47 protein-coding genes, 26 tRNA genes and 1 pseudogene are annotated in these 57,181 nt (G+C 45.6%); 17 read left to right on the forward strand and 57 right to left on the reverse strand.

Going from position 1 to position 57,181, the window contains the following annotated elements:
* Window positions 1-594: 594 nt before the first annotated feature.
* The 5 genes from QUB51_RS08310 to QUB51_RS08330 all read right to left on the reverse strand — a co-directional run bounded on the left by QUB51_RS08310 (window position 595) and on the right by QUB51_RS08330 (window position 9,246).
* Complete coding sequence (locus tag QUB51_RS08310) at window positions 595-2,265, reverse strand: hypothetical protein (RefSeq protein WP_333260604.1); 1,671 nt, start codon at window positions 2,263-2,265, stop codon at window positions 595-597.
* 84 nt (window positions 2,266-2,349) lie between these two features.
* Window positions 2,350-6,459 (reverse strand): cobaltochelatase subunit CobN, encoded by a 4,110-nt coding sequence (gene cobN, locus QUB51_RS08315; protein ID WP_333260601.1) that lies wholly within the window; start codon window positions 6,457-6,459, stop codon window positions 2,350-2,352.
* A 166-nt stretch (window positions 6,460-6,625) separates the two neighbouring features.
* The gene (locus tag QUB51_RS08320) at window positions 6,626-7,486 is read right to left on the reverse strand and encodes an EamA family transporter (RefSeq protein WP_333208911.1); all 861 of its coding nucleotides are present in this window, start codon (window positions 7,484-7,486) and stop codon (window positions 6,626-6,628) included.
* Window positions 7,483-8,220, reverse strand: coding sequence for an ABC transporter ATP-binding protein (locus QUB51_RS08325; protein WP_333232547.1), 738 nt, complete (start codon window positions 8,218-8,220; stop codon window positions 7,483-7,485). The genes QUB51_RS08320 and QUB51_RS08325 overlap by 4 nt, the downstream gene beginning before the upstream one ends.
* Window positions 8,221-8,433: 213 nt before the next feature.
* Window positions 8,434-9,246, reverse strand: a complete 813-nt coding sequence (locus tag QUB51_RS08330) for an ABC transporter ATP-binding protein (RefSeq protein WP_333053582.1) — start codon at window positions 9,244-9,246, stop codon at window positions 8,434-8,436.
* Window positions 9,247-9,448: 202 nt separating this feature from the next.
* Between QUB51_RS08330 and QUB51_RS08335 the strand changes: the two genes are divergently transcribed.
* Both QUB51_RS08335 and QUB51_RS08340 read left to right on the forward strand, forming a co-directional pair.
* Window positions 9,449-10,222 carry a Uma2 family endonuclease gene (locus QUB51_RS08335; protein ID WP_333053581.1) on the forward strand — a complete coding sequence of 258 codons (774 nt, stop codon included), beginning with the start codon at window positions 9,449-9,451 and terminating at the stop codon, window positions 10,220-10,222.
* A gap of 72 nt (window positions 10,223-10,294) precedes the next feature.
* A complete protein-coding gene (locus QUB51_RS08340) occupies window positions 10,295-12,163 on the forward strand; it encodes a tetratricopeptide repeat protein (RefSeq protein ID WP_333208914.1) in 1,869 nt (622 codons plus the stop codon).
* A 417-nt stretch (window positions 12,164-12,580) separates the two neighbouring features.
* On the opposite strand, the gene QUB51_RS08345 is transcribed toward QUB51_RS08340, so the two are convergent.
* Window positions 12,581-13,216, reverse strand: coding sequence for a L,D-transpeptidase (locus tag QUB51_RS08345; protein WP_333053579.1), 636 nt, complete (start codon window positions 13,214-13,216; stop codon window positions 12,581-12,583).
* An 815-nt stretch (window positions 13,217-14,031) separates the two neighbouring features.
* On the opposite strand from QUB51_RS08345, the gene QUB51_RS08350 reads away from it, so the two are divergent.
* Together QUB51_RS08350 and QUB51_RS08355 are read left to right on the forward strand one after the other, a co-directional pair.
* Window positions 14,032-14,532, forward strand: a complete 501-nt coding sequence (locus QUB51_RS08350) for an autotransporter (RefSeq protein ID WP_333053578.1) — start codon at window positions 14,032-14,034, stop codon at window positions 14,530-14,532.
* Between the two features lie 312 nt (window positions 14,533-14,844).
* The gene (locus QUB51_RS08355; protein ID WP_333260597.1) at window positions 14,845-16,191 is read left to right on the forward strand and encodes a sorbosone dehydrogenase family protein; all 1,347 of its coding nucleotides are present in this window, start codon (window positions 14,845-14,847) and stop codon (window positions 16,189-16,191) included.
* Window positions 16,192-16,402: 211 nt separating this feature from the next.
* Here the strand turns inward: QUB51_RS08355 and QUB51_RS08360 are convergent, their stop codons facing one another.
* The 5 genes from QUB51_RS08360 to QUB51_RS08380 form a co-directional block, all read right to left on the reverse strand.
* On the reverse strand, window positions 16,403-16,969 hold the full coding sequence (locus QUB51_RS08360) for a DUF924 family protein (protein ID WP_333053574.1): 567 nt from the start codon (window positions 16,967-16,969) through the stop codon (window positions 16,403-16,405).
* A 143-nt stretch (window positions 16,970-17,112) separates the two neighbouring features.
* Complete coding sequence (locus tag QUB51_RS08365; protein WP_333053573.1) at window positions 17,113-17,469, reverse strand: peptidoglycan-binding domain-containing protein; 357 nt, start codon at window positions 17,467-17,469, stop codon at window positions 17,113-17,115.
* 202 nt (window positions 17,470-17,671) lie between these two features.
* On the reverse strand, window positions 17,672-18,115 hold the full coding sequence (locus tag QUB51_RS08370) for a peptidoglycan-binding domain-containing protein (RefSeq protein ID WP_333053572.1): 444 nt from the start codon (window positions 18,113-18,115) through the stop codon (window positions 17,672-17,674).
* A gap of 128 nt (window positions 18,116-18,243) precedes the next feature.
* Window positions 18,244-18,882, reverse strand: a complete 639-nt coding sequence (locus tag QUB51_RS08375; protein ID WP_333053571.1) for a ThiF family adenylyltransferase — start codon at window positions 18,880-18,882, stop codon at window positions 18,244-18,246.
* Between the two features lie 12 nt (window positions 18,883-18,894).
* Entirely contained in the window at window positions 18,895-19,740 is an 846-nt protein-coding gene (locus QUB51_RS08380) for a hypothetical protein (protein ID WP_333260594.1), read from the reverse strand.
* 251 nt (window positions 19,741-19,991) lie between these two features.
* Here QUB51_RS08380 and QUB51_RS08385 point away from each other — a divergent pair, with 251 nt between their 5' ends.
* Entirely contained in the window at window positions 19,992-20,384 is a 393-nt protein-coding gene (locus QUB51_RS08385; RefSeq protein WP_333053569.1) for a DUF4189 domain-containing protein, read from the forward strand.
* A gap of 143 nt (window positions 20,385-20,527) precedes the next feature.
* Here the strand turns inward: QUB51_RS08385 and QUB51_RS08390 are convergent, their stop codons facing one another.
* Window positions 20,528-20,869 (reverse strand): hypothetical protein, encoded by a 342-nt coding sequence (locus tag QUB51_RS08390; RefSeq protein WP_333149124.1) that lies wholly within the window; start codon window positions 20,867-20,869, stop codon window positions 20,528-20,530.
* A gap of 462 nt (window positions 20,870-21,331) precedes the next feature.
* Here QUB51_RS08390 and QUB51_RS08395 point away from each other — a divergent pair, with 462 nt between their 5' ends.
* A complete protein-coding gene (locus QUB51_RS08395) occupies window positions 21,332-21,586 on the forward strand; it encodes a DUF433 domain-containing protein (RefSeq protein ID WP_333232552.1) in 255 nt (84 codons plus the stop codon).
* A 303-nt stretch (window positions 21,587-21,889) separates the two neighbouring features.
* Here the strand turns inward: QUB51_RS08395 and QUB51_RS08400 are convergent, their stop codons facing one another.
* The 32 genes from QUB51_RS08400 to QUB51_RS08555 all read right to left on the reverse strand — a co-directional run bounded on the left by QUB51_RS08400 (window position 21,890) and on the right by QUB51_RS08555 (window position 31,471).
* Window positions 21,890-22,348, reverse strand: a complete 459-nt coding sequence (locus QUB51_RS08400) for a DIP1984 family protein (RefSeq protein ID WP_333232555.1) — start codon at window positions 22,346-22,348, stop codon at window positions 21,890-21,892.
* 218 nt (window positions 22,349-22,566) lie between these two features.
* Window positions 22,567-24,006: a hypothetical protein gene (locus tag QUB51_RS08405; RefSeq protein WP_333260643.1), complete on the reverse strand. Its 1,440-nt coding sequence runs from the start codon at window positions 24,004-24,006 to the stop codon at window positions 22,567-22,569.
* A 527-nt stretch (window positions 24,007-24,533) separates the two neighbouring features.
* Window positions 24,534-24,604, reverse strand: a tRNA-OTHER gene (locus QUB51_RS08410).
* 209 nt (window positions 24,605-24,813) lie between these two features.
* Complete coding sequence (locus QUB51_RS08415) at window positions 24,814-25,014, reverse strand: hypothetical protein (RefSeq protein WP_333053565.1); 201 nt, start codon at window positions 25,012-25,014, stop codon at window positions 24,814-24,816.
* Window positions 25,015-25,643: 629 nt separating this feature from the next.
* Entirely contained in the window at window positions 25,644-26,606 is a 963-nt protein-coding gene (locus QUB51_RS08420; RefSeq protein WP_333053564.1) for a GNAT family N-acetyltransferase, read from the reverse strand.
* 227 nt (window positions 26,607-26,833) lie between these two features.
* A tRNA-Lys gene (locus QUB51_RS08425) sits at window positions 26,834-26,907 on the reverse strand.
* Window positions 26,908-27,367: 460 nt separating this feature from the next.
* Window positions 27,368-27,940 carry a dihydrofolate reductase family protein gene (locus QUB51_RS08430; protein WP_333053563.1) on the reverse strand — a complete coding sequence of 191 codons (573 nt, stop codon included), beginning with the start codon at window positions 27,938-27,940 and terminating at the stop codon, window positions 27,368-27,370.
* Window positions 27,903-28,175 carry a hypothetical protein gene (locus tag QUB51_RS08435; protein WP_333053562.1) on the reverse strand — a complete coding sequence of 91 codons (273 nt, stop codon included), beginning with the start codon at window positions 28,173-28,175 and terminating at the stop codon, window positions 27,903-27,905. Before QUB51_RS08435 ends, QUB51_RS08430 begins: the two co-directional genes overlap by 38 nt.
* Window positions 28,176-28,303: 128 nt before the next feature.
* Window positions 28,304-28,386, reverse strand: a tRNA-Ser gene (locus QUB51_RS08440).
* Between the two features lie 4 nt (window positions 28,387-28,390).
* Window positions 28,391-28,465: transfer RNA gene (locus tag QUB51_RS08445), tRNA-His, on the reverse strand.
* 6 nt (window positions 28,466-28,471) lie between these two features.
* Window positions 28,472-28,544 (reverse strand) — tRNA-Ala (locus QUB51_RS08450).
* A 208-nt stretch (window positions 28,545-28,752) separates the two neighbouring features.
* Window positions 28,753-28,829, reverse strand: a tRNA-Ala gene (locus QUB51_RS08455).
* A 7-nt stretch (window positions 28,830-28,836) separates the two neighbouring features.
* Window positions 28,837-28,910, reverse strand: a tRNA-Arg gene (locus QUB51_RS08460).
* Between the two features lie 101 nt (window positions 28,911-29,011).
* A tRNA-OTHER gene (locus QUB51_RS08465) sits at window positions 29,012-29,109 on the reverse strand.
* Between the two features lie 82 nt (window positions 29,110-29,191).
* Window positions 29,192-29,263 (reverse strand) — tRNA-Gly (locus QUB51_RS08470).
* Between the two features lie 184 nt (window positions 29,264-29,447).
* A tRNA-Gly gene (locus QUB51_RS08475) sits at window positions 29,448-29,518 on the reverse strand.
* A 5-nt stretch (window positions 29,519-29,523) separates the two neighbouring features.
* Window positions 29,524-29,600, reverse strand: a tRNA-Thr gene (locus tag QUB51_RS08480).
* A gap of 169 nt (window positions 29,601-29,769) precedes the next feature.
* A tRNA-Leu gene (locus QUB51_RS08485) sits at window positions 29,770-29,843 on the reverse strand.
* Between the two features lie 131 nt (window positions 29,844-29,974).
* Window positions 29,975-30,047: transfer RNA gene (locus QUB51_RS08490), tRNA-Pro, on the reverse strand.
* A 4-nt stretch (window positions 30,048-30,051) separates the two neighbouring features.
* Window positions 30,052-30,132, reverse strand: a tRNA-Leu gene (locus tag QUB51_RS08495).
* Window positions 30,133-30,155: 23 nt separating this feature from the next.
* A tRNA-Leu gene (locus QUB51_RS08500) sits at window positions 30,156-30,227 on the reverse strand.
* 35 nt (window positions 30,228-30,262) lie between these two features.
* Window positions 30,263-30,336, reverse strand: a tRNA-Gln gene (locus QUB51_RS08505).
* A 5-nt stretch (window positions 30,337-30,341) separates the two neighbouring features.
* A tRNA-Gln gene (locus tag QUB51_RS08510) sits at window positions 30,342-30,420 on the reverse strand.
* Between the two features lie 10 nt (window positions 30,421-30,430).
* A tRNA-Asn gene (locus tag QUB51_RS08515) sits at window positions 30,431-30,505 on the reverse strand.
* A gap of 6 nt (window positions 30,506-30,511) precedes the next feature.
* A tRNA-Phe gene (locus QUB51_RS08520) sits at window positions 30,512-30,584 on the reverse strand.
* 4 nt (window positions 30,585-30,588) lie between these two features.
* Window positions 30,589-30,675, reverse strand: a tRNA-Ser gene (locus QUB51_RS08525).
* A gap of 4 nt (window positions 30,676-30,679) precedes the next feature.
* Window positions 30,680-30,753, reverse strand: a tRNA-Tyr gene (locus QUB51_RS08530).
* 34 nt (window positions 30,754-30,787) lie between these two features.
* Window positions 30,788-30,869 (reverse strand) — tRNA-Tyr (locus QUB51_RS08535).
* A 13-nt stretch (window positions 30,870-30,882) separates the two neighbouring features.
* A tRNA-Lys gene (locus tag QUB51_RS08540) sits at window positions 30,883-30,957 on the reverse strand.
* 5 nt (window positions 30,958-30,962) lie between these two features.
* Window positions 30,963-31,036: transfer RNA gene (locus tag QUB51_RS08545), tRNA-Glu, on the reverse strand.
* A 79-nt stretch (window positions 31,037-31,115) separates the two neighbouring features.
* Window positions 31,116-31,189: transfer RNA gene (locus QUB51_RS08550), tRNA-Cys, on the reverse strand.
* A gap of 208 nt (window positions 31,190-31,397) precedes the next feature.
* Window positions 31,398-31,471 (reverse strand) — tRNA-Asp (locus QUB51_RS08555).
* A gap of 496 nt (window positions 31,472-31,967) precedes the next feature.
* Between QUB51_RS08555 and QUB51_RS08560 the strand changes: the two genes are divergently transcribed.
* Window positions 31,968-32,816, forward strand: coding sequence for a biotin--[acetyl-CoA-carboxylase] ligase (locus tag QUB51_RS08560; RefSeq protein ID WP_333260591.1), 849 nt, complete (start codon window positions 31,968-31,970; stop codon window positions 32,814-32,816).
* 240 nt (window positions 32,817-33,056) lie between these two features.
* Here the strand turns inward: QUB51_RS08560 and QUB51_RS08565 are convergent, their stop codons facing one another.
* Both QUB51_RS08565 and pdxA read right to left on the reverse strand, forming a co-directional pair.
* The gene (locus QUB51_RS08565) at window positions 33,057-36,668 is read right to left on the reverse strand and encodes an OmpA family protein (protein ID WP_333260588.1); all 3,612 of its coding nucleotides are present in this window, start codon (window positions 36,666-36,668) and stop codon (window positions 33,057-33,059) included.
* 120 nt (window positions 36,669-36,788) lie between these two features.
* Window positions 36,789-37,886: a 4-hydroxythreonine-4-phosphate dehydrogenase PdxA gene (gene pdxA / locus QUB51_RS08570; RefSeq protein ID WP_333260585.1), complete on the reverse strand. Its 1,098-nt coding sequence runs from the start codon at window positions 37,884-37,886 to the stop codon at window positions 36,789-36,791.
* A gap of 354 nt (window positions 37,887-38,240) precedes the next feature.
* Between pdxA and petM the strand changes: the two genes are divergently transcribed.
* The 5 genes from petM (at window position 38,241) to QUB51_RS08595 (ending at window position 41,400) form a co-directional block, all read left to right on the forward strand.
* Window positions 38,241-38,345, forward strand: coding sequence for a cytochrome b6-f complex subunit PetM (petM, locus tag QUB51_RS08575; RefSeq protein ID WP_172189541.1), 105 nt, complete (start codon window positions 38,241-38,243; stop codon window positions 38,343-38,345).
* Window positions 38,346-38,542: 197 nt separating this feature from the next.
* Window positions 38,543-39,520, forward strand: a complete 978-nt coding sequence (locus QUB51_RS08580; RefSeq protein ID WP_333053557.1) for an NmrA family NAD(P)-binding protein — start codon at window positions 38,543-38,545, stop codon at window positions 39,518-39,520.
* Window position 39,521: 1 nt separating this feature from the next.
* On the forward strand, window positions 39,522-40,439 hold the full coding sequence (locus QUB51_RS08585; protein WP_333053556.1) for an NAD(+) kinase: 918 nt from the start codon (window positions 39,522-39,524) through the stop codon (window positions 40,437-40,439).
* 357 nt (window positions 40,440-40,796) lie between these two features.
* Window positions 40,797-41,015 carry a hypothetical protein gene (locus QUB51_RS08590; RefSeq protein ID WP_333053554.1) on the forward strand — a complete coding sequence of 73 codons (219 nt, stop codon included), beginning with the start codon at window positions 40,797-40,799 and terminating at the stop codon, window positions 41,013-41,015.
* The gene (locus tag QUB51_RS08595; protein WP_333145301.1) at window positions 41,008-41,400 is read left to right on the forward strand and encodes an aspartyl protease family protein; all 393 of its coding nucleotides are present in this window, start codon (window positions 41,008-41,010) and stop codon (window positions 41,398-41,400) included. Before QUB51_RS08590 ends, QUB51_RS08595 begins: the two co-directional genes overlap by 8 nt.
* A gap of 253 nt (window positions 41,401-41,653) precedes the next feature.
* On the opposite strand, the gene QUB51_RS08600 is transcribed toward QUB51_RS08595, so the two are convergent.
* The 6 genes and pseudogenes from QUB51_RS08600 to QUB51_RS08625 form a co-directional block, all read right to left on the reverse strand.
* Window positions 41,654-42,079, reverse strand: a complete 426-nt coding sequence (locus QUB51_RS08600; RefSeq protein WP_333260582.1) for a hypothetical protein — start codon at window positions 42,077-42,079, stop codon at window positions 41,654-41,656.
* 281 nt (window positions 42,080-42,360) lie between these two features.
* Window positions 42,361-43,383 (reverse strand): AbiTii domain-containing protein, encoded by a 1,023-nt coding sequence (locus tag QUB51_RS08605; protein WP_333260579.1) that lies wholly within the window; start codon window positions 43,381-43,383, stop codon window positions 42,361-42,363.
* A gap of 324 nt (window positions 43,384-43,707) precedes the next feature.
* Window positions 43,708-44,016 carry a DUF5615 family PIN-like protein gene (locus QUB51_RS08610; protein WP_333393006.1) on the reverse strand — a complete coding sequence of 103 codons (309 nt, stop codon included), beginning with the start codon at window positions 44,014-44,016 and terminating at the stop codon, window positions 43,708-43,710.
* A 20-nt stretch (window positions 44,017-44,036) separates the two neighbouring features.
* Window positions 44,037-44,268, reverse strand: a pseudogene (locus tag QUB51_RS08615) (DUF433 domain-containing protein).
* A gap of 143 nt (window positions 44,269-44,411) precedes the next feature.
* Entirely contained in the window at window positions 44,412-45,323 is a 912-nt protein-coding gene (gene era / locus QUB51_RS08620) for a GTPase Era (protein WP_333260640.1), read from the reverse strand.
* Between the two features lie 68 nt (window positions 45,324-45,391).
* A complete protein-coding gene (locus tag QUB51_RS08625; protein ID WP_333053533.1) occupies window positions 45,392-45,565 on the reverse strand; it encodes a hypothetical protein in 174 nt (57 codons plus the stop codon).
* 267 nt (window positions 45,566-45,832) lie between these two features.
* Between QUB51_RS08625 and QUB51_RS08630 the strand changes: the two genes are divergently transcribed.
* Complete coding sequence (locus tag QUB51_RS08630; protein ID WP_333208954.1) at window positions 45,833-46,264, forward strand: hypothetical protein; 432 nt, start codon at window positions 45,833-45,835, stop codon at window positions 46,262-46,264.
* Between the two features lie 565 nt (window positions 46,265-46,829).
* Here QUB51_RS08630 and QUB51_RS08635 read toward each other — a convergent pair.
* Window positions 46,830-47,102 (reverse strand): hypothetical protein, encoded by a 273-nt coding sequence (locus QUB51_RS08635; protein ID WP_333053531.1) that lies wholly within the window; start codon window positions 47,100-47,102, stop codon window positions 46,830-46,832.
* Between the two features lie 252 nt (window positions 47,103-47,354).
* On the opposite strand from QUB51_RS08635, the gene QUB51_RS08640 reads away from it, so the two are divergent.
* The 4 genes from QUB51_RS08640 (at window position 47,355) to QUB51_RS08655 (ending at window position 49,947) form a co-directional block, all read left to right on the forward strand.
* Window positions 47,355-47,912, forward strand: a complete 558-nt coding sequence (locus QUB51_RS08640) for an NUDIX hydrolase (RefSeq protein WP_333208956.1) — start codon at window positions 47,355-47,357, stop codon at window positions 47,910-47,912.
* An 81-nt stretch (window positions 47,913-47,993) separates the two neighbouring features.
* Window positions 47,994-48,749 carry an ATP-binding cassette domain-containing protein gene (locus tag QUB51_RS08645; RefSeq protein WP_333208958.1) on the forward strand — a complete coding sequence of 252 codons (756 nt, stop codon included), beginning with the start codon at window positions 47,994-47,996 and terminating at the stop codon, window positions 48,747-48,749.
* A 52-nt stretch (window positions 48,750-48,801) separates the two neighbouring features.
* Window positions 48,802-49,263 (forward strand): DUF29 domain-containing protein, encoded by a 462-nt coding sequence (locus tag QUB51_RS08650; protein ID WP_333053528.1) that lies wholly within the window; start codon window positions 48,802-48,804, stop codon window positions 49,261-49,263.
* Between the two features lie 33 nt (window positions 49,264-49,296).
* Window positions 49,297-49,947, forward strand: a complete 651-nt coding sequence (locus tag QUB51_RS08655) for an ABC transporter permease (protein WP_333208960.1) — start codon at window positions 49,297-49,299, stop codon at window positions 49,945-49,947.
* Here the strand turns inward: QUB51_RS08655 and QUB51_RS08660 are convergent.
* The 4 genes from QUB51_RS08660 to QUB51_RS08675 form a co-directional block, all read right to left on the reverse strand.
* Window positions 49,934-50,569, reverse strand: a complete 636-nt coding sequence (locus tag QUB51_RS08660) for a DUF1802 family protein (RefSeq protein WP_333260571.1) — start codon at window positions 50,567-50,569, stop codon at window positions 49,934-49,936. The two genes, QUB51_RS08655 and QUB51_RS08660, sit on opposite strands and share 14 nt — an antisense overlap.
* Window positions 50,570-50,685: 116 nt before the next feature.
* Window positions 50,686-51,966 (reverse strand): glycosyltransferase family 4 protein, encoded by a 1,281-nt coding sequence (locus QUB51_RS08665; RefSeq protein ID WP_333053633.1) that lies wholly within the window; start codon window positions 51,964-51,966, stop codon window positions 50,686-50,688.
* Window positions 51,967-52,188: 222 nt separating this feature from the next.
* The gene (locus QUB51_RS08670; RefSeq protein ID WP_333053524.1) at window positions 52,189-52,917 is read right to left on the reverse strand and encodes a class I SAM-dependent methyltransferase; all 729 of its coding nucleotides are present in this window, start codon (window positions 52,915-52,917) and stop codon (window positions 52,189-52,191) included.
* A 138-nt stretch (window positions 52,918-53,055) separates the two neighbouring features.
* Window positions 53,056-57,181 (reverse strand): glycosyltransferase (locus QUB51_RS08675; protein WP_333260568.1); only part of this gene is annotated, 4,126 nt, incomplete at its 5' end.

The following is a 57,181-nucleotide window of genomic DNA, read 5'->3' on the forward strand; positions in this document are numbered from 1 at the left end:
TTAGATGATTAGATTTTAGACTGAATTGCCGCCACCGGGACGATCGCAGTGCACATCGATTTTAGATTTTAGATTTGGGATTTTAGATGATTAGATTTTAGACTGAATTGCCGCCACCGGGACGATCGCAGTGCACATCGATTTTAGATTTTAGATTTGGGATTTTAGATGATTAGATTTTAGACTGAATTGCCGCCACCGGGACGATCGCAGTGCACATCGATTTTAGATTTTAGATTTGGGATTTTAGATGATTAGATTTTAGACTGAATTGCCGCCACCGGGACGATCGCAGTGCACATCGATTTTAGATTTTAGATTTTAGATTTGAGATTTTTAGATTTTAGACTGAATTGCCGCCACCGGGACGATCGCACTGTACTCGGAAAAATATTATTCCGATGCCACAGGGCATCTCCCCTGGGAGACTCTCCCTCTGGTTTATAGAAATTCCAAAAAGTAATCCAATTTTTTGAAAGATCCAAACCCTTATCTCATCTGTCATTTCCAATACTTTAATCGAAAATCTAAAATCAAAATCTGTCATTTCCAATACTTTAATCGAAAATCTAAAATCTAAAATCTAAAATCGTATTACCCGTCGCTGCGCCTGGATTTGGGCCGTGGCCAGATAATGCTGGAATCGGCCGCGAGTAGGCTAGAAACTGCGCTGGCCCCAAAGCGGTTGAGGTGGCTGGGGTCAACAAAATAGTCATTGCGGCCAGGCCACCGCTGGGACAAGTCGCGGAAAGCGAAGCCTTTTTGCCGCGAGAGTTGCTGCATTCGCTGCCGAAACTGCTGTTCTGCCCGCAGGCGAGTTCCGTCTAGGTAGTCGTCGGTGAGGGGCAAATTGACGAAAATTAGGGGAATTTTGCGAGCTTTGGTAAATGCTACAACTGAATTAAAGGCTGCTGCTTGTTTGCCTCCGAGGTAGAAGTCTTTGTAGTCGCGATCGTATTGGCCTGAAACATAAGCGCGTTGTCGATAATAAGTGTTGGGATTGTACTTGCCCGACATAGCCATGAATCCGTTGGAGTCGATCGAATCTGCCAATTGGTTGAGTTGTCTGATGGCTACTGTTGTCCGTCGTGAGACTGGAATCAATTCTGCTTTTTGGGTTGCTGCATCTGCTGCGATCGGTTTTAACTCATATTTTGCAGCATTTGAGGCAACGGGCAAGATGGCCGTTCCACTAGAGAGGGATTGGATTGGGGGGAGTAGGGGTTGGGTGTCAGCAACGGGCAAGATGCCCGTTCCACTAGAGAGGGATTTGATTGTGGGGAATAGGGGTTGGGCATCTTGCCCGCCCCTGAAAGGTTGATCTACAGAGGTAAATGCTTTGCGGAAATTGTTGTTAGCGCAGGGCTGCGGGAATCTGTAACACGCCGGAATCACGTTGGGCTCATCGGACGGCAGTTGGGGGCGAATGCCTGCTGCTAAAAGTTGGCTGCCTTCAGAATCGACGATCGAATTAAAAGTGCGATCGTCCCGGCCGCTGTTAAATGCCCGCACGCCGTCTGCCCAGATAATCATTTGAGGCAAATGACCGGGCTTCAAAAGCCGCCGCAGTTGAAAGTCAACTACTTGTGCAGTTGCGCCGTTGACTGAAAAGTTAAATACTTTTAAGCCCCGCCGACCTCTTTGGGCCAAAGATTGTTTTAGCTGTTTGGGATCGACGCCCTGCAATGCGCGGGAACTGCCGACAATCAAAACATCTGGTGGGCCGACTGTGGCAACGTAGGATAGGTAAAGTTCGAGTTGTTCGTTGAGTAAATCGCTGCTGAAGCTGACTCTACTGGCTTGCGATCGGGTGGCGCTAGCTTGCTGCTGGGAATAAACGAGGTTTCTCATGTACTCGATTACTTTTTTCTCCGCAAACGCCCGTCTGGGACTGCCGGGGGGAACCGCTTGCATCCAGGCGACGGCTTGCACCCACAGGGCGGCTACTTCGTCCCAGTCTTGTTTTGAATTGGCTGATTGAGCCAAATTAGAAGCTTGGGTGGCAAAGTTAATTGACTCCGTGAAGGCGTCGTTTTGCGCGCAAGAGGGCAGGCTGAGGGATTTTCTGGTTTTGTTGCGGTTTTGAGCTAACAGAGACGTTGGGGCCTGCGCTAGGACGGCGGATTCGTCGATCGAACCCGATGGCGCTGCGGTGTTGGGCGGCTTCGTTGACGAACATCCCAAAGTTACGGCTAATACAGCCGCTGCGGCGCAGGTACGTTTGAGGATGCTGGTGCTGATGCTAGCAATGTAGCGGCGAATCATAAAGCTTTCAGCGATCGCGAAACATTAATAGATATTACCGCAAGCGGCCATTCCTCGGCAGCCGCGATCGTGACTTTTGAGTATTTATGTATGGGATTCGATGACTGCTTCGGCTTGCAGGGCGATCGACCTCAATTTATCCAATGTATCCTGGTTCGCACTCTCCCACAACCCCCGCTGACGAGCTTCTAGCAATCTTTCCGCCATATCTCGCAGTGCCCAAGGATTGTTTTCTTGAATAAATGTCTGCACTTTTTCATCAAAAATGTAAGCCTCTGCGATTCCTTCATACATAAAATCCTCTACACAATTTGCCGTAGCATCGTAAGCAAACAAAAAATCAACAGTTGCTGCAATTTCAAAAGCACCTTTATAACCGTGTCGCATCGCACCTTCTATCCATTTGGGATTCACAGCCCTGCTGCGATAAACCCGCGCAATTTCTTCCCGCAGTTGTCGCACTTTCGGATTCTCAGGAATCGAATTATCTCCAAAATAAGTTTCAGGATTTTTGCCTTGCAAATTGCGAATTGCGGCCGTCATTCCGCCTTGGAATTGATAATAATCATCCGAGTCTAGGATGTCGTGTTCGCGGTTGTCTTGGTTTTGCAGAACTATTTGCATTTGGCCGAGGCGTTTTTCAAATGCTTCGGGTGCAGAACATCCCCATTCACCCCCCCTAGCCCCCCCTTGTAAAGGGGGGGGACAAGAGTTGGATTTGGCCTCAGAACTTAATTCACCCCCCCTAGCCCCCCCTTGTAAAGGGGGGGGACAAGAGTTGGATTTAGCCCCCCCTTGGTAAGGGGGGGTTGGGGGGGTATTCTCTGGTTGTAAAGGAGAGGAATTAGATTTAGCCCCCCCTTGATAAGGGGGGGTTGGGGGGGTACTTGTATAGGCGTAACTGCTCCAATTAATGTAAGCTTTTGCTAAATCGCTGTCGTCTGTCCAGTTTTGAGCTTCAATTATGCCTTGAAGTCCTGCGCCGTAAGCACCTGGTTTTGAGCCAAACACTCGAAATTGCGATCGCCCTTGCGCCTCTTCCTGACTCAAACCTGTAGATTCCCAATACAAAATCTCTTCCTTAACTTGTGCTGCTAAAGGGTTGTCTTCTGCCGATTCGTCTAAATCTGCCACAGCTTTTACCGCACTATCAAACAAATCAATTAAATTAAAAAAAGCATCGCGGAAAAAGCCAGAAATTCGCAAAGTAACATCAACGCGCGGTCGCCCCAAAACAGAAATCGGCAAGATTTCAAAATCTACAACCCGGCGCGAAGGGCCATCCCAAACAGGTTGAACTCCTATCAATGCTAGGGCTTCTGCGATGTCGTCTCCTCCCGTCCGCATGGTGGATGTTCCCCACACTGACAAACCCAAAGTTTTCGGATATTCGCCGTTTTCTTGGGTGTATCTTTCGATTAAATTTTCAGCAGCAACTCTGCCAACTCTCCAGGCGGTTTCTGTGGGAATGGCGCGGATATCTACGGAGTAAAAATTGCGACCGGTGGGCAATACATCTGGTCTGCCGCGAGTGGGCGCGCCGGATGCGCCGCTTGGTATGTGCCGTCCATCTAGCCCGCGCAAAAGGTTGGTAATTTCTTGGTTTGTTTGGAGGAGGGAAGGTAAAAGATAGTTATTTATCCAGTCTAATTCTTGTTGGGTTGCTTCTCCTATTTGGATATTGTTAACCGCAGATGAACGCGGATTAACGCGGATGTTTTCGATTAAATTATCTACTAATTCAGCGGCTTTTTCTTCTAGTTCTGCTGTTAAATCGCCGGCTGTGCGGTTCTGAATTTTTGATGTCGGATCGGCTGTTAACGGGTCGAAGTCTAGGTCTAAATCCTTAGCTAGGGCGCGGGTTAAGCCCGATCGCCCGTTGGTGGGATGGCGGGCAATCGCAATTATCAAATCTCTCAACTGTCTACCTTCGGGACACTGCCCAAAAATGTGCAATCCGTCGCGAATTTGGGATTCTTTGAGTTCACAAAGATAGCCGTCGGTGCGAGTGATAAATTCTGTAAATTCTGATTTATTTAGTTGTATTCCTAAGTCTTTATCTAAGTTTTCTTTGTTGGTGAGGGCGAGAATGCGATCGCGAATCATGGGCAATCTGGACGGATCTAAACTTTGGGCTTCGCAATACTCATCAATTAAGGTTTCTAACTGCTGCAAAGGCCCGTAGAGTTCGGCGCGAGTCATTGGCGGTGTCAGGTGGTCGATAATCACAGCTTGCGATCGTCTTTTTGCTTGGGAACCTTCCCCCGGATCGTTGACAATGAAGGGATAAAAATTCGGCATCGCGCCTAACGCCACTTCTGGATAACATTTGTTAGACAATGCTATACTTTTACCGGGAAGCCATTCTAAATTGCCGTGTTTTCCAGCATGAATTATAGCATCAATTCCCAATTTTTCTCGCAGCCAGTAATAGTAAGCTAGATAATTGTGGGTAGGTTCTAAGTCGGGGGCGTGATAATTTAACGCGGGGTCAAGTTCGTATCCACGCGATGGTTGAATTCCTACAAATACATTACCGAACTGAATCCCCGGAATCGGAAAAGACGTATTGTTGCTTATAAAATCTTGTGCATAGCTTCCCGGAAGCCCCCATCTTTTACAAATCCCATCTTGCACTTCCTGCGGCAAAGTAGCAAAATATTCTTCATATTCTGCCAAATCCAATGATTGATGAACAGGCCGCAATTCGCGTCCTTCCGGGTCATTTGTCACGCCCGAAGTCAGGAGTTCAATTAACTCGTTGCCGCTAGCGGGGATGTTTTCAATTTGATAGCCAGCTTGCTGCATAGCTTTGAGGATTTCGACACAGCTAGCGGGCGTATCTAAGCCGACGCCGTTGGCTAAGCGGGCGTTGCGAGTGGGGTAATTTGCTAGAATTATGGCGATGCGTCTGTTGGCGGCTGGGGTTTGTTTCATCTTCACCCAATTCGCAGTTAAATCTGCTACAAATGAAATGCGATCGCCTGCAGCGACATAGCCTACTACATCTGTTTCTAATTCGCTGTTCCAAGTCTGTACGGCTTTAAAAGAAACAGCCCTAGTAATGATTTTGCCATCTACTTCTGGCAATGCTACATTCATCGCCACATCGCGGGGCGAAAGTCCCTGAAGTTCCGTTTCCCACTGTTCCAAACCGCCACCGCTGAAGATTGCTTGCAATACAGGAACATCTAAGGATTTTAAGCTGTTTTGTTCCGGTTCTTGACTGCTGAAACCGGAGACTGCAAAACTTGTGGTATTGAGCAATAATTGAATTGGTTCTGATTCTTTTGGTTTAAAATACTCTAGCAATTCTATTTGCAAATCTGGTTCCCGCAGAGAAGACACAAAGACGGGAACTGGGACTAAATTTCGCTCTGCTAGAGCTTGACAGAGTGCATCAATTGGTGCTAGGTTTCCTGATAAATAATGAGCGCGATAAAATAAAATTCCGACCGTAGGGGCGGTGCCCCCGTGCCCGCCCTCGCCGTGCCTTTTAGGGAGTGTTTCCAAACCCGGAGATCCCCCCCAGCCCCCCTTCTTAAGGGGGGAGGAAGAAGTTGTCAAATTCCCCCTTCTTAAGGGGGATTTAGGGGGATCTGAATCTGGTTGTAAAGTTGCAAAACACGCCCCCGCTTCTCCGTCCCAATCATAAATTCCGACGCGGGAAACTGTTTGAGGTAGTGGCGGGTTGTAAGCAGTTTTCAGGCAAGTATCGGCGGCAAATTTTAGTGCATTAACAAAGTTTTGGACTCCGCCTTCTGTGAAATAGCGCCACAGTTGATTGACTGCTGACAGCGATACATTGGAATGGCTGATTAAATCGGGATCGGGACTGTCTTCTCCCGGCATTACAATCAGTGATGCGTTAGTTCTCTGCACCGTTTCCCGGAGAATTTCTAAGCCGTAAGACCAATAAGAACGCCCTCCTAACAGTCTTAAGATTATGACCTCTGCGCGTTCTAAAACTTCTTCGGCATAAGTATCAATTGTTAGTTGTTGCTGCAATTGAAGCAGGTTTACTGCGCGCACTTTGGGAAATTTTGCCGGCATTTTGGATGCAGCGACTGCGAGTGTTTGAATGTCGGTGTCAGCAGCACTAATAAATACTATTGGTGCTGGGGTTTGCTGAATAAAAATTACTCCTTCGGCTTGGGGGTTCCAGCCTCCTGGTGTTGCGGCTATTTTGTGCATTAATTTTTAGTTTATGTTGATAAATAATGAAAGGTGCGATCGCTCTTAGTATAACATGACTTATTTTCAATCCGGTTGTATTAGAATATTTGAACCGCAGAGGGCGCAGAGTACGCAGAGGAAGAGAAGAGAGAGATGGATGATTTCGAGTTTCTGAGGTTTTAAGCTATAAACTGATAAATAAAACTCCCAAAATCATGATTCCGGCCCCTAATAATCTTTGTTGAATATCTTTTTCCTTAAAAATTAAATGACCGAACAATACACCCATTAACACGCTAGTACGCTTAATCGCGATCACTTGCACTACGAAAGTTAATGTCAAAGCTTGCATTTGAAAAAGGACTCCCATAGCATTTAAAGACCCCATAGCAGCTAGCATTGGTAATTGTTTGAGAATTTTTCGCCCTGGATTTGGGGTTTTGTGCAATAAAACTGGCAGTAGCAAGACACTGATTGTACCAAACAAAGAGAATAACCAAAAAATAGGGGAGGAATTTGTAACTCCTATTTTGTCAAAATTTGAGGCAATACTCCATAGCAATGCGACGATTAACATCAATTTTGGCCCGGGTTCATCCAGGAGTGCTTTGAATGGGGCTAAATATCCTTTAGATTTCTCTTTTATATTTAATAAATAAGAGCCGAGTACGATTAGTAAAATGCCAATATAATCAAAGATTTTGGGATATTCCCCGACAATTAATGGTGAAGTTACCAACATAAATAATGGTGTCAAAGCTACCAGCGGGAGTGTCAGGGATAAATCTGATACTTTGATGGCTTTGATGTAGAGGAGGGATGTGACAGCGTTGATGCTACCTCCGATTAATAGGGCGAGCCAAAATTGAGAGTTTAATGCCGGAATTCCTGTATAAACTACCCAGGGAATCAAAAAGATGACTGAAAAAAATGAGAGAGACCAAGCGACGACATATTCGTCACTTTTTTTGAGGTTTTGTTTCCCAAAAACGTCTTTTACGGCTTCAAAGAAAGCGGTCAAGAGTCCTAAAATTAACCAAGTCATCCTAAATATGCGCTCCTGACTCGCTCGTCGTTTAGCAAATCTGCTCCAATACCTGTGAGAGTAATGTTACCAGCTTCTAGCACGTAACCCCGATCGGCAATTTGCAGTGCTAAACTGGCGTTTTGTTCTACTAAAAGGATTGTAACGCCTGTGGAACGCAGGTTTTGAATGATTCCGAAAATTTCTTTGACGATCGCGGGTGCTAAGCCTAAACTAGGCTCGTCTAATAATAGCAGCTTCGGGCGCGACATCAGAGCGCGGGCGATCGCCAGCATTTGCTGTTCCCCGCCGCTGAGGGTTCCTGCTAGCTGGCGGCGCCTTTCTGCTAGGCGCGGAAATATCTCAAATTGGCGCTCTAAATCGGCTTTTACTGCTGCCGAGTCCGATCGAATATAGGCCCCCAATTCTAAGTTAGTTAACACCGTTTGCTGCGCCAAAACCCGCCGCCCTTCTGGGCTATGGGCGATTCCCAATTTCACAACTTCGTGAGCTTGGCGGCGACTAATATCGCGCCCGTTATAAATAATTTGTCCTTGTCGCAAATTAACTATTTTGGAAATAGCTCTCAATGTGGTACTTTTGCCCGCACCGTTGGCGCCGATGAGACTGACAACCTCGCCCGCATTAATCGTGATATTAATATTTTGTATGGCTTGAATTCCACCATAATTTACAGAAACATTCTTGAGTTCTAAGAGGATATTTTGAGATATTCGGGGTGGGATTTCGTGCATTTTCTGTGACTTTGAGTTTGAGGTAAATTGCGATTTAATGTTGGGTGGGGGCGGGTTTATGAGATTGTTATTTTTAGGCAATTATTGTCGGTGAACCCGCCCCTACAGAATGTGTAATAATGGTGCAATATGTGATTTTTTAATATTACTCTTAGTCCGCGTAAACGGACATTGTTTGTGTAGACGCGATTTCCAATCGCCGGGTTTCCTTAGTTATTTTTCATCTCCCAAATAAGCCTCAATCACAGCGGGGTCATTCCTGACAATAGCAGGCTCGCCCAAGGCAATAAGCTGACCGAAATGCAAGACGGCAATGCGATCGCACAATCCCATAACTAGCGGTACATGATGCTCGATCAATATTACAGTTAAATTGAATTGTTGGCGCACTTCTCGGATAAATTCGCTTAATTTGTGCTTTTCATTGGGATTCATCCCCGCTGCTGGTTCATCTAACAGCAATATTTGCGGTTCTAGGGCTAAAGCGCGGGCAATTTCTAAGCGCCTCTGGTCGCCGTAGGGCAAGTTTTTCGCTTGTTCGCCCGCGCGATCGCCCAATCCGACTAAATCAAGCAATTCTAAGGCTTTTCGCTGGGTTTTGCGTTCCATTGCGTTAGATGCTGGCAAGCCGAAAATCCCCGCCAGCACCGCTAAAACTGGATTGCCCGATCGACTGTGGATGTGTCGGGCGATCGCTACATTTTCCACAGCAGAAAGTTCCCCAAATAACCGGATATTTTGAAAAGTTCTGGCAATACCTTTATTAGCAATTTGATAAGGCTTCAATTGGGAAATATTTTCATTTTGATAAATCAGGTTGCCACTAGAAGCAGGTATCAGTCCAGTCATGAGATTAAATAGAGTTGTCTTGCCCGCGCCGTTAGGGCCGATTAATCCAAAAATCTCGTTTTTTTCAACTGTAAAAGATACGTTGTTTACAGCAATTAAGCCGCCAAAGCGACGGGTTAATCCTTGTGCTTCTAAGATGGAATTGCTTTTTGAGATGGTAACAGTTTCTGAAATCACAAAAAACTCGATAAAATCTGCAATCTAATTATGCCTCACATTTGTATTTTAATAAATAGCCTCCCGCTTGAAAATCATTTACTGATTACCAATTATCCATGATTAATTACTAGGCATCTAGCTGATTCAACGGAAAACCGCTATAATATTACAATTGCCGTACCGCTTCAATCTCCTCAAGCCGTCTCGCCTGGGTAATCTTATGACGATGTACGTACCGGATTCGCAGCCTTCGCAAACAAAAGTCCTCCCTACGATGTATGATTTACCCAGTGAAGACCCGGAGGAACCCGGTTTGCCTGACGAATTCCACGAGTTTCAACCGGAACTGCTGCGTTTAACCTGCCGCCCCGCTAACCATCCGCCAGAACAAATATTTATAGCGACAGACCTCAATCTCTACTACGATTCTAACCATCTCAATTGGTACAAAAAACCTGATTGGTTTGTCGTCTTGGGGGTTCCGAGATTTTATCGAGGTGACGAATTGCGCCTCAGCTACGTGATGTGGCAAGAAAATGTCAGTCCTCTGGTAGTAGTGGAACTGCTGTCACCTGGAACTGAAGAGGAGGATTTAGGAATCACAGAAGAAGCACCAAATAAACCGCCTACTAAGTGCCGAGTTTACGAACAGATTTTGGAGATTCCTTACTACTTTGTTTTCAGTCGGTACAACAATCAACTGAGAGTATTTCGTTTGATTGGCAATCGTTACCGCGAACAAGTTTTAACCGAGCCGCGATTCTGGATACCGGAATTAGAATTAGGTATAGGTTTGTGGGAAGGTTGTTATCAAGGTTGTTCGAGATTGTGGCTGCGTTGGTACGATGTCAGTGGCGATTGGGTTCTGACTCCAGAGGAGTTTGAAAGGCAGCGAGCTGAATTAGAAAGTCAGCGAGCTGAATTAGAAAGTCAGCGAGCAAACCGATTAGCCGATCGACTGCGAGCAATGGGCATTAATCCAGATGAGCTGTAAAATTAAATAGCAGCATGAAATGGTGCAAGCTGCAAGCGCTGTCCATAAAAACTTATTAACTAAAAATAAATTATGCCAGACTCTACCTCACTGCGCGATCGCTACCTAGCACTAATCGACAAAATTGTCGAAATCACCCTCAAAGGTCAAATTCGCTCCAAAGAACAAGTTTATCAAATGCTGGTGCAAGACATTAGCACCGGTACTGGCGAAATATTTGAACGCTGTTTCGGCGAACGCCTTGATGCAGCCGAAAATCAACTCAGAAATGAAAAAGACGAAATCAAACAAGCAAAGGCAAATCGCAGCCTCAGAGCTCTCAAAACCATCCAAGGAGAATGGGAACGCTGGCAGAAAGATAACCGCGTCGATCGCGCAATTGCATCCTCAATCCAACAAATCGTTAGTGCTGAATCTAATGCCCGCCTCCTGGCATTATTGCAAGTAATCGATCCGAATAAAGAACATCCGCTGACTCTCGCTCAATTGCAGCAATTGGCAAAATCTCTGCACCAACAAATGCTGCAAACTGCCAATCCCGAAACCGAACAAGATTTGCAGCAAATCACCGCCGGCATCGCTAAAGGTTTAGAATCTTGGCAGCGTTTGGAACCGGAACTTGTGGGCTGGATTTATCAGCCGCAGCAGCTAGGATTTGCCGGTAGTCCAGAACAAAATGGGCCTTGGGCTTTTTGGGCTAAAAAAGTTAACAGTCCCTTTCCCCAGGCTCTTTTAAATACTATTGCCCTCGGTGAATCTGTAGTTCAATTCGCAGCCCAGCAATCGAATTTAGATTTAGGCATATTGGTGGAAGTGGCGATTATTTTGCAGTGCTTGCAGCGGGCGTTGGCGACATGGTTTGACAAGCAAGTTTACGATTCCAAAGTGTCAACAAAAGCTTCAATTTCTACTTACATTACTTTTGCGGTAATTTGGAGTCAGCTAGCTAGTGGATTTAATAATTCTACCAAGAGCGGGGAACAGTTGGCAAATGCTTGTTTTCAAGTAACTTTGCAAATTTTGCGCGCTTTTTCTCAGCGGGAATATTTTCCGCTTTACGGGGGGATTTTTGCTTCGTTTGATGGTAAAGCTCTGCGTCATACTTTGGATTATTTAGATGAACCGCTGCGGCGAGTTGAAGGCACTCAAGCGAAAGCTCGGATTCTGACGCTTTTGGGTTATTCGATGCAGGCGGCTGGGGCCTATGAGCGATCGCTCTTGCTGCACAAGCAAGCGCTGGAAATTGCCCGTACCGAAGGAGACAAAGCTTGCGAAGTTGCCAATCTCAATCACATCAGCCGCAACTATGTTGCTCAAAAAAATTATCAGGAAGCGATTAATTACAGCCAGCGGGCTTTAATTATGGCACGACAAACGGGAGAGCGACAAGGCGAGGCAAATGCTCTGGCTAATTTGGGTTACAGCGAAGTGTTTCAAGCGCGGCAGTTGGAGGAGGTGGAACCGGAGGTTTATGAGAGTGCGATCGGTTATTTGGAACAAGGTTTGTTGCTATCGGAAAAATTGGGCGATCGCCAAAGTCAAGCTTTTTGTTCCAGCAGTCTCGGTATTGCTAAAATCGCCCTGGAAAATGCTGAAGCTGCGATCGAATATTTGCTCAAAGGTTGGCAAGCGGCTCAATTTTCAGGGGATTTATATTTGCAAGGTCTGAATTTGGCTTACTTGGCTCAAGCTTATTACAGAATCAACTCACTAGAAAAAGCGATATTTGCAGGCAGTTTAGGAATGTATACTTTGGAGCAAATTGGTGCGATGGAGTGGCGTCAATCGGCTGGTTTGTTGACCATTTTGCAGGGTCAAATGGGGGCGGAATCTTTTAAACAAGCTTTGGCTAAAAGTCGAGCGAATATCATTCCGGCGATCGGTGTTGATGGCTACGATTACATCCCGGAGTTGCTGGAAAAATACCAGCAATCTATTTAATATTATGTCCGATCGATTAACCATAATATCCCGGCGGGGCGGGTTTTTGAGATTGTCAATTATTGGCAGATATTGTTGTTGAACCCGCCCCTACCTGATTTCGGGCGAAGCGAAGCGGAGGGAATCGACCGGACATGATATAACTCTTTGTTGTGGAACAGGCCGGAAAGCCTCTTGCTGACAGAGGTTTAAGGTGTAAGTTCTAACTCGCCGAAAATCACCATTATCAATTAGTATTTCATGGGCGGGCTCTCCTGCCCAACCCCTACTCCCCACAAGAAAATTGAATTTTTGTGGAACAGGCATCTTGCCTGTATTGAATTTTTGTGGAACAGGCATCTTGCCTGTATTGAATTTTTGTGGAACAGGCATCTTGCCTGTTCCTAGATATTTTGATGCACCCCAAACTCCAAATAATTAATGCTCAACTATCACCGGTGTGCCAACGGCGACTTTCTCAAATAAAGCCTGTGCGTCTTTATCAAACATTCTGACGCAGCCGTGAGAAGCCGCCCCCCCGATCGACTCTGGATTGGGAGTACCGTGAAAACCAATCACATTCTTGCCATCCGTCCAAAACCCCATCCACCTACTCCCTAATGGATTGTCTGGCCCAGCAGGAATAAGTTCTCCTGTCCAAGGATTTTGCCAAACAGGATCTTTGATCATTTGCATAACTTTAAAATTGCCTGTAGGAGTTTCCCACCCGCCTTTTCCCACAGCAACCGGGAAACTGGTTTGCACCTTATTTTGTCGGTAAACATAGACGCGGCGTTCTCGCAATTTCAGGACTAAACGCACTTCCTCAATAGGATTTACCGCAGGCTGTGGTTCCTGGGGAATGTAACGAAATGGTTCTCCCAAGGGAGGCAGTTCTGGGGTTCCGAGATTCGGCAACTGTGTCTCGGAGGTGGGCCGCTGCGCTGCGATCGCACTATTGCTTGAATTAGCCACCACTTCGGCAGTCGTCTGCTGCTGTATGCCGATCGACAGCGAGGCTGCACTCAAGCTCAGTACAATTAACTTGTTAAACAAAAATTTGCTCTTCACCATTGTTTTCTTCGCTAAACTCCTCACCAGCATTTCCTACAAAGTTCCGATCTAATTATCCGCCAACCGCACCCGCTCGGAAAAATTTTGAGTGGGCTTTTTGACCAAGAATTTCTTCATGTGGTACCCGCCACGTGATTTATCCGTGGAATCAATCCCCAATCCCAAATCCTTGCATCCTCAAGCCCCCGGATTTATCTCGCGCAAGTCAATCGAAAATCTCAAATTTAAAATCTAAAATCGAATGACGGCAACTGCGCTGTACAGTTTTTAGTTGAAATTCCACCACTGATAACTGGTAACTCAACACAAAGCTTAGGCAATAATACCAAAACCACAAGGTTTTTATAAGTGGCTCAGTGGAGTTACGCAATAGAATGTCGTGAGAAAACCCGGTTTATGCGTAAATATTGCCAGAAAATGATTAGATTTTACCTCCGACTAATTAGATTTTTTAGCAATGACCGACTGGGGATCGAGTATTCAAACTATGGCGCTGCTGTATCCGGCAATCACAATCTGTCTTTGGGTAGAGTTCTCCCCCAGCAACAGTTAGGTGGGCGGAAAAAAACGGCAACGGTCGATCGAATAAACTCAATATATCACGGCAACACTCTAGAGATGCAAACCGCTGAACTTGTTGTAAATCGGGAACTTATGATGTAAAATTTAGTCTTTCAATACTTGTTCGATAATCTTTTTTTGAGATTGTCATAAATTTCCTACTTTGGGGATTAAACTGGATTAGGTATAGAGGTTGGGACTTTCGTGCAGCGGAAGCAAACCCGACCCTGAATAGCAGTTAATGTGAGGTTTCAATGCGTCTTCAGAACATCAAATTATTGACAGGTGCAACACTGTCGGTGGTAATTTCGGCGGTCTCAGTACATCCTGCGATGGCTAACCCTGCAACTCAAATAGCCCAAACGCAGACCACCACAACAGCAAACACTACAACCATTGTCGGTTTTGTCAAAAGTATTGTCGGCGACGTAGTAACTATTCGCGAAGAAAGCGCGCCGTACAGGACTCTCAGGGTTCAAAGATGCGTCCTGAGAATTATTGGCTTAGTACCGGGAATGAAAGTCAGAGCCACCGTCGCCGGATCTCAGATCCAAAATATCGCGGTGATCCCCGATTATAAGGTGGTAGCCACAACGGTTGCTCGTCCCGCAACCCCAGCACCGGCACCGCGTCCGGCTCCAGAACCCCCACCGCGTCCGGCTCCTCGTCCGGCTCCGGCTCCGGCTCCTCGTCCGGCTCCCCGTCCAATTCCGGCTCCGGCTCCCCGTCCGGCTCCTGTGAGAGGACTTTGGTAGAGCTAGGTTATACGATTTTAGATTTTAGATTTTAGATTGAAGATTGAAGATTGGGAATGACAATCAAGCAATTTGATCCGGGGCCCCCGGATTAATTCGTGGGATTGCTTTCTTCAATCTAAAATCTAAAATAGCAAATCTAAAATCGATTGACTGATGAAGATCAAGGTTTGGAACACGGGCCTACACTTGCATTCTTTTTGGCAACTGGTATCAGTACATGGAATTAAGCCACCGCGCCGGCGGTGGCTTAGCTGTTGAATAGCAGTTAGAATAATAGAATTGTCCAGCAATTGTGGAGAAATCGCTGCTATGTATTACCTGCGTTTCTTGCTGCTAATTCTGCTGTTGCCGATGATTGCGTGCGATCGAGCTACAGATGCGAGATCCCCTGCTGTGGGCGACAACAGCCCCGTCTCGCAAATTCCCTCCCGTGCACCGCTGACAAATGTTGGGACAAATCAAATTGTACCGACCAAACCGCTGTCGCCGCAGCCAATCCGTATTGTTGCAACTGCTTTGCCGCAGCCAGGAGCCAGCGACAGCGCCTCAAAACCTCCTCAAGTAATACCGATTCCCGCATCGCCAGTGCTGCGAGTGCCTCCTGGCTTTGTCGTCAACGTTTTTGCTGACAATTTAGACGCTCCCCGATGGCTGGCTTTGACGCCGACAGGCGATGTTTTGGTCACAGAAACCAGGCAGAATCGGATTACACTGTTGCGCGATGCCAACCGCGACGGGGTTGCTGAGGTTCGCAAAACTTTTGCCAGTGTCCAAAACGGGTTAAATATTCCCTTTGGCATGGCTTTTGCCGATCGCTATTTTTTCCTCGGAAATACCGCTGAAGTCCGCCGATTTCCCTACACAAAAGGGCAGGAACAATTGACAGGTACCGGTCAAAAAATTGCTGATTTACCGGGCGGCGGCTACAACCAACACTGGACGCGAAATGTTGTCGTTTCCCCCGACAAAAGCAAGCTTTTCGTCTCAGTTGGATCGCAGTCTAATGCCGATGTCGAACCGCTGCCGAGGGCGTCTGTTCAAGTCATGAATTTGGACGGCAAGAACCAACAAATTTTTGCTTCTGGGTTGCGAAATCCGGTAGGATTGGATTTTCACCCAAAAACCAATCAACTCTACACGACAGTCAACGAACGCGACGGTTTGGGAGATGATTTGGTGCCGGATTACTTGACAAGAATTCGTCAAGGCGAGTTTTACGGCTGGCCTTACACTTATTTTAAGCCGAATTTGCTCGACCCGCGCCACTCCAGAAATGGCAATAGCGATCGACCTGATTTAGCGGCTAAAACATTAATGCCAGACGTGCTGTTTCAGGCGCACTCGGCGGCTTTGGGGCTTCAGTTTTACGACGGCAAAACGTTTCCCAAAAGATTTCTCAACGGCGCATTTGTGGCGTTTCGCGGCAGTTGGAACCGGAACTCTGGAACTGGTTATAAAATCGTGTTTGTACCTTTTAATGCGGCGAACGGACGCCCTCAAGGTTATTATGAGGATTTTCTGACTGGTTTTCTCACAGATCCGTCTGGCCCTAAAACTTGGGGGAGGCCGGTTGGTTTGCTGGTTTTACCTGACGGGAGTTTGCTGTTTACTGAGGAAGCGAACAACCGGATTTATAGGGTGCAGTATCGCGGCTGACGATTGGGCGATCGATAAATTCTTCACCCTCGTATGCTTTTTGTTGAATCAACAATTTACCTTGTTTTTTAATTGCACTATTCAAGTTGAGAGTCGTTGGGTTGGGGCGGGTTTTGTAGAGAGATTGTCTGCTGTTGGTTCTGATTGCGGCCTAAAACTGCCTCTACAAGCCTCGAATATATCAGAATGATCGAGGTTTTGCGATCGCCCTTTAAAATCCCGAACCGGGTTGTCTCAGAAATTCCGCTTCTTCCGGGGTTGTTTCGCGTCCGAGAATTTCATTGCGGTGGGGAAATCTCCCAAAACGCTCGATTATTTCCAAATGATTCTGCGCGTATTCAATGACTGAATCGCTGTCTGGTTCGCCGCTGAGTTGGCGAAATAGTTTGACAGATTTTTGCTGGTTTTCTAAGTTTTCGCTGTGTTCAAAAGGCAGATAAATAAACGATTTTTGTACAGTCAGCAATTCGCGATCGAATTTATTATTAACAGCGTATTCGGCGGTGGCTAAAGCTTTGTTGTCTGTGGCGAATGCTTGGGGCGTTCCGCGAAACATATTGCGCGGAAATTGATCGAGCAGTATAATTAATGCGAGGCAGTTGTCGGGGGAATCTTGCCATGAGTCGAGTTTACCGGAGGCGGCTAGTTCGTATTGCGGCAGAAATCGCGCTCGCACTTGGGCATCAAAATCCGCATCTTTTTCAAACCATTTCTTGTGGACTTTGCCAAACTCAGGAGAGTGCGATCGACCAAACCAAAAATCTAAAACTTCATTCATTAGCAATCTAGTATGCGATTGATTGTTGATTAAAGCTTCTGTGTCTGTAGTTGCACAAAATGCGCTATCTGTCCAACTACAAACCGCAGCGATTAATGATTAGCAATGATGACTTAGGAACTTTTGTTGTCCGGTGCTTAAAGTTACAAACTAGCAAACAGTCTGTCCCAAGTTTGGCCTCCCACAACTCCGTCTACAGGAATATGAGCTTGCCGCTGAAATCTTTTCACTGCATTTTCGGTTGTCGGACCGAAAACGCCATCAATTGCGATCGGGTATCGGGACAAGCCCCGCGCGTTCAACAACTTTTGCAGTTTCTTCACATCGTGCCCTTTCGAGCCGCATTTTAAAATCCTTTTATGGTGTTTCACTGCTGGTCGATGGCAATCATCAGTGTAGCAAACTGCGGAACCCGCTGCATAGTTGGCTCTACTTGTGCCCGTCAAAACTAATAGGGCGAGAACTGCTAGTAAATAATAAAAAGTCTGTGATCCTGCCATATTTTCCCTGTTAATTTTTCATTCGAGCGACCAAACCAAAAATCTAAAACTTCATTCATTAGCAATCTAGTATGCGATGGATTGTTGATTAAAGTTCCTGTGTCTGTAGTTGCACAAAATGCGCTATCTGTGCAACTACAAACCGCAGCGATTAATGATTAGCAATGATGACTTAGGAACTTTTGTTGTCCGGTGCTTAAAGTTACGAACTAGCAAACAGTCTGTCCCAAGTTTGGCCTCCCACAACTCCGTCTACAGGAATATGAGCTTGCCGCTGAAATTTCTTCACTGCTGCGAGAGTTGTCGGGCCGAACACGCCATCAACTACGATCGGGTGTGGGGACAAGCCCCGCGCGTTCAACAACTTTTGCAGTTTCTTCACATCTGCCCCTCTCGATCCGTGTTTTAAAATCCTTTTATGGGGTCTGACTTCTGGTTCGTTGCAATCATTAGTGGGGCAAATTGTGCTGCCCGCTGTATAGTTTGCTGCATTGGCGCCAGTCAAAACTAATAAGCCCAGAACTGCTACTAAATAATAAAAAGTCTGCTGCTTAGGCTTAGGCGGAGGCGGAGGCGGAGGCGGAGGAGGGGGCGGTTTTGGCTTGCATTCTAGTGAAATAGTACCAGTACAAACTTGTTCGGACATACTTTCCCTGTTAATTTTCTCAAGCGTATGTTGTAGGTTTGACGATCTCTTTCGAGGGTGAGAAACCGGGTTTCTGAGATGGAGGCATCCAATCTTGACCGAGTTTCTGGCAACAGTCAACCGACATTCTACAATATAAGTGGCTTTACTGCAAAATCTCCGATCGTGCAAGTTAAATTTTGTTGCTCTTTGGTAGCAGCAAAGGTAACAATTACTTCGCAAGCAACTGCAACCGTCAGCATTACCAAGTTTCGCGCCAGCGGGTAATCGCAAACGTCATCATTCGCGGCTGAAGGAACCCGATAGTGTTGGTTCCAAATTATTTCCGAGTAATCTGCAGCTAATCCGACGTGCACGCAGGGAAGGGAGGCACTCGCACAGTAATCCTTGACTGCTTGTCGCCCGACACTGTTATCAAAAGTATCGATGACTGTGGCGCTGACAGCAAGCAGCCGATCGACATTTGCGGGCGTCAATTCTTTTGAGTGCGCGTCAATGCTGACTCCCAAAGCGCGGTAGAGGTTGTTGGCGAGAATTTTGGCTTTGAATGCGCCGATGTCCGATCGATAATAGGGTTGAGTGGAAAGGTTGCGCTCTTCGATGCGATCGCGATCGATGACTTTTAACTGGCAAAAGCCCGATCGCGCCAGACTTTCTGTAATATTCGCACCCAAAGCGCCCGCCCCGCACACCGTTACCGGGAAATTTTTTATCTGCGACATCACGGCGGCACTTCTGTAAAGTTGTTCGTGAAAAAATATACTCATGGTAATCAAGAATTATCGATTTTCGACGACTCCAACCAATGAATGCAAGTCGAAGTCTTTGTCCAATCCGCTGAGACAAATCCCCGCACTCATAACTGTCAAGTCATTTTTGGCGATCGCAGAAGTGTGATGTTCTCCGGTTCCGCTAGTCCATTCAACTAGCCAATAATTTTCGCGATCTAAAAAATCCCGCAATTCACCGCCGCCCATTTTCAATGCCCCCTGCAAGCGCTTTTCTTCCCGCACTTTTGGATCGAAATCTTTAATATTTCGGGAAACCAATTCGTAAACAGTTCGCATTTCCGGAGTCATCCCTTTAAAGCGAACTTCTTGAGGCAAAATCAACTTTTTTAAAGCTGCTTTTAACTTCTCAGATGGCAGCAGATCGGCGCGCCTGTCAATCTCTTCAAACCACAAACAATGACCGTCCCAGCGCGCAACAATCGGCTCAAACTGCGAACCTTCAGTTACTAAATGGACTGGTACTGGTTTCGCTACACCCGTGCGCTGTTTAGCATCAGATTCGTTAACAGGATAAGCCAGCCAGGTTTGCCCTTGCAGCACGTAAGCCAAGTGCAAGCGAACGGGGAGGAGGAGTTGCAAATACTCGGCCACTTGCGGCAAACTCGGCTCCTCAATTACCGCAGCTATTTTCTCATTTAATGGCGCAAAAATAGCCCATCCTTCAAAGTTTTGTGGCTGCGGTACAAAAGTATAAACCATTGAGCTAACTCTTATCCGCACGCTTCCCCCACGCACGCAAGGAGCCAGGAATTGAGTATCGAGTAGGTGCGCTTCTTGGGCAGCGAGTTGGCTGAGGATTTTGCGGATATCTGCCACTGAATTGACCTCCTTCATCTTACAGGACTTACGCATAGGGAATCAGAAACCGGGTTTTTTACAAAAATATTTCGTTCCCGCCCGCCGATTCGCTAAAAAACCCGGTTTCTAGGCATCGGAATGGGTAAGTCCTGTCTTAACTTTTTTACCTAACACACTTTTAAATTAAATAAATATAAAGATTCATCAATACTGTTGACGCGAATCAATACCCTAATATAATATTGAGCGAACCTCCCAATTTAACCTTGTAGATATATCGCGTAAATATGCTGCAAAAGCTTTTTTCTAAGTGGGTTGTAGTCACAGCTTTGACACTTCCTCTTTTTGGCTCAGTCCAGGTAGCTAAAGCTCAGGACAGCTATGGAGCTACTGCTTATTCTCCGACTTCTGACGCCACTGGTATTAGTTGGGATCATGCTACGGAGAAAGAAGCACTAAACGCAGCAGTAGCCGCTTGCAATGAACAAAGCGGAGGTGCTAACGACTGCGAACCGCTGACATCTAATAGTAATAATTGTGGAGCGATCGCCGTAGGCAAAGGAGGAGCAGGTGCGGGCTGGGGCGACGATAAAGCCGCAGCAGAAGCTCAAGCTCTCGCGGGTTGCAGCGAACTAGAGGGCGGCAGTTGTAAAGTGCAGCTTTCAGCTTGCAACAACTAATTAAACTGATAAAAATCGGTGGAAGAGGTGTATATGTTGGCTGCTAAAACAGCTTAAAAAATAGTAAATGTATGGTGTGCATTGCACACCATACCAAATACAACTCAGCTAAAATTAGGGTACGCAATGCACACCCTACGCAGTTAATCTCCTACTTCGGAAGTAACTGCATCTGGTGGCAGCAAACTTTCTAATCTATCTTTAGACCAATATTCAGTAGGGTAAGCGAGTGCAATAATATCAGAGAGTCGAATCAGCCACGTAACTTGTCCGTAAGCATCGATATTTTCCGCCTGTTCGTTAGGGGGAACTATCACCAAAAGTTCCGCAAACTCCCCGAACAAATTAATCGGGATGCCGCCGAAACTGCTATTATTTGTTTTAATCCAAACTTTACTGCCTCGATCGAGAGCTTCTTGCAGTCGCTGGGAGAGCAAACTGGATTTTTTGACCTGGGATTTTTTGGCTTTCGACTTTTTTCCCATAGTTTTAAGAAGTTAAAGTAGTTGTATTGTGGGTTGCACTGTGGATGGCACAGTCCGTTAGACAGTGGGTTGAGATTTAGTGCGATCCTCTTAGTTGGCGTAGCCCCCGTAGGGGCGGGCTTGGCTAACGCGGTTCGGTATTGAAACGGACTGAAGGAAAAAGGGATCTCGCCCCGTCGCTACCCCATTAGTCTAGTCTATAAGAAAGTGCTGTACTGCGATCGTAATAACAATTTAATCGCAAAATCGCGAAATGACACCAGTTCCCAAAAAATGCGACTCTAGCCAAGCTTCAAACCCTTAATTCATCAGTGATTCCCAATCTAAAATCTAAAATCTAAAATCTAACATGGTATGACCTGCGGTGGCACTGTTACAAAGTCAGTCAACGAGGCCCGTGTTTCTACTGTGCCCAAATACTGTATAATCGGCGGAATCTTCCCCAATCGTTTAAGTAAAACAATGGACTGGCGAAAGCTCATTCATCCAAACCCGAAAGCTTCAACAAGTCAACCAGCAGCACCAGAAACTCGATTGTCTGTAGAATTTTTGCTAGGGCTCTTTGCTGCGGGATGGACTCAACAGCAGGTGTTAGAAAAATATCCCGCACTGACTTCGGAAAAGTTACGCGCTGCTTTGGCTGCTGCGGATTCCCACTTAGTCTCAGCCATCGCTAATCCAGAGTTACTAGAAATTATCGATCGAATTAGAGAATAATTTAAAATAGGGAAAACGCTTTCGGTTGAGGATGAAAAAAATCGAAATTTTAACCGCCTCACAGCCTTCTGGAATTCCCAATACTTTTTGCAATTGAGCAAGAAACCCCTAACCCACCCTCACCAATATCAATAGACCAGCACGCGGTAGTAACTTTAACAATGCCCTGTACGTTTGTAACAATCAAGGCTTGATTTGTGATACGGGGTTTGAACCCGCTTGGTTATGGCCTCTCAACCGTACCGTCCAACTTAACCCTGTTGGGGGTTGTGCTCGCTTCTATTGCATTGGCTACCAACTTGCTCAATCGATAAGTTCAGTATTCCAGTTTGCTTGCTGTATTTTAGTATCTAACTCCCTATACTGTCTAGACATTCGATCGATTTGCGTTTGCAGTTCACCAACGTCGATCGTACTAAAAAATTTGACTTCCGATCGAGTATAGCGGTCTTGCCTCAAAGCGCTTGCGTCAACTAAAGAATTGTAAATGCCGCGCTTAAGCGCGAGAGCATCTCTGTTAGCTAAAGCATCCGATAAAGTCAATCCATATTCCAGAGTTGTCAGCGAATTAGTCTTGTTAATTTTCTTAATTAAGTCTTCCAGTTCTTGCACCCCTGCATCTAATTCGCTAATTAGTGCTTGGGGATTTTCTGGAGGTTCTTCTCCTTCCTGTACTTTAGCACTTCTTATCAATCTGGCTCGCAGTTGTTCCATTCTTTTTTGACAGTCAGCTCTTAAAATTAAAGCTTCAGCTAGTTTCATAGTGTCTTGTCCTTCAGATCCGTGCCAATTTTAACTATATAAGTAGATTGCGATTTACCGTTGGGTGGGGGCGGGTTTACGAGATTGTCGATTATCGGCAATTATTGTCTGTGAACCCGCCCCTACAATACCGGGAATTAGATTGTAACGGAGCGCTCCAACTTGATATTACAGCCGCTTGAGACTAAGAAATAAGGTCGCAGCGTGCACCCTACATTTTACTTGTCATTCCTTACCGGCAGCGACGTATCCAGAATTTCCATCAACAATTCCAGCCGCGAAGGACGGCTCAACATCGGCACTAAATTCGGTAAGGAGTAATAATCACCCGCAAACGTAAAGGTTTCCACCGATACTTGTTTGTCCTTCAATTGCTTCTGGACATATTCGCACCAAGAACCAACTCGCACAATCACAACATCAGGAATTACCCCCAAACTGCGACAGTAATTCTGATAAGCATCTGCAAAATAAGGTGCAGCGTTTTCGCCTTCATCTGTTACCATAATGAATTGCTCGACAACCTGCTTCTTAATTCGCATTGCTTCCACCGCGCAACCGCAACTTGTGCCGCCGCCAGCGCGAATGTGCTTGAAAGCGCGTTCCCAGTCTGTCAATTCGCTGCCGTTTGCTTGCACTGGATACGGCATGGTGTCAAAGGCGTAGACGAACAGTGCAGCCTCGGAAATGCCGGAAATCAAAGCAGCGAGACGCTTCCCGACTTCGATCGCACTTTCCATCGAACCCGACTTGTCAATCAACAAACCGGTTGCTTTCGCAATCTTGCCGCGCTTCTTCACCTGTTCGTTTGTCACCGCTTCCAGCTTCGCCGCCGTTGCTGCGTCGAAGTTCGCGCCCGCGCCCGCAACACTCGCTTTGTAAGCCGAAACCCGATCGCACTTTGCCGCTTCATCCAGCTTGGAATCAATCAACTGCTTGACTTCCGGGTGATCCATCGCGCCGCGCGACTGAATCGATTTCAAATTGTTGATGACTTCCTGGGGCGACATCGAGTTAATCAGCGCCGCCAAAACTGTTGGCGTTAGCTGTCCGATCGCACCAACTGCGATCGTATACGGAATCTTGTACTCAACAATCAAATTCGCCTGTTCCGCAGGTGTCGCCGCCTTTGCTAACTGCTTCAAAACGAATGCCAGAGAGTCTTCCGGCGGATTGTCTTTGAAGAGGATAGCATTAGCGCGATCGCTCGGCTTGACGTGCAGCGTTGCGTACAAATGCTTCATCGCCTTGCGGTTGCGGATGGCGGCGCGATCGAAAAACTGTGCATTCTTTTCCCGCGATTTCAGATAGCGAGTGACAGCAGTGCGCGCACTGCGGGGCACCTTATTCTGATGCTGTTTCATAAAGTCCACAATCCGCGAAACCTCGTAGGGAGGGAACTCTTGCAGCATCATAAAACCGGCATCTCGGTGTTCCGTCAGCGCCGAAGTTAGCAAATTTCCGGCAAAAACTTCCTTGTGATCGCGCACGTCGCCGTGGCGTTGATACCACACTGCTAAATGACCGTAAAAAATCGGATCTAATTCGATAATTAACTTGTGAATTTCTGCTACTTTTTCTAATTGGCGGTGAGGAGTTGTGAGGAGACTGTTGAGCATTTCCAAACGCAAATCGCGCTCTAATACATTCATATTCATTGCTGTCACCTAATATTTTGCACCTATCGCCTTAGTCCGCCAGGGATTGAAATCCCTGGCTCAAAGCTTAAGTCCTCTTAAGAGGACTGAAATGCGTGTTTAAAAATGTATTTTCGGTGATTAAAAACCAAGAAAAACAAATATCTTTAGTCCTCATAGCGAGGACTTTAGCTATTAGACAGGGATTTCAATCCCTGGCGGACTATTTCGGAGTCGAGTGACTTCAAATCTGGTTCAACCCAATTAATCCGAGCTTCCCAGGACATCAGGCGATCGCGCGTCTAGTAGCGAAATGGTAAAGTGCGATCGGCATATTTTGCAATCAAACCGTTAGCCAGATGTACGATCGAGTAATTGTGACTTTCATCGGCGAGATATCGGCCAACATTTTCTCATGGCTAATACCAATTTATTTTTGAGGACGGAAGTCTTCAATACAAACAGGATTACTTAATTATTATCCTGAATTAACCACAAGAGCTGATAGCGCCTCAAAAGTCACTTCGCGCAAGTTAAGAAAGCCATTTGCACATACGCAGGAGTTGAACCCGCGACCTTTTCTTTAAAGAGAAATGCTCTACCAATGAGCTAGTATGTAAGCTTCCTTTGTTGGGGCGCGAAGTGGAAATTTTAAGCGCCGGATAGATATAAAAAATTCAGCTATAAAAGGCAGCGCACAAGTCAGAGAAGCTTTAGCCTCGCGGCAAGTAGGAATTGAACCTACAATTCGATTTTAAGTCGAACGTATCCAGTTTGTAAGCTTCTTTTGTTAGGGTGCGCTGCCTAATACGTGCTTTAAGTGAATTTCTAGCCGTAAACGGCTTCTGGGCGAACAATTAAATCGCCACTGGGACGGCGATCGAGCACGTAAGAATCGAAGCGAGATCCCTTGACATCAAAATGATTTGCCAGACGTTCCTTAATAGCTTTGTCGCTCATTCCTGCCGCGATACCCAGTTGGTTTTCCGCCAGATCGTAGGAACGTCCTTCAAAACGAATGTGAACCATTACCGATACCTCCTAGAGCAATTTTTGATTTTGGATTAGTAGCTTATCTGCTCTCGACTTTGGCTTTTTGTGAGACGCGGGCAAATTGCCAGTATCGGTAAAGATTCACGAAATCTGATAATCTTTACTGAAAGAAGCGCCGTTCTAAATGATAAGCTTGTTTAATTTTGCGGATTTCCTCAGCCTTTTTGGTTGATTGAAATCTGGCTGAAATTTTCTGTTCTGAATCCGCATTAAATTCGTTGAAATTAGACTGATTTCGTACAACATCTGACTCGGATCGAGTCAATTTGTAACCGAACATTTTCGTATAAAGTAACAACATGACCATCGAGTCTATATTGCAAGACTTTCAAATTGATGTTCGTTGAAAATTTGAGCAATATTTAGTTGTCAAGGTTCAGAATTTGCACGAAAAATACAGGTTTTTGCTTGTCCTGCGCTTTCCATATTTATATGCTACATAAATACTACACAAGTGTCAAGGGGGTAGCAAAAGTTTTTTAGATAAAACTTACACGAGTGGCGAGAAACCGGGTTTTTTTACCAAAATATTTCGTTGCCACCCGCAGATTCGGTAAAAAACCCGGTTTCTTGGGTCAAAGGGCGATCGCAATCTGTAACATCGATCAAACATCCTTAACATAGGAAATGCTGTTGCGAATATTGTGGAAGCCAGCAGACTCGTAAAGTCGCATCGCACCTGATGAATTTGCAGCATCGACGCCGATAATAGCAGTAGCGACACCGGCAGCTTTCAGTCGATGCAAACCAGCCAGCAACATTGCTCGTCCCAATCCAATTTTGCGGAAGCCACGCCTAGTGCCGAGACAAGCAATCCAGCCTTCATTGCGCCCGGTACGATCGCACTCTTGCACACTAATCTCGCAGTAACAAAAACTGACAAATGTGCCGTCATCAGCAACAGCAATCAAGTCTAAATCATTTCTGTAATCGGGTTTAGCTAACTCGTGCTTAAATTTATCCACCGTTAAATCGTGATGATTCCAGTGATCGATAAATGACTGGTTGAACATTTCTACCCAAGCTGCCGCATCCTGTTCGCCGGGGAACTGAATGAGGGCAAAACCTTCGGGGAATTGCGGTTCTGGGATCGGTTCAGAGAGCGATCGCGCCATTCGGCAAAAATAGCGATCGGCCTTAAAACCGCAACTTGTCAGCACAGAAATGCGATCGCAATCCTCAGCGCGAGCATAGGTTCGCAGCTTCACGCGCCCGCCCCGCATTGCAGACACTTCGCGCATCCGCACTTCACCCCAGGCGATCTCGGCTGCTTCCACATCGCCTCCGCGCGCGTCGGGGTGAACGCGAAACCACAACCAACCGTCAATTACTTCCCCCGGTTCAGAAACGGACAACTGAGCAAAACCGATTAATTTTCCTTCCGCATCTTCCCAAAGGCGGATATCGCGGGCTACATCTAGGGACGGTTGGTTAAATTCTTGTTGTAATTCCGAGATGGAAGTGCCTTCATCGAGCCGATCGACTTCTTCGCAAGTATTGATTAAATGGGCGATCGCATCTAAATCGCGATCGCCCCCATAGCAGCGCGCCGAGAGATTTGCCATCATAGCTAATCACCATTCCCTGTTGTTATTCAGTTTCAAAATAGCTTGGGCGATCGCACTTTTATCGATCGGATGAGTCGATCAACATTAAAAATCCGACAACGCAAACACTCACAGTAATCCAACCGCTACCGCCATTGGCTGCTATCGTGAGCGCAAAATGAGTGGAAAACGACAAACTAGAGACAGTTTAAAGTCTCAAAGCCTTGTGAGTCGTATGTTATTGGGGATGGGAGTAGAAGGACTTGAACCTTCGACCTTGAGATTAAGAGTCACCTGCTCTAACCAACTGAGCTATACTCCCGCATCTAAGCTAGTATAACACAACCGTTTTGAAAAATCAACTATTTCTGTAAAAATTTGTGGCGATCGGTCTGACCTGACATCTTGCAGCAATATCAATAAGAGGATTTTTCGTGGGGTCGGGCGGGTTTATAGAACCTATTTGCAAGCTTTAAGGCTGTTGGCGAACCCGCCCCTACCGCTAATTGAGAATGGTGCAAGATATCAGTCTGACTCAACATTGAAACCGAGAAAATACCGCATACAATTTTTGTGTAATTCCTAGAAAATCATTTTGTAGTAAGGACTTCAGTCCTTTTTTGCCCGCAGTAATTGCAACAAATAAAGTCCTTAAGCTGTGGAGCATTTAAACCAGTAACGAGGCTAGTAGGGTGCGTCAGCTAGAACTTTTACGCTGAAACGGAAAACCTTAGATGCTGACGCACCTTACGCAAGTCCTTTAAATGCCGAACAGCTTATCGCTAATGCTTCACTCGATAATGAAGCAACATGAAACCGTTGCTGTAGATTTTGCGATCGGCAACTTCCAAATTGGTCGGCTCGATTGCACCGGAAAAAAGAGGAATTCCCGCTCCAATTACTACCGGATTTAACTTCACAATCATCTCGTCAATCTCAGAAAAAAGAGTTGCCGCTAAAGCCCCACCACCGCAGAGCCAGATGTCTTTACCCGTTTCCCTTTTCAATTCCTTAACCAATTCAACAGGATTGTCCGAAACAAGTTCAATATTCTCATCGGGACTGGCTTCCATAGTGCGCGAAAAGACATACTGCTTCAAGCTGGGATAAGGATTAGTTACACCAACATTTAGCCCTACCTCATAGGTTTTCCGTCCCATCAAAACCGCATCAAACTGCTTGTTTTCTGCACGAATGCCTCGTGCTTCCTGAAAGTGAGCCGGAAAAGTTTCAGGAAAGGAATCTAACAAATCAGCAAAATGCTCTCCGTCCATAGGGAAACAATCAAATGACCCATCTTCGCGAGCAATAAACCCATCAACTGTGCAAGCAACGTAATAGTTTAGTTTTCTCATCTTTCACGTTCATTTGGTACAACAATTTTACATCGTAAAAACCAGGACTTTTTTCATCAAAATCATCCGCAACGAAAGTAAAAATTCCTTTTTCACAGCCAAATTTACGGGACTTGAAGACCGCAGTCTTTTCATGCGACGTTTCTTTCAGTTTTTGGATTTCGTTTAAAAATTGAATATCCTTCAATAACAAAGACCACTGAATTAATTCTAATTTTATAACTTGAACTTTCATGGCTTTTATGTTGAATCAGTAGTAAATTTAGACTTATTATAAACCAATCCATCCACCGAGGAGGTACTGCCCCTCCTATCCCCGCGTTATCAGCACGGTGTCTCGCTTTTCGACTTCCGGTGGTTAAAAGGAAGATGAAGGAATCGAACCCTTACAGTTACCTGTACCCCAGTTTTCAAGACTGGTTGCCAACCATTTAGCGGCATCTTCCAAGGGGTGTCTGACGGGGATTGAACCCGCTAATAACTAGCTTCACGGGCTAGCGTCTCGACCGCTTCGACTTCAGACACCGTAAGTGGAGTCAAGGAGAATCGAACTCCTGACCTCTTGCGTGCAAAGCAAGCGCTCTACCAATTGAGCTATGACCCCTTATACTATTTTAGATTTTAGATTTTAGATTTTAGATTGGGGATGAGTTAGTGGATATGGGTTTGGAGATTCTCGACAGTTTAATTAGTTTTTTAAAGTGGTATTAAGTCGCCCATAACAAAATATTAGACGAATATTCAAGCTTCCAGATTGATTTGTGAAATCAATCTCAAATCCAAAATCCAAAATCTAAAATCTAAAATCGGTGTGGTGGATTGCGATCGGATTTGAACCGATATCTTTCTAACAGCCAGTTAGATGCTTTACCAATTAAGCTACGAACCCCAGACAGCAGGAGCGGTAGGACTTGAACCCACAACATTCGAGGTAGAAGCTCGACACTCTATCCAGTTGAGTTACACTCCCGTATTTTTTGTTAATTTGTGCGATTCCCTACGGGAATCGATCATAATATAAAAAATTATCCATTCAAGGGAATCAACCTCCTTAAATTAAAGCAAAAACAACGAGAGTGGCAGGACTCGAACCCACAACATCCGCGTCCGTTAGCGAAGCGTGCGCGGTAGCGCATAGCGCGGCGCTCTATCCATTGAGCTACACTCCCATAAATTAGTAGTCCTGACAGGAGATTACCCCGCGTCTGCTTGTAAGGCAAACGCTCTACCATCGAAGCTCAGGACTACAAAAGCGGATGATGGGACTCGAACCCATGCGCTGAGAATGGCATACTCAGATGCTAGCCGCTACATGACATCCGCAAACCGATTTTAGATGTGAGATTTTGGATTTAACTGAGATGTTGCACCCTTGTCAATAAGCCTTTTATGAACAGGCTTTTCGGCCTGTTCCACAAAGAGTAGATTTTCTTGTGGAACAGGCCGAAAAGCCTGTTAAGCGAGAATGGTGCAAGATGTGAGATTTAACAAACCTCTCGTTTAACCAAGCGGATAACGAGGCTCGAACTCGTGCCTAGAGTTTGGAAGACTCGAATGCTACCGTTACACCATATCCGCAATTGTGGGGCTGGTGATAGGAATTGAACCTACAACCGACTGATTACAAATCAGTTGCTCTGCCTAATTGAGCTACACCAGCACAGCAGATGGCGAGATTTGAACTCGCAAAAAGGCTGTATGAAACCCTCATGTTGTTAATTACATCACACCTGCATTTTTGGTGGCGGGGGCAAGAATTGAACTTGCTGATTTGCAGCTTATGAGACTGCCAAGCCTACCCAGGCTACTTCACCCGCGATGTCACCAAATACCCCTGACTGGCATCGAACCAGCACTAACTAGATCCTAAATCTAGCGCCTCTACCGATTGGGCTACAGGGGCAAAATTGATTTTCGATTTGAGATTTTCGATTTGAGATTGAATAAAACCTCATACCCCTGACAGGCCTCGAACCTGCAAAAAACACTCGTTTTGAGCGAGTGATGTTTTCCAATTACATCACAGGGGTAAAGTCGGGATGGTTGGATTTGAACCAACGACTCCATGCTCCCAAAGCATGGCTTCTGGCCGCTGAATTACATCCCGTTCATGCTCCGGGTGAGACTCGAACTCACACTCAAAATAAAACAGATTTTAAGTCTGCCGCGTCTGCCAATTCCGCCACAGGAGCAAGTAGAAACTTAGTTGAAAATTTGGTACTCAGGAGTGAGATTTGAACTCACACAACACAATTTTTGAAATTGTGGCCTCTGCCAATTGGGCTACAGGAGTGTAATTGATCTGCTTTGGTAATAGCAGAACTGGGAAGGCAGGGGTCGAACCTGCATTTTGCCGCTTTCAAAGAGCGGTGCCATACCGATTAGGCGACTTCCCAATAATTGGGTACCGGGGTAGGCTTTGAACCTACAGAAACTCCTATTTCAGAGATAGGCGACTTTACCAATTTGTCTACCCGGCAATTAAAAAAATGGCTGCCCCAGTAGGACTCGAACCTACAACCTAGCGGTTAACAACCGCTTGCTCTACCATTGAGCTATAAGGCAACGCAATCCCCCAAGTCAGTATCGAACTGACGACCTCCTGCTCTTCAGACAAGCGCTCTACCAACTGAGCTATCGGGGGAAAACGGAGAAGGAGGGATTTGAACCCTCGACGGCTGTTAAACCGCTCTTTCTTAGCAGGAAAGCGCCTTAAGCCACTCGGCCACCTCTCCACACCGAGAACGGAGGGATTTGAACCCTCAATCTTCAGTTTTATTAACTGAGATGTTATCCGGCTACACCACGTTCTCAAGATTGCAACTGCGGATTAAATGCAGTTACAAATGGGCCGGGCTGGAATTGAACCAGCAACGCTTTAAGCTACTGTTTTACAGACAGCTACCCACGCCAATAGGAGGGCCGACCCAAGATAGAAATTTTGGTAGGTCGTCGAGGAATTGAACCTCGATCCATCCGCTTAAAAGGCGGCTGCAAAACCATTCTGCCAACGACCCACGAGAAGTGCTGACGGGAGTTGAACCCGCAATCACTTGGGTGAAAACCAAGCGGCTTAAACCATTTGCCTACAGCACTATCGATTTTAGATTTTAGATTTTAGATTTTGGATTGCTCTTTGAGATTTGAGATTGCTCCTGCGAATAAATAGGAACAGAGGTTAGGGCGGGATTTGAACCCGCGAAAATCGGTTTTGCAGACCAACGCTTTGAGCCACTCAGCCACCTAACCTGGGAGTCCCGACGAGGTTTGCACTCGCAATCTTCACGCCAGAGGGGGAGACGGCTTGACTTTTGCCTACGGGACTTTGACCCCCGCCGAAAAACGGATATTTGCTTTCCGACAGGAGGTGTGGATTTTAGACCAAAGTTCCAATTCCGAGATTCTTCTCCTGTGGAGTAAATCTAAAATCTAAAATCTAAAATCTAAAATCGACTGACGGGAGTAACGAGACTTGAACTCGCAACCTTTCGCTCGACAGGCGACTGCTCTGACCGGTTGAGCTATACCCCCGCGAAAATGAACAATATTGTGTCCTTGAATTACTCAAGTTGGGACGGGGTGGCGGTTGATTCCGCGTACTACAACCCGATCGGGCTATTGTTGCCGGAGTCTACACCGCCAATGTCCACAATTATGTGACACGATTAACTTCCTATTCTGTTTTCAAGGTTCATATTGCTCGTGGGGTAAGGCTTTGAAGCTCTTTCCCCTTCGCCATACATTTATACTACGTTGCGTATTACAAGACTGTCAAGGGGGTAATACAACTTTTTTTGAAATTGGGTTTTTTAAAGGGGTGTCGATCGCTCCAACCAACCCTCTGCGTTCCCCAAAATCCTTATACATCAAGAGATTTGGCGGCTAAACTGATGTTGTGGCGTAAGGTAAATCTGATGCTGAAACTGTACTACACACCAAGTTCTCTGAATTCTCGCCGTCGCGCGAGGTGGCACTTCTGGAAAATGCGATAATCAGCTTTTAGATATCAAATACTACAAATCAAATCTTGTCTGAATTGCCCTTAACTCCCGTGCCCGTATCCCCAGAACCCGATCGCCCAAACCTCCCTCACTGGCTACACTCGTTGGATACCTGTCCAAGTACCAACAGTTGGGCGATCGCCCGCGCGGCCGGGCTCCACCACGGAGATGCAGTATTTACCAAGCGACAAACCAGCGGGCGCGGCCAACACGGGCGCACCTGGCACGCCCCAAGCGGTGTCTTGACTGTTAGTTTTGTCCTCGAAAACCTCAACCCCACTCTGTTGCCAGGACTCAGTTTAGCAGCGGGTTTAGCTGTGATTTACGCGATCGAAGATTTGGTTCCCGACTGTCGAGATATGCTGCGCCTGAAATGGCCAAACGATGTCTGGATCGATCGCCACAAATTAGCCGGAATTCTCTGCGAAGCCTCTTCGGGCAATGCTTTGGGTAAAACTCGCGCCGTTGTGGGAATTGGACTCAACCGCTGCGTAGATTTCGCGGCTGCGGGATTGGATGAAAGGGATCTCGGTAATGCGGTAAGCTTGCATTCTATTGCTAGTACAGTACCGGATGAACTGTGTTTGCTCGATCGACTGCGGCACTATTTACTCGAACTAGCCGATATGTTTTCTACCACAGACAAGCCAGCCTCCAAGTCCGGTTTAGCGCTACTTTTGCCGGAATTGCGCCGCCGCGATGCGTTGATTGGCTGCCCGGTGGCGATCGAACTTGCTTCGGAAACCATCTGCGGAGAAGCAGCGGGCATTGACGGATGCGGCCGCTTGTTAGTGTGTTTGGCGGGCGATCGAATACAAGCCTTTACCTCCGGGCGAGTTCGATTAATTCAAGAGGAAGAAGTCATTAGTCAGTAGTCAGTAGTCAGTAGTCAGTAGTCATTAGTCATATCCTGTCGATTACCCGCAATCAGGTAGGGGCGGGTTCACCAACAATACCTGCCAATAATTGACCATCTCAAAAACCCGCCCCGACCGGGATATTATGGTTAATCGATCGGACATGATATTAGTCAGTAGTCATTAGTCATTAGGGAAAATGCCCAATTAACAATTCCCAATTACCAATTACCAATTCCCAATTCCCAATTCCCAATTTTAATTGATCACCTCAAATACTACCAATCTGCTCAGCCACAGCGGTTGATTGGCCTCCACACCTTCGGGACGACCCTTAGTAGAAGCAACTTGTATTCTGTTGCCATTTATCCCTTGTCTAACCAAAATATTTTTCACATTTGTCGCCCTTTCCAGTGCCAACTTTTGATTTTCTACCGGAGTGCTTTTAAAATCGCTGTAGCCAACTATCCTTAAATTCTTCGTGCGATTTTTATCCATATATTCCTTGACTTTGCTAAGCTTTTGTGCTACGTCTTTCGCCTGCAAACTTGCCGAACCTGCACCGAAATACACGCGAACTGGCATTATTATCTTTGGTGGCGGTGGAGTTCCTATTATCACTGTATTTGTTACAGACTTCACCCCCGGAATTTTCTCAAAAGCTTGAGTTATTTTCTGAGCATCTGGCACTTTGCTTACCCTGCCTGCAATGGCGACTTTTCCCTCTGCATAGCGAGCGGAGATATTAATGCTTTCTACTTTATTCAAAAGAGCTGCTGTCCGCTTGACATCGGCTTCGACTAAAACCGGATCTGGAGGTACTTCAACGGCTATAATTTTATTTTCAATTCTTGATTGGGGAGCCGCTTGCTGAGCGATTTTTTCCGCTTTCGATCGCAGATTTTGATTCGGCACTCGTCCCGAAATCTCCAATACTCTATCTTTAACATCAGCCACGAGGCGATAAACGGATAAATCGGGAGCAGATTGTAATGCTAAATTTGTATCTGCTTCTAAGCTCGCTGCAACTGAGCTGCGGTATTGATGAATTCCCCAAGGTAGGCCAATTAAACCTAACGCTGCCAAACCGATCGTGGGTAAAATTGGACGTTTACGAGATTTAACTTTTACCTCTGTATCGATTAATTTTTGCAATTTCGAGTTTATTTCGGGTGGCACAGTGGCTGGATCGCCGTTAAATGACTGAATTTGAACTCCGTATTCTTGAACAATATTGTTGAATATCGATCGCATTTTATACTTAAACCACTGGCGGGTTTCTCCTTGCATCACTACTGCCAGATAACACGAACCCGCAACTTCCAATACTATGGTAGATGTGCCGTATTCTATAGCATCAATCTCTGCAATATTTCCTGACTGAGATATACAATCGTTGACAAAAGCCCGAATAGCAGTCAGCATCCCCGCTACCATATCTGATTCTAGCTGTTCGCGTTCAGACTTCTGCACTGCTGAAATTACTAAGCCCGATCCTGCTTGAATTAAAAAGACAGCTTTCACACTCAGTGGTGTTGTTTCTTTCATCAGCAATTCTGCTTCAGAAATGCCCTGCAATTTGGCTTTGATTTTGCGACTAATTCCCTCTGGACTTAAAGCTGATTCTAGTTTTTCATTAATCTCCCCCATCATCTCGGCGATGTATTTTAAAATCGTGCTGCCGATGATGGGATAAAGTGCATCCGACATTGCTTCTCGCTTGAGATGAATTTGCTGTTTGATAGCAGCGGCCATTTCCGGCGCGATCGCCATTGCAATTTCATCCGGCGATTCACTCATTCTGTGGCTGATTCCCACAGTCAGAGCCGGCGATATGGCTACTCCCATCGATTGTCTGTTTTCTCTGGTTTTCGTATTAATTATTTCATCAATTATCGGACTTATGGTTTCGACAAATGATTGTCTCGACTCATTAATGGTTTGGAGCATCATTTCGGGAAACATGATTTTAATTCGGGCGAGTAATTCTTCCCGATCGCCTCCCCATTCCGCATCAGTAATTTTGCGATCGAGTTCCCCTACTTTATCGTTGAGTCTGTAATTATAACTTACAACTTCATCTAACAATGGTAAAATAGATTCGATGACCGACTTTTGTAGTTGGGCGTGATGGCTAACCATCAGCTCGTCAATCAAAGGTTTCAGTAAATCTGTAAACAAGTCTGTGGATTCATAAATTCGGTGTTCGATCGCCACAATCTGTTGTTCGATCTTCCCCAGTCTTTGATCGATCCTTTTATTCTGAATGATGGCATCTACAGCCGGGGCGATCGCAGATTCTATCTCTAGCTTTGCTTCCCCGATGTTTCGGGACAGCATTTCTACAATCACTGGCATTATTCTTGCCATCAACCCTTCTATCTCGGCTAAAACTTGCTGCTGAACTTCAACAATCTTAGTTTCATTATTTAAAATTTGTGCTGCAATACCGCTGTTTTGAATAGCCGTGTTGACACCAGGTGCGATCGCCTCTCTCACCTCTAACTTTGTCTCCTCAATTTTCCGGTTCAGCGACTCAATCATTAACGGCATTAGCCTTGCCATTATATCTTCCGGCTGAGTTTTTTGCTGTCGTTGAAGATTATTTAGTCTACTTTCTACGTCGCTCAATTTGCCTTGAACTTCTCTTTGAAGAATTGCTGATTCTATCAAAGGTTGGATCGTCGCTGCTACTTGTAATTTTGATTCATCGATTTTCTGATTCAGCAAATCAGTTATTGCCGGCATTAGCATCGCCATTATCTCTTCAGGCTTCTGAGTTGGCGACTGTTGCGTAGCCAGTCGGCGTTCGATGATGCTCAATACTTTTTCTTCTATTTCTACCCAAGCTATTCTTACCTGTACTGAGGGGGCAACAGCTTCTACAACCTCTAATTTTAATTCACTAATTTTGCGGTTCAGTAAATCGCTAACTACTGGTACTAGCTGCTTGATTAAATCTTCCGGTTGCTGCTGGTAACGCTGCTGAATATTTGCAACTCTATCTTCAATTCTTACTACCTGTTCTTCAAGTCCGTTTTGATTGTGAATTACTTGATTGACTCTCGGTGCGATCGCCGAAGCTACCTCTAACTTAGACTCCTCTACCTTACGGTTTAGCAGATCTCCCACTACTGGCATCAGCCGTTGGATTAAGTGTTCTGTATTCGGCAGGGGTTGCTGGTTAAAGTTAGCAATTTGATTTTCCCAATCTGCTAATTTAGCCTCCAACTCGATGCGATTAATTTTATTATTGTTTGCGAGGTCGATCGCCTTTTTTAATTCCGACTTCAACTCCTCTAATTCTTCTCTCACCAACTCAGGAATTAACGGTTTCAGTAAAACCATCAACTCTTCTGGTTGAGACATCAGCTTCTCAAAATTTTCTAACCTTTGTTCCACGCTCAAAACATTACTGTAAAATTCCGGCAAATCCCTTTCAAACAGTAGTTGTTGCAACTGCTTAAACTGCTCAACTGCTTGTTCTAATTCTTCCTCCGACTGCCGATTATTTTTAGCTACCTTCCCGGCTATAGATAAATCTGGTTCCTCATTATTGTTTTCTCGTCTTTGAGAAGGTATCTCTTCATCGTTAGTTAATACTTCCGGTACAATACTCGGTGATTCGATCAGGAAAGACAATTGTTTGCGCCGATTCTCCTCATCCTCTAATCGCTGAACAGACTTTTCCGAAAGCGGTAATTTCAACTCGCTTGGCTCTTTTTTTGATTTCTTTAATAACTGAAATTCAGTCAATATGGTTAGCAATTCCTGAAGTTGCTCTCCAGCTTTAGAACTTGCCAGAGTTGCATCAGAAACCTCTTTTTCTGACTGATATATTTTGCCGGAATTATCATTAAATGCTGCCATACTGCGCTACCAAAAGGTGATTTTAACCGACCGAATAAAAATGCCAGCTTGCTTGCCGCCTCACCCCAGCGAAAATCAATAGGAATGACACAATTTTTCCGAGTGTCTGGCGTACTAAAGCTATCGCCCTATTTTAACTGCTGTTCTGCGACTAGCCAACTGGGCCGCCAACTGCAATGCTGCCTTCATGCTGGAGGCATCTGCAATCCCTTGACCTACAATATCAAAAGCTGTGCCGTGATCGGGAGATGTGCGGACAAAAGGCAAGCCAATTGTAGTGTTGACTGCTTTATCGAAAGCCATCAATTTTACGGGAATTAACCCCTGGTCGTGGTACATTGCCAAGTAACCGTCGTGGGCTTCTTTGCCTAAACCGTACCAAACTTTAGCCGGTTTTACCCACAGGGTATCAGGGGGCACTGGCCCGTCTAACTGCACTTGAGGAAAGCGATCGCGCTGCGTTTCCAACCAAGGTATCATCCAGTCTTGCTCTTCATTTCCCAGTTTGCCATTTTCGCCGCTGTGAGGATTTAAGCCAGAAATCGCAATTTTCGGTCTTTCCAGCCCAAAATCTTCCCGCAAACAGTCTATCAGTAATTCTAGTTTTTCACTCAGTAATTCTGGACTCAAAGCATCGGGGACTTGACGGAGGGAAATATGTGTGGTAGCGAGTAAAGTTACCAGCGTCCAGCCACTGTGGGGAGATGTGGCGGCAAACAGCATTCCGAACCGCTGCGATTTTGCCCTTTCTGCGAGGAGTTCTGTTTGTCCGGGATAATTGTAACCGGCAGCCTGCCAGCAAGTTTTGGAAATCGGGCCGGTCACGATCGCGGAGAATTCGCCGGCGATGGTACGGGCGATCGCACTTTCCATGTAAGCAAAGCTAGCCGCCCCGCTAGCTGCATTCCCGACACCGGGGACTATTTCGCCCCACTTGTTGTCTGGTTCAATATCAATAATATTTAATGTTTCGGGATTTGCCGCTTCTGCTGCGGGATTGGTCGATCGCAACTTATCGTAAGTTTGCTGCAAAACTCTCTTAGAGCCTATAACCGTTACCCTCAAACCAGCAGCGGGATCTGCCAAGGCCTTGATAATCACTTCCGGGCCAATTCCCGCCGGATCTCCCAGAGTTACAGCTAGTTTGGATTCCCGATCGAGACTCAAGGCAGTTTTCTCCAACAAAATACAGGAATTTCGGCACTGAAATTTTAGCATTCATGTACCGGGTTGACCCAAATTATATTATCTTTATCAGAAGATTGGGTTTAAAACCCCGTCTTTTTAGGACGGCTTTTTCCATTTTCAAGTAAAATAACACATTTATCTAAACAAATGAATATGGTACAATAAGCAGATCAGACAAGATTTAAAAACCTACCCCCGGACTGGGGGAAAGTCTACGCCCAAAACATTCACAGAGGAGATATGACTACACACCTATGTGCTTTTCGTGGTCAGCCTGGGAACCCTATTACTAGGGATATTAAGATCGAAATGTCTTAAGAATCCTCGTGCCTTCAGGGCGAGGAGTGTCAATTAATGCGATCGCCCAATTGAACAGATAAAATCATGAATCCTGAAATTTTCAATGCAGCCTTTTTGTCCTTTTCCCTAATTTTCGTGGGTATAGGTGGAGGCTTCCTCCTGCTCAAATTGCAAGGCGGCGAAGAATAAGTTTTTTTCAACCAATCCTTCAGAAGCCTTCTACCTTCTGCCTTCTAGAGTCTACTTGCTGCCGAAAGCAAGCCTTCTGGCGAATATCTCAAGCCTAAAATGAGAAAATTTCAGGTTTTTGTTAAGTTTTTATAAAAAACTTAACAAAAACCTGATACCATCTTATAGAAAGTTTAAGATTCATAATTAATCCCTAGATGACTTTATTGATTTTAGGTGCCACCGGCACTCTCGGCCGCCAAATAGCCCGCCGCGCCCTAGACGAGGGCTACCAGGTGCGCTGTTTAGTCAGAAGTTACAGAAAAGCTGCATTTTTGAAAGAATGGGGCGCTGAACTCGTACCGGGGAACCTTTGCCAGCCAGACAGTCTGCCTCCGGCCCTAGAAGGCGTCACTGCTATTATCGATGCAGCAACAGCCAGTGCAGCCGATTCTGTCAGCATCAAAAGAGTAGACTGGGACGGAAAAGTATCGCTGATCCAAGCAGCAGCAGCAGCAGGCATCAAGCGTTACATATTCTTTTCCTTTCTCGACGCTGAGAAATATCCCCAAGTCCCCTTGTTGGAAATCAAGCGCTGTACCGAATTGTTCTTAGCAGAATCCGGTTTAGACTACACAATCTTGAGACCTTGCGGCTTTTTGCAAGGACTGCTGAGCCTGTATGCAATGCCGATTTTGGACAATCAGGCAGTCTGGCTGCCCAACAAGCCATCCGCCCTTGCCTACATGAACACTCAGGACGTTGCTAAATTTGCCGTCCGGGCCCTTTCCGTTCCCGAAACCGAGAAAAAAAGCTTTCCGGTGGTGGGAAATCGCGCTTGGGATGCTGACGAAATCGTGCGGTTGTGCGAACGGCTGTCAGGGAAGGAAGCCAAAATTACGCGCACCCCAGATGTCTTGTTGCAGGCTACTCGTAAATTAGCTACCTTCTTTCAGTGGAGTTGGAACGTAGCTGACAGATTGGCTTTTTCAGAAGTTTTGGCAGCCGGAAAACCCTTGAAAGCTCCGATGGATGACGTTTACAGTGTCTTCGGAATCGACCCCAAAGAAACTACTACTTTGGAGTCTTATCTCGAAGAATACTTTAATCTGATCATGAAGAAGCTCAAGGAAATAGAGTACGAGCAGCTTAAAACTAAAAAACGGAGTAAACAAAAAATGCCCTTTACATTTTAAAGTGCCGAAAGCTGGGATTATATACAACGACGTTAAACCTGTGGCTTGTCGCATCGCCGCAGAGTTAGAAGACAAGCTGACTGCCCGCGGCTGGGAGGTTTGCTCGGTTTCTGGTTCGGGAGGAATTCTGGGCTATTCTAGCCCCGATCGCCCCCTGTGCCACACTCAGATCGAACAACTCGTCCCCCCCGGTTTTGACAGCGACATGGAGTTTGCAGTGGTTTTGGGCGGCGACGGTACGGTGCTGTCGGCATTTCGCCAAGTCGCTCCGATTGGAGTGCCGCTGCTGACTGTCAATACCGGTCACATGGGCTTTTTGACAGAAACTTACCTGAACTTGCTGCCGCAAGCTTTGGAAAAGGTAATCGCTGGAGAATACGAAATAGAAGAAAGATCGATGCTGGCGGTGCGGTTGTTTCGAGAAAACGACTGCCTCTGGGAAGCCCTTTGTCTCAATGAAATGGTGCTGCACCGGGAACCGCTAACTTGTATGTGTCATTTTGAAGTGGCGATCGGGCAACACGCCTCTATTGACATTGCCGCAGATGGAGTCATCATCGCGACTCCCACAGGATCGACGGCTTACGCGCTGTCTGCCGGCGGGCCTGTGATCATTCCCGGAGTGCCGGTGTTGCAGTTGCTGCCTATTTGCCCGCATTCAATGGCTTCGCGGGCTTTGGTGTTTTCCAACACCGAGCCGATCAAGATTTTGCCGGCGAGTCCGACCCGCCTGGTAATGGTGGTAGATGGTAACGGCGGATGTTATGTTCTGCCCGAAGATTGGGTGCAAGTCGAGCGAGCTCCGTACCCAGCCCGCTTTATTCGGGTGCAATCTTTTGAGTTTTTCCACATTTTGCGGGAAAAATTGGGCTGGGGCTTGCCTCACATTGCTAAACCGAGTTCGGTTGAGTTGCCTTGATATTTGTTGGTAATAAGCGGAGGGCTAAAGTCCCGTCAATCGATTTTAGATTTTCGATTTTCGATTTTCGATTGACTTGCGCGAGATAAATGCGGGGGCTTGAGGATTTTCGATTTTCGATTTTGGATTGATTCCACGGATAAATCACGTGGCGGGTACCATCAAGAAATTCGTGGTCACTTCGGCTACGCTCAGTACGTCGCCTTTTAGGGCGGCTTTTTCTTTGTTTTTGGGCAGGATAAAGTTTGATCGGAATCTCCTACGGAATCCTTAATTCTCGATCGAGATTCCGAATCATCTCCAAACTCAGGCAGCGTTTATGATAGATGTATTCTCGTACTTCTGGGAGTTTAAACCATGTCTCTCGCTGAGTTAATACCTTTGGTGAACAATCTGAGCCAGTCAGACAAATTATCACTCTTCAAACTCCTAGCAGTGCAAATCCCAGACGCTGAACTACAAGTCATCTTTTCTGCATCAGAGTATCCGGTTCGATCGCTCTACGATGCAACGGAAGCGGCAAACATTATGATGCAGATGATTCGAGACGATCGAGAGGCATCTACTCATGCCTAGTTCGATCGAGTTTCCCTTTTCTGACGATGAAGCATTACCCACGATTCCCATCACTCTGATTCATGCAGGCTTTTCTGTCTCGGCGAATGCACTGCTAGATACTGGGTCTGCGGTCAATCTATTACCTTATGACATTGGTCTGCAATTGGGTGCAATTTGGGAGGAACAAACTGTCCGCTTGCCATTGGCTGGAAATCTGGCAACGGTTGAGGCGCGGGGTGTATTTGTAGATGTTCAAATTGGGAATCTGGAACCCGTTCGCCTAGCATTTGCTTGGGCACAAGCCTCTCAGGTTCCATTAATTCTCGGGCAAACCAACTTCTTTCGAGAATTTGATGTTTGTTTTGTGCGATCGCGAGGCACGATCGAAATTATTCGCTTCTAATAAGCGTCGATGCAGAACTCGGAGTTTTATTTATAGCTTAACTCTCGATCGAGCTTCCCAATCATCTCCAAAGTCAGGCAGCGTTTGCGAGATAACGACCCCGTTCACCCGCCGCAGACAACCTCGCAAACTCAACTAATAGACTTTGTACGGTCGGTGTGCAACGGGATTGTTCGACTGTTCTTTACGATGCAATGTTTAATAAATTCTATATACCTCTCAATCCCAGCAGGCGAGTTACAAAAATGTTGGTTTAGGAATTTTCAACAATATATTTTTCAAGTTGAAGAATTGCTTGATCGATCGCTGTGATAACTGCATCAACCGTATTTTTCTGTTCTTCTAGCGGTGCAAGCTGTTGAGCCAAATCGCGACGAGCCGCATCACGATTCCCAGTTTGAAGAGTTCGCACAAGGCTGCCAAGACTACCGCCACCTCTAACCTTAGAGCCTTGTTGACGAATTTTGTCGGTGTATTCTGCGCGAATCATTTTTTGTTGTTGGGTTAGTTCTCTTTTTACCAAAGCATATTCTTTCTTCTTGAGCTTCAGCGTTTTGATCTTTAGTTTAGCTTCTGGCAATGATTGAACTGAAATATTAAGTTCTTCTGGGGGGGGGGATTGTTGGATTTTTGGGTTGCCATATTTTAGGGTTAACATTGCCATTTTTAGATTTGACATGGGTTTCTCCTTGGTTGGTTTTGGTACTATTTTAACGATTTACACAAACATCTTTTTTTGGGATCTACTAGCTTGTTGCATGGGTGCGCGATCGAAGCGTATCTATTTATTCTACCAATTTTCTGTAGGTCAAGCTCTTGATCGAGATTCCGAATCATCTCCAAGGTCAGGCAGCGTTTACGAGATAACTGTGCCCATCACCCGCCGCAGATAACCTTTGCATCATAACCGATCAACTTTTGGCGGTCGGCGTGCATGGGCGTTGTTATGCTGCTAGAACGCTAACCACCTGGTTGTAGCCAACCTTTGATAGCCGACTTGACAACTTTGAGATATTTGTTTTCTAAAATGAACTCGTCGATTGCTGTTTCACCGCTTGCCTGGAGCGCACCTGCGACACGACGCTTAAAACTTGGAGTAGTTTCATCATTAACATAAGCAACTTTTTCTGACTCAGTTGCAGTTGGGTTCGTCTGCTCCAACTGATTCAAGAGTTGCTGAAATTCCTCGGCTGCTTCAGCAAGAGTCCTCCGCGACTCAGATAAATGGATATGCTGATTTGCCTGCTGCCGCGCATTGCCAGAAACTTTGTTTGCGAAATTAGCAACGTTTGCTTCGCGAAGGTCATTGCTGAATGATTCTGAGCTTGATTGACTTTCTGATGAAGAATTTTGCATTTGTGACTGTCTTATATCGATTTGGATAAAACTACTATAATCATTCTTGGCAGCGATCTGTTTTTCTTCTTGGGAAAAAGTCATTTCTTCGCCTAAAATCCCATCTTCCTCTAATTTCAATGACCAGTTAATAACGACATCCCGTACAGCCTCTAGCACACCTGTTGCTTGTGATATATCCATATGTATTTGCATTTCAAATGGAATGTCATGGTAATCTCTTAAAATTTCTTCCAATGCTGGTGGCATGACAATTAAAGAGGAGTTTTTATCCTTCCCAGTTTCAACAAGTGTTTCTATTTCACTGATTGGTTGAAGAACAGGTTGTTTAGATATGAACTCGTGAATCTGAGGATTAACTATGACTGGTATCCATCCGACATAAGGATTACGTGCCTTTAACTCTCCAAACATGAAGCGATATTGAGGGAGATATGATATCTCAGGATAGCCATTAAGTTCTTTTTCTACCCATTGCTGAAACTCCTGAATATTGAGTTTCCTTGCAACAACCAAAGCTTTTCGTAGTAGAAGTAACACGGAGATTTCTGGATTAAGCGCATCTCTTTGTAGTTCCAAAACTAATGAACCCATAAAGCTTCGTTGACCTTGCTTCAAAAACTGCATGTTTATTCTACCGTGTCATTTAAATTACTCTTTTGAATTGCCCTGCCGATAATTTTAAAGTGCTGCCCTAACCGATAGCCCAGCATCATAACTTATAATTATGTTGCAGTTGCGGTACAATACTGCATATATTCTCAAGATACCGCATATCGATGACGTATGTCAACCGCTTCTTACTCCCCATCAGAATCTCCTTTCCTCGATCGAGTTCGCCACATGATTTGACTCAATCACTTAAGCCGTCGCACTGAAAAAAGCTATCTTTATTATATTTTAGATGAGAGAGCATTTAGAGTCGATCGCACACCCTCGGCGATCGGTGCATTATGATAAAGCAAGCAGCGATAAAGTCTCATCTTCATAAAATAACTCGATCGCGTTAAAATTCCGACGCAGCAAATTTTCAATTTGCAATGTCGAACAGTTTCCCAGGCGAAGCCAAATAACTTTCGGTGGGTTCCCAAATACTAAGCTCAGGTCGTGCATATCCGCGTCTTTCGAGACAATCATCAAATTATTGTTTTTTGCATAATCCCAAACTATTGGGTCGATCGTTGCTTTCATTCCCACATCTCGAACGTGAAGCGAATTTGGGAAAATATCGCTCAAACGATTCGGCAACTTGGGCAACAAATTTTAATCAAAAAGTAATTTCATGCGGATAATGGAGCGGTCATAAACCGACGCTCACGGTCAGCAGCATAAGCTATGCAGGCTTTTAAATCTTCTCGCGTCAAATCGGGAAAATCGCCCTTGAATTTCTGCTTCGGTCATCTCGGAAGCCAGGTACTCAAGCACTTCATAAACAGTAATTCGCAAGCCGCGTACACAAGGCTTACCACCGCGTTTATTTGCTTCGATCGTGATGTGGTTTCGGTAGTTCATAGTTGGAATTATCGTCCTTGTGTTCTCGACCTTTGCAAAATCCTAGCCTATGGCTGCGGATCTCGCAAAGTTGTCAATCTTGTTTTTAATCTGCTTCTGAACACATCAAGATTAAGAGAGGAAAACTGCCAACAGATAAAGTTTTATTCTTCTACCCGATAGCCCAATTCCGCCAAACGAGTGCGAGACTGCCGCCACTTCGGCTGCACCTTGACAAATAACTCCAAATACACTTTACCTTCAATTAACTTTTGAATCTGTTCGCGCGCCGCACTGCCGATCGACTTGAGCATACTGCCGCTTTTACCGATTAAAATGCCTTTTTGGGAATCCCGTTCGACGTGAATTGTCGCCAGAATGCGCGTAATCTTTGCTTCTTCTTGAACTATGTCGATCGCGATTGCTACAGAATGCGGCACTTCTTCCCGCGTCAGCAGCAAAATCTGTTCCCGAATCAATTCGCCCATAATAAAGCGTTCCGGCTGGTCAGTCACCAAATCGGGCGGATAATAATAAGGCCCAACGTCCAAATGTTCGATTAACAATTGTTGCAGCGGCTCGACACCCTCGCCAGTGAGAGCGGAAAATTTTACTACAGGCCACTCAGGATTGACAATTTGCTCGTAAGTTCGATCGATCAACACGGAATCCTCCGGTTGTTCGTCCAACTTATTCATCCCCAAAATCACCGGAACTTTGCAATTGCTGAGAATTTCGACAATATATCGATCGCCCCCTCCCGATTCCACCGAACCATCCACCACAAATAGCACGACATCCACCGACTGAATCGCTGTGCGGGCATTCTGCACCAAAACCTTGCCCAATTCGTGATGTGGCTTGTGAATTCCGGGAGTATCTACAAAAATAATTTGTGCTTCCGGTGTCGTTAGGATGCCCCGCAGCCTGTTACGCGTCGTCTGAGACACCGGCGAAGTAATCGCAATTTTCTGCCCCACCAACTGATTCATCAGCGTTGATTTTCCGACATTCGGGCGTCCGACAATACCCACAAAGCCGGATTTGTAACCCGCCGGAGCCGCGGGAACACCCATAATGCCCGATACGTCGATAAATTTACTATCTTCCACTAAAATCACCTATTTTCAAGCCCCTTCTCTGTCTATTGTCGCCTGAAAATACTCAAACGCCCATCGATGCACTGTAGCATCTTTCTCGCCCTGGTATAGCGCGCCACACTCAAACCTCGATCGAGCCACAAACCAGTGTTAAAACAGGATACGCGATCGGCAAAACTTGATATCTGAGACAAAATTTGATAAAGTTCCAATGACATCGCTCAAAAATGAATCATTCTGGTAAAACCGACTCCCCAATGCTGTAACAACTTCAGATGTGTAAATATCTAACTCAACTGAAACTTTTCTACAGTTGGTCAGGCCAACCAGTTTTAACATTTTTGAGAATGTTTGGTAATAAATTAGGTAAGTTGAACTCAAACTCAAAAGCTCAATATCATCAGGCGCTTTCTCAATAAAAGCTAGTGTATTTTGAGCATACCTAAATTAGTGCTAATCGTCATAAAGTTGAGGAGATGAATCGAATGAAATCGAAATTATTTTGGAGTGTCTGCACCGTTTTGGTAGCAAGCTTGCCTGTTCCCGCCTTAGCTCAAACAAGCCCTCCCACCAGCCCTCAAGCAGGTATTGACTACAAGGGTGGATCGAAGAAATACCAGTTAGTACCGGGCAGAATCCAGGACAGAACCTTGCCCAGAGCCTTTGATTTTCCAATTATTACCAATGTTGGTACTGACACTAGCATCACCTCGGATTTCCTAATTACCGATCAGTTTCGCGCCCCAGCGGGTCGTACAGAATACACCGGAGCTCTCACCGCCTGGGCAGCATCAATCAGAGAATGTCTGGCAAAACAACCACTCTTGATTCGAGCCAGCACCAAGAACCCGATTCAGATTAATGGTAGAGTAGGCACGATTGTCAGAAACGCAAATAACCGTGCAGTTTGCAAATAAGCCAGCAATATCACAGGGGCTAAATTGACCGTAATTGCTGTAAGGGCGGGTTCACCAATATCTCCCATGCAAGCATCGATACAGTAAACCCGTCACCGCAGCGATATTGGGGTCAATCGAAGCCAGTTGATATAACTTCCGCTATCTAAAGATAAAAACTAGAGAGTGTTTTTGAACAAAAAGAGCAATAGAAAACCTATTGCTCTTTTTGTTGGCGAAATTTCTATTAATATCTATTAGGACTTATACAGCGGATTCCCGGTTTATAAAGTACACCCCAGAAACCGGGTTTCTTCTGGATTTCTCGCCAGAAACCGGTTTTATTCAAGAAACCCGGTTTCTCTGTACTTCACTTACCTGGAAAGTGCTGTATGATATCGGCTGAAACGACATCATAATAAGAGGTTTGTAGTGAGGAATGCAAGTCCTTATCAAAGTTTAAGGACTTGCATTCCTCACTGCAAACGACATTATTACGCAGAAACCAGCTTGTTTCCCAAAAATCCCGTTGAACCGGAGGGATATGGATTTTAACACCTGGTTTATCAAAGTTTGTCTGCGTAATTCACGATTTAGGAGCGCAAAATTCATGTGTACTCAGTAAAATTTCGCCATAATCAGGAATCCAAGCTAGCCACTGTTCTTCCGAAGATTCACACAACAGCCACGCTTCGTCAAAGCTGAATGCGGTTGGCGGGTTGAACAATTTAACCCACATAGAAGGAGTCAATTTTGGTGCAGGTACGGCGCAGCCAAATCTTTCCCAGTCGCGGACATTGGCGAAGCTTCCGGGCGTTGGTTGGGATTGCCAAGTACGAATATCTGTTTGCAGTTTCATCACAACTCCTTTTGGGCTAAGACTCTGAACCAGGTCGGGGTTGCAACAACCCAGAGCGACGGCGCAGATAAACTTTGATTATGTAGTCTATGTTACCGAATTATCTAGGCGAATGTGTAGGGTTGTAGCAAAAATTTACAATCGAGAGGAAAAAACGGGTTCAAAGCTGAAAAGGTCGATCGGCTATTGTTGCGCTCGGCAACGATCGCCTACCATAGCAAACAACATCTGATTTATTCCAAAAATTCCCACATGAACCAAACTGCAAAATCCCAGTGGAAAACTCTAGATCGCTTTGTAGAGATCAACTCTCATTGGGTAAAACTAATCGCCGAACATCTCGAAACAACCGAAGGAAAAACAGTAGAATATTGGCGAGTAGAAAGAGCAGATTCAGTTGTAATCTTGACAATTCAAGCTGACAAATTGCTGTTTCCCCCACCGATGTATCGCCCCGGCGTGGCAGAAGCAACCCTCGATTTTCCCGGCGGTCGCGTACCAGCCGAAGCCACGCCAGCAGCAGCCGTTCCAGCTATAATCAAGAAAGAACTAGGCGTGGCAGAAAGTGCGATCGCCCGCCTCGAACCGATTAACAATATCGGCTGGGCGATAAACAGCTCATTCTCCAATCAAAAACTCTACGGTTTTGTTGCAGAATTGCACCCGACAGCAACAGTAAACCCCGAATTTATCGGTGCTGAATATCCTGTCACCCCAGACGGAATTCGCGACTTGCTCAAAAAATTAACTTGCCTCCAATGTCGAGCCTTACTGCTAGAATGGCAAAACCAAGACAATTTTAGATTTTAGATTTTAGATTTTAGATTTTGGATTGTCCCGCGACGCTAGCCAATTGACGATTTATTAAAACCAAAATCACCGGAACTAATCATGCCTCTCAATAATGAAGTTGCTGTCGAATGCCTCGACGTGACATATCGCCTCAACCGCAGGCATTTAGTAGACAAACTCAATTTCAAAGTGCTGCAAGGAGAAGTTTTAGTATTGCTGGGACGCAGCGGGAGTGGCAAAACTACTACCATGAAATTGATTAACAATTTACTAACGCCAAGCAGCGGCGAAGTTCTTGTCATGGGAAAACCGACAACTCAATGGAACCCAATTCAACTGCGCCGAAAAATTGGTTATGTCATTCAAGAAATTGGTTTGTTTCCCCATTTTACCGTCGAGCAAAACGTCGGTTTAGTGCCAAGATTAGAAGGTTGGGAGGGCGATCGTATTCAATCTCGCGTCCGCCAACTGTTAGAATTAGTCAACCTCGACCCCCAGCACTTCGCCAAACGCTATCCGCATCAGTTATCCGGCGGACAGCGGCAGCGGGTAGGCGTCGCCAGAGCACTGGCGGCTGACCCTCCGATATTGTTAATGGATGAACCGTTTGGTGCTTTAGACCCGATTACTCGTCTGGAATTACAGCGGGAATTCGGTCAATTACAGCAGCAACTTGGCAAAACTGTGATTTTTGTGACTCACGGCATTCAAGAAGCTTTTTTGTTAGCTTCTAGAATTGGTTTGATGCAAGATGGACGGTTGATTGAATTGGCAACACCTGATGATTTTCTCAAATCTCAGCATCCAGAAGCGGGGGCATTTCTTGAATGTTTGCAAGTAGCTAAATTTGAATAATTTAGCAAAAATTTGATAATATAGTTTTAGTAACTAAGCTGATAATCAAACGATGCACAGTCTTTACGAGACAGACTTCTATGCTTGGACGCAAGAACAAGCCAAGTTACTTCGCAAGTGTCAGTGGAGTCAACTTGACTTGCCAAATTTAATTGAGGAGATTGAATCTTTGGGCAAACAGGAACGTCAAGAACTTAGAAATCGTTTGAGCATTTTGCTGGGACATTTGCTGAAGTGGCAATATCAGCCCCAGCAGCGGAGTCGTAGCTGGTTGTCTACAATTCGAGTGCAGCGGCGGGACACTCAGAGACTGATACAAGATAACCCAAGTCTGAAACCTTACTTGCAAGAAGCTTTCCAAGAAGCTTATCAAAACGGTAGAGATTTGGCAGTAGGAGAAACCGATTTGCCTCTCAAAACATTTCCTCAAAATTGCCTTTACAGCTTAGAGGAAATTTTGGACTCTCGCTTCTATCCTGGTGAACCAAGTCCTGAAATAGAAAATGATTTATAAGGTTGACAGCAATCAGCAAGAACCAATTACCTAATGATAATTTTTATCAACCGCTATGGCGCTGAGATAATTCAGCGCGCCAGTGAACACTTATATTTAGTAACTGTTGCAATTTTTATCGCTATTATTGTGGGGATGCCCCTGGGAATTTTAGCCACGAGAAAACCTAAATTGAAAAAGCCAATTTTGGGATTTGCTAATATTATGCAAACAATTCCCAGTTTAGCTTTGTTTGGCTTGCTAATCCCGGTGCCGGTAGTGGGTGGAATAGGCGATCGCACGGCAATTATCGCCCTCACTCTGTATTCTTTACTGCCTATTATCCGCAATACTTATACTGGGATTGTCGGCGTCGATCCAGCGATTACGGAAGCGGGAAGAGGCATGGGGATGACTGATATGCAACTGTTATGGCAAGTGGAAATTCCCCTGGCGCTGGGCGTGATTCTGGCGGGGGTGCGAGTTGCTGCGGTAATTGCGATCGGACTCGCTACAATCGCCGCTGCAATTGGTGCCGGCGGCTTGGGGGTGTTTATTTTCCGGGGCGTTGCTACCGTCAACAATCAGTTACTTTTGGCTGGGGCAATTCCGGCCGCTTTAATGGCCTTAGCTGCGGATTTTGGGCTGGGTTGGGTAGAAGCGCGCCTCTCGAAAAGTACATTAAAAACTCTTAATGAGGACTAAAATCCTGGCTACCTTCCGTCAGCGTTGTCACTCTCTGCGAACCCGAAGCATTCGCAGGATTTGCTATCAGATTGCGGATTTCATTTGACCGTTCAATGTACTCGCGATCGCTCAAAACAGCTTGGCTTCCCTCCAGGGAAATAGCATCGGCCAAATCGATCCAAGAACGGCAACCGCCGTATTCAGGAATGTAGGGAATTTCGCGGATTTCTGCAAGGCGATAAGCCCGCAGCAATAAAATATAAATTGGCTGAGTTTGTTTCCATTTCAGGCGATCGCTAACAAAATTTTCATTCCAAATATGGTAAGGAAATAGCGCAGTAATTGCCGGTTCCCAAGCTACCAAAAAAACATCAGTAATCTCCGCCCAACTGCCAATTCTAATAACTTCAGGATGCCAACCAGATTCAACTTTCTGGACTTGATGTGCAAACTCCGGCTTTAATAAATCCGGCTGTTGGTGTTCAAAAGTTGGATACAGCAAAACCTGTTTTTCAGTGACATTGAACTGTCCTGCTTGCTCGCGAATTCCCCCCTTCCGCAACAGCACAATGGTTTGACCTTGTTCCAAAGCATTAACTGCTACATTCCATTCTTTCAGCGCCCTAGTAGTTGATTTCATGGGAATTTATTTGGGTTTTAACAATAGTAACAAAAATGGTTACTTTCAAGCAAGTACAGCCATTTCTTCCTGTTAAAATTGGCGTAGTCCTGACTATGCAGGACTACCCTTTATTGCTAAATTCTCACTGCAAAAGATGCTGCTAATTCCCGTTCTGGTTCCATACCAACTGTAGGCGGCATGGAACGATTTGCTACTTGCTCGATCAGTTGTAAATGTTGCGGCAGCATTTTAGCTAAACTGTAGCGTTCTAGGGCGGTTTGACGGGCTTTGATGCGAATGTCTGCCATGCGGGTAGGATGGTCTAAAACTTCATCAATACGATCGGCTACTTGTTTCGGTGAGAAGTAATCGACTAGCAAACCGTTTTCTCCGTCGCGGATAACTTCTCTGACTGGCCCTGTGTCGGAACCGATTACTAAACATCCGGTTGATAGAGATTCAATCATCGACCAAGATAGCACAAAAGGTCTGGTCAAATAAACGTGTACGTCGGATGCTTGAATTACTTTTAAATACAGTCCGTAAGGTAGGGGGCCGACAAAGTGAACTCGCGACAAATCTAGCGGCACTTTTTTGAGCATATAGTCTTTGTAAGACTCGCCGTTGGGTAAAGAACGACCGTAACAAACTCTTTCTGAACCAACGATTACGACGTGACAGTTGGGGCGGCGTTCTTGTACATAGGCGATCGACTCAATGAATTCGGGAAAGCCCCGGTAAGGTTCCATTCCCCGTGAGACGTAGGTGACAATTTCATCAACGCCAGACAAGTCTAAGTTAGGCAAAACCAGTTTAGCACCGGGATCTGGTTTGAAGTAATCGGTATCTACGCCGTCGTGGAGTGTGGATAATTTTTGTTGTAATTCTGGGGGAAATTGCGATCGCTGCCAATAAGTGGGTGATAAACCCCAATCGCAAGAGTATAAATCGATCAAAATCGGCGCATTTTTGATTCTAATTCTGGCCATATCGTCAACTGTTAAAGGTTCCGCTGGGTCGAAATCTGCGTCGGAACCAATAGCATGATAAAACCACTCGAAATAGCACAAAAGCGGCGTATTTGGAAAAGCTTCTTTGACAAACAATGTCGGCCCCCAACCGGAATGTCCGCAGATAATATCAGGTACGAAACCGTCTGCTTTGAGTTGTTCTGCCATTCTAAATACGGCTTGTCCGTAGATGACGGCACTTTCTAAAGGGCGGACGTATTGGTGAGTCTGCGCGTGGGGTTCTCGGCTGGGGGTAAATGCTGCTTTGCGAACGCCGGGAATGTTCCACTCTGGGCGCTCGTTTTTAGTGCCGAAAACAATTTGATTTTTGGGATCTGCGCCTAATGCCGTGATAATGTGGCGGTATTGGGCGGGGAAGTTGGGATGGAGAAATAATGCTTTCATTGTCAGTTGTCTGTTGACTGTTGACTGTTGACTGTTGACTGTTGTCTGTTGTCTGTTGACTGATAACAATCTAAAATCTAAAATCGATTGACTGTTGACTGTTGACTGTTGACTGTTGACTGATAACAATCTAAAATCTAAAATCTAAAATCTAAAATCGATTGACTGTTGTCTGTTGTTAGTTGGAATAAAATATTTTGATTCGGCTAAAAAGCTTTGGTTTTATTCATGGGGGGTTGGCGCTTTGCAGATCCAGACGCAATCTCGCGGTACTGAAGATGTATTTTTCAGGATGATTTCATAGTTTAAATGATGGAGAAATTTTTCCATAATTGTATCAGTCATCACTGAAAATGCTGTGCCGTCTCTGTGCCCTAGCAAGTTTTTGTCCCACTCGCTGGCGAATTTTTGCCACCCTAATTCGCTAAAAATATTTGTGTGGTGAAACACGCAAATTCGATCGCCCCGCAGCAGTTTGGGAATTCGAGTCAGGTAGTTGAATATATCTACCGGCTCTACGTGTACCATTGTATCGTAACAAAAGCAGACATCCGCTGAACCTGGGGCGATGCCGTCTAATGTTAAACCGTCGAGTTTGACGTAAGAAACGCGATCGCACCCCAAGCGCGATCGGGCTGCTTGCAGCATTTGACTGGAAATGTCGGCACAAATTAGTCGATCGCAGTATTTCAGCAACAGCGAACCAGTTTTTCCCCCGCCGATACCAATTTCTAAAACCGTATGTTCTTTTTTGATGTACGGTGCAATAAATTGCTGTTCTATCAGCGCTTCGTATTCGGCTAAGGAGTTGGCGGCACCGGCAGCTTTACCTATCCATTCGTCGCCAATATAGGCAAGTTCGGCATTAGTTTTTTGCCACTGTTGGGCGTAACTGTCCCAGGCCCTTTCATAATCTACTCTTGGGCGATCGGTCATTTTATCATCGTTCATTTTTGATTATTTTATAGTATTGATGGCTCAATTTTCAATATGTTCCGCAATTCTTGGCAAATTATATTAAATCCTGCCAAAAGTCTACGAGGTGAGTTACTGCCCTTCACTGGGGGGGACGCTGGCACTGTAAAATGACTAATGACGGCTGAAATATGCTTCGCAAAAAATCTCTGCATAAGCTTGAGTCATTTCCTCAAAAGTATTAAGTGAATCCAAGACATATTTAGCGTTGTCAGCTAACTGCTGTCGCAAAGATTTATCCTCCAATAAACTAATCAAAGCTGCAACTAATTCGTCCGGGCGATCGGGCGTATAAAACAAACCATTAATTCCAGGCCGCACTTGTTCTTTAATCCCAAAAACTGGCGATGTAACAATTGGCAAATCGCAAGCCATCGCCTCCAAAATCACTCTTGGAAAACTTTCGACGCGAGAAGTGCAAACAAAAATATCAGCCGCTTTGTAATATTTTACCGTCTCCCCAGTTTCCGGGACTACTGTCACCCTTTGCCGCAACTCTGCTGGCAATTCCCCCACTAAATCGGCTAATTTATTGCTGTAAATACTGGGGCGATCGCCCACAATAAAACACCTAATTTTATTGTGCCATTTATCAGGTAAAAGTGAAAGTGCCTTAACTAAATCCTGCTGTCCTTTGCGTTCGCATACCGTTCCCAGCAGCAAAATTACCACATCTTCCGCCGCAACACCTAAAGTTTTTCTAGCTAATTCAGAATTATCCAAATTTTCCAATTTGCTTAAATCTAAGCCGTTGTGAATCACCGTAAAATTGTGGTGGCTGTTGAGAGGCAAATACCTGTCCCGCGTGGCATCCGCCACAAAAATAACTTTGTAAGGAAAGCGAAAACACTCTAAAGCTCTCGCCGCAATCTCCGAACCAAACCTGTTAAAATAAGTTTGCCAAGGTTCGCTTTCGTGCACGTTCCACACCACAGGAATTCCGAGTTGTCGCGCCGCATCAACTACAAAAAAGTTTTCTAAAGTATTGGCATAAATTGCATCTACTTTTAAACTGGCAATTTCTGTGCTAAAACTGCGGATAGCTTCATCATAAGCATCGCGCTGATAGATGTGTTCGAGAGGATTGTCGCGCACAATTACTTCAATTCCCTGCTGTTCGTAAGCTTGACGCAGGGGCCCGTCTGTGGTGCAAAGTACGATCGGCTTAACCACACCCTCAGCCGCCAATTTCACCGCGATTTCGTACTGATGCAGGGGCGCCCCAGTAAAATCCAGCGAATTGCTGCACATCAAAACTTTGATAGGATGAATCAAATTCTCTGCTTCTGCTTCCAACCAACCAGAATCACTAAATTTGCGTTCTTCCTTATCGGTTACATCCGTTACATCCGTTACATCCCGTACATTGCTCGTTGCCGAACCTTCTTCCTTCATAAAAACCCGTCGAGGTTGAATATGAAAATACTCATCTTCTAAAGACAAATGAGGACTGTAAAAACTGTCATTTTTGCCCGCATACTTACGCCTAAAAGCCGCCACTTCTTGAGGATTGTCGGTAAAACCCCTAGAAGTTCCTTCTTTGTGCAACAACTCCGCATCGGGACAATATACGCACCGATAACCCCGTTCTAACAATCGGTATCCGTAATCTACATCATTGTAAGCAACAGCAAAATTCTCCTCATCAAAACCGCCCAATTCTAAGAACAATTGACGTGGAGTAATCGTGCAAGCGGCTGTTACCGCAGAGTAATTTCGCGTTACCATCGCTTGAGAAAGATAGCCTCGATTATTCTTGTCCATCAGCTTAAAAGCGTGACCCGCCAAACCGTGATGCAGCCCGTGAATTACGCCCGCGTGCTGAATTCTGCCGTCGGGATATAACAGCCGCGCGCCGACTGCACCCACAGCGGGAATTTGAGCGTATCCCACCATTTGACTCAGCCAGCGGGGGTTAATTACTTCAGTATCGTTGTTCAAAAACAACACATATTCGCTGTCAACTTGTTCGACAGCGCGGTTGTTAATTGCTGCAAAACTAAACTTGCCCCCAGGATTTTTTATATGCAAAACTTGGCAATTTAATTGCTTTAAATATTCCAGAGTTTTCGGATCGTCGCTTTCGTTGTCGATAACGGCAACTTGATAATTTTTGTATGTTGTAGTTTCTAGAGAATCCAGACATGATTTCAGCAATTGGAGCTGATTTTTAGTAGGAATAATTACCGTTACTGACGGGCCGTTATCCGGGAAATCCTGGGCAAATATGCCCAAATTTTCTTTAATAGCCCATGCGTGCTGAGCGACATTGCCGTTAATTTGGCGGCGGTTTAGTGCGTCTTGAATGGCTTTTTGACCTGCGGAAAAACTGGCGGGTTTCGCGGCCCCAGATATGGCTGTAGAACCGGGTGCAGTTCGCCAGTGATACAGCACTAGCGGCAGGTGGGCGACGTGGCGAGAAATTTCGGTGGCTCTCAAGGCAAAATCGTAATCTTGCGAGCCTTCAAAACCTATCCGTAAACCGCCTATTTCTTCAAAAATGTGTCTTCTGACGGCGCACAAATGACCGAGATACATATAGGAAAGCAGCAGTTCCGGCGACCATTCCGGTTTGAATTGCGGGGCGAATCGGCGACCTTTGGTATCGATTTTGTCGTCGTCTGAGTATAGGAAATCGGTGGCTGGATGGGCGGCAAAATATAAGGCGACTTCGCCTAATGCGTCGGGAGTTAGTTCGTCGTCGTTGTCTAAAAACAGGATGATGTCGCCTGTTGCGAGGGCGGCGGCGCTGTTGGTTGCTGCGCTGATGTTGCCGTTTTCTGTACGAAATGTGATGCGGATACGATCGTCCTTTTGACCCCAGCTTTTCAAAGATTCAGCAACAGTTAAATCGGTGCTGCAATCGTCGGCAATGCAGAGTTCCCAGTTTGGATAAACTTGATTGATTACGCTGTCGATCGCACTTTCGAGAAAATCTATCTGCGGGTTGTAAACTGGCATTACTACCGAAATTTTTGGCAGGGGCTCCCGGCAGGATTTTAACCGAGAAATCAAATAATCGCGGGCGTGCTCGTTCCACTGATTCACCTCCAGCCAAGCGTCATATCTATCAATAGGTTGAGGCACCACAAAACCCGCAGGTGGCAGTAATTCCCCCGGCGCAGTAAACTGTTTTTGCTGCCGATAAATCTTCCCCAACTGGCGGAGCACTTTCACAATTTCCCAGGGCAAGGGCACAATTCTCCCAAGACGCTGTTTTCTCTCCCTCGCCCGCTGCTGAATAGCGGCTGTAAACCTTGATAACTCCTCAAACTTATCTGCACTTCGCTGCCAGATATGGTAGCGCCGGACTGTCAATATTTTAGGCGCTTGAAAAGACAAAATTTCCCCGGTTTCTAACTCAGCTTGCAGAGAAACGTGCCATTCCCCTGGCGGCAAATCGACAAGGGCCTCAAAACCGCTTTCCGAACTGTTAACCCAGTCGGGGAACACTTCGCCGACATCTTTTCGCCGCAAACCGTAGGCGCATTCTACAGAAGTATCGCCACACAATAAGCTTAATTTAGCAATTTTGCGATCGTGGTGGCAGCACCAACCTGCAAACAAAATTTGACCCTGACGCTGTTCCCACACCACCGGTACATCTAACGATGCTTGAATCGTTGAAACTAACAACGGATAAGCTGCCAACAAATGCCATTTACCTCGCTCATCTTGCGCTTCCAGTAGCACTTCGTGCCGTCCCGCAGGCGCTTCCAATTCAATTGTAAAACCTGAGTTCTTCGCAGCCGGAATATGAGAGTGTGCTAGCGCTATATCACTTCTATCTAGGCCGTAAACGCCCGCAAAACTCTGGTCTTTAATTCGGGCGCGGACTGCTGTAGTCTCTCTTTTTTGGTTAAAAACCCAGCCCACAATTAGCAGCTTGGAATCACAAACTTGCCAAGTAGTTGGTCGATCTAAGGAAAAAATAAATTTAGGGAACAAGTCGCGGATTTGGCGCTGAACTTCCCACAACTTTTCTCTCAGTTGCCACCCTAGTGAAGACTTGATGATAGCAAGTTCTGCCCGAAACTTTTCATTTTCCAGGCGGGAGTGTTCTAATTTTTCCTGAGTATCCTTTAATCTTTCCTGATTTTGACTTTGTGCTGTTTCTAACTGAATTAACTCAGCTAACTTTTGCTGCAATATAAATTCAGTTTCTTCAAATTGTACCTGAGTTTGCCCTAAGTCTGCTTCTAATTCTAATACTTTTGCTAAAGCTGTTTGAAATTGCGAT

The sequence above is a fragment of the Microcoleus sp. AT8-A3 genome, from assembly GCF_036705675.1.
Classification (GTDB): Bacteria; Cyanobacteriota; Cyanobacteriia; order Cyanobacteriales; family Microcoleaceae; genus Microcoleus.

What these genes read in the sequence shown, in the direction of transcription:
- QUB51_RS08310 (WP_333260604.1), bottom strand. Translation starts at nt 2,265, where the DNA reads ATGATTCGCCGCTACATTGCTAGCATCAGCACCAGCATCCTCAAACGT.
- cobN (WP_333260601.1), bottom strand. Translation starts at nt 6,459, where the DNA reads ATGCACAAAATAGCCGCAACACCAGGAGGCTGGAACCCCCAAGCCGAA.
- QUB51_RS08320 (WP_333208911.1), bottom strand. Translation starts at nt 7,486, where the DNA reads ATGACTTGGTTAATTTTAGGACTCTTGACCGCTTTCTTTGAAGCCGTA.
- QUB51_RS08325 (WP_333232547.1), bottom strand. Translation starts at nt 8,220, where the DNA reads ATGCACGAAATCCCACCCCGAATATCTCAAAATATCCTCTTAGAACTC.
- QUB51_RS08335 (WP_333053581.1), top strand. Translation starts at nt 9,449, where the DNA reads ATGACGATGTACGTACCGGATTCGCAGCCTTCGCAAACAAAAGTCCTC.
- QUB51_RS08340 (WP_333208914.1), top strand. Translation starts at nt 10,295, where the DNA reads ATGCCAGACTCTACCTCACTGCGCGATCGCTACCTAGCACTAATCGAC.
- QUB51_RS08345 (WP_333053579.1), bottom strand. Translation starts at nt 13,216, where the DNA reads ATGGTGAAGAGCAAATTTTTGTTTAACAAGTTAATTGTACTGAGCTTG.
- QUB51_RS08350 (WP_333053578.1), top strand. Translation starts at nt 14,032, where the DNA reads ATGCGTCTTCAGAACATCAAATTATTGACAGGTGCAACACTGTCGGTG.
- QUB51_RS08355 (WP_333260597.1), top strand. Translation starts at nt 14,845, where the DNA reads ATGTATTACCTGCGTTTCTTGCTGCTAATTCTGCTGTTGCCGATGATT.
- QUB51_RS08360 (WP_333053574.1), bottom strand. Translation starts at nt 16,969, where the DNA reads ATGAATGAAGTTTTAGATTTTTGGTTTGGTCGATCGCACTCTCCTGAG.
- QUB51_RS08365 (WP_333053573.1), bottom strand. Translation starts at nt 17,469, where the DNA reads ATGGCAGGATCACAGACTTTTTATTATTTACTAGCAGTTCTCGCCCTA.
- QUB51_RS08370 (WP_333053572.1), bottom strand. Translation starts at nt 18,115, where the DNA reads ATGTCCGAACAAGTTTGTACTGGTACTATTTCACTAGAATGCAAGCCA.
- QUB51_RS08375 (WP_333053571.1), bottom strand. Translation starts at nt 18,882, where the DNA reads ATGAGTATATTTTTTCACGAACAACTTTACAGAAGTGCCGCCGTGATG.
- QUB51_RS08380 (WP_333260594.1), bottom strand. Translation starts at nt 19,740, where the DNA reads ATGAAGGAGGTCAATTCAGTGGCAGATATCCGCAAAATCCTCAGCCAA.
- QUB51_RS08385 (WP_333053569.1), top strand. Translation starts at nt 19,992, where the DNA reads ATGCTGCAAAAGCTTTTTTCTAAGTGGGTTGTAGTCACAGCTTTGACA.
- QUB51_RS08390 (WP_333149124.1), bottom strand. Translation starts at nt 20,869, where the DNA reads ATGGGAAAAAAGTCGAAAGCCAAAAAATCCCAGGTCAAAAAATCCAGT.
- QUB51_RS08395 (WP_333232552.1), top strand. Translation starts at nt 21,332, where the DNA reads ATGGACTGGCGAAAGCTCATTCATCCAAACCCGAAAGCTTCAACAAGT.
- QUB51_RS08400 (WP_333232555.1), bottom strand. Translation starts at nt 22,348, where the DNA reads ATGAAACTAGCTGAAGCTTTAATTTTAAGAGCTGACTGTCAAAAAAGA.
- QUB51_RS08405 (WP_333260643.1), bottom strand. Translation starts at nt 24,006, where the DNA reads ATGAATATGAATGTATTAGAGCGCGATTTGCGTTTGGAAATGCTCAAC.
- QUB51_RS08415 (WP_333053565.1), bottom strand. Translation starts at nt 25,014, where the DNA reads ATGGTTCACATTCGTTTTGAAGGACGTTCCTACGATCTGGCGGAAAAC.
- QUB51_RS08420 (WP_333053564.1), bottom strand. Translation starts at nt 26,606, where the DNA reads ATGATGGCAAATCTCTCGGCGCGCTGCTATGGGGGCGATCGCGATTTA.
- QUB51_RS08430 (WP_333053563.1), bottom strand. Translation starts at nt 27,940, where the DNA reads ATGAGAAAACTAAACTATTACGTTGCTTGCACAGTTGATGGGTTTATT.
- QUB51_RS08435 (WP_333053562.1), bottom strand. Translation starts at nt 28,175, where the DNA reads ATGAAAGTTCAAGTTATAAAATTAGAATTAATTCAGTGGTCTTTGTTA.
- QUB51_RS08565 (WP_333260588.1), bottom strand. Translation starts at nt 36,668, where the DNA reads ATGGCAGCATTTAATGATAATTCCGGCAAAATATATCAGTCAGAAAAA.
- pdxA (WP_333260585.1), bottom strand. Translation starts at nt 37,886, where the DNA reads ATGCTAAAATTTCAGTGCCGAAATTCCTGTATTTTGTTGGAGAAAACT.
- petM (WP_172189541.1), top strand. Translation starts at nt 38,241, where the DNA reads ATGAATCCTGAAATTTTCAATGCAGCCTTTTTGTCCTTTTCCCTAATT.
- QUB51_RS08580 (WP_333053557.1), top strand. Translation starts at nt 38,543, where the DNA reads ATGACTTTATTGATTTTAGGTGCCACCGGCACTCTCGGCCGCCAAATA.
- QUB51_RS08590 (WP_333053554.1), top strand. Translation starts at nt 40,797, where the DNA reads ATGTCTCTCGCTGAGTTAATACCTTTGGTGAACAATCTGAGCCAGTCA.
- QUB51_RS08595 (WP_333145301.1), top strand. Translation starts at nt 41,008, where the DNA reads ATGCCTAGTTCGATCGAGTTTCCCTTTTCTGACGATGAAGCATTACCC.
- QUB51_RS08600 (WP_333260582.1), bottom strand. Translation starts at nt 42,079, where the DNA reads ATGTCAAATCTAAAAATGGCAATGTTAACCCTAAAATATGGCAACCCA.
- QUB51_RS08605 (WP_333260579.1), bottom strand. Translation starts at nt 43,383, where the DNA reads ATGCAGTTTTTGAAGCAAGGTCAACGAAGCTTTATGGGTTCATTAGTT.
- era (WP_333260640.1), bottom strand. Translation starts at nt 45,323, where the DNA reads ATGGGTGTTCCCGCGGCTCCGGCGGGTTACAAATCCGGCTTTGTGGGT.
- QUB51_RS08625 (WP_333053533.1), bottom strand. Translation starts at nt 45,565, where the DNA reads ATGTCATTGGAACTTTATCAAATTTTGTCTCAGATATCAAGTTTTGCC.
- QUB51_RS08630 (WP_333208954.1), top strand. Translation starts at nt 45,833, where the DNA reads ATGAAATCGAAATTATTTTGGAGTGTCTGCACCGTTTTGGTAGCAAGC.
- QUB51_RS08635 (WP_333053531.1), bottom strand. Translation starts at nt 47,102, where the DNA reads ATGAAACTGCAAACAGATATTCGTACTTGGCAATCCCAACCAACGCCC.
- QUB51_RS08640 (WP_333208956.1), top strand. Translation starts at nt 47,355, where the DNA reads ATGAACCAAACTGCAAAATCCCAGTGGAAAACTCTAGATCGCTTTGTA.
- QUB51_RS08645 (WP_333208958.1), top strand. Translation starts at nt 47,994, where the DNA reads ATGCCTCTCAATAATGAAGTTGCTGTCGAATGCCTCGACGTGACATAT.
- QUB51_RS08650 (WP_333053528.1), top strand. Translation starts at nt 48,802, where the DNA reads ATGCACAGTCTTTACGAGACAGACTTCTATGCTTGGACGCAAGAACAA.
- QUB51_RS08655 (WP_333208960.1), top strand. Translation starts at nt 49,297, where the DNA reads ATGATAATTTTTATCAACCGCTATGGCGCTGAGATAATTCAGCGCGCC.
- QUB51_RS08660 (WP_333260571.1), bottom strand. Translation starts at nt 50,569, where the DNA reads ATGAAATCAACTACTAGGGCGCTGAAAGAATGGAATGTAGCAGTTAAT.
- QUB51_RS08665 (WP_333053633.1), bottom strand. Translation starts at nt 51,966, where the DNA reads ATGAAAGCATTATTTCTCCATCCCAACTTCCCCGCCCAATACCGCCAC.
- QUB51_RS08670 (WP_333053524.1), bottom strand. Translation starts at nt 52,917, where the DNA reads ATGAACGATGATAAAATGACCGATCGCCCAAGAGTAGATTATGAAAGG.